Annotated in this window: 50 protein-coding genes and 1 pseudogene; 31 read left to right on the top strand and 20 right to left on the bottom strand. The window is 60.7% G+C overall.

Annotated features, from left to right (window positions below; genetic code table 11):
* The first annotated feature begins 128 nt into the window (after window positions 1-128).
* The 7 genes from uvrC (at window position 129) to CKO42_RS12100 (ending at window position 10,790) form a co-directional block, all read left to right on the top strand.
* Window positions 129-1,964 (top strand): excinuclease ABC subunit UvrC, encoded by a 1,836-nt coding sequence (uvrC, locus tag CKO42_RS12130; RefSeq protein WP_200244202.1) that lies wholly within the window; start codon window positions 129-131, stop codon window positions 1,962-1,964.
* A gap of 535 nt (window positions 1,965-2,499) precedes the next feature.
* Window positions 2,500-5,136: a DNA gyrase subunit A gene (gene gyrA / locus CKO42_RS12125; protein ID WP_200244200.1), complete on the top strand. Its 2,637-nt coding sequence runs from the start codon at window positions 2,500-2,502 to the stop codon at window positions 5,134-5,136.
* 88 nt (window positions 5,137-5,224) lie between these two features.
* Complete coding sequence (serC, locus tag CKO42_RS12120) at window positions 5,225-6,304, top strand: 3-phosphoserine/phosphohydroxythreonine transaminase (RefSeq protein ID WP_200244199.1); 1,080 nt, start codon at window positions 5,225-5,227, stop codon at window positions 6,302-6,304.
* Window positions 6,305-6,309: 5 nt separating this feature from the next.
* Window positions 6,310-7,491 carry an NAD(P)-dependent oxidoreductase gene (locus tag CKO42_RS12115; RefSeq protein ID WP_200244198.1) on the top strand — a complete coding sequence of 394 codons (1,182 nt, stop codon included), beginning with the start codon at window positions 6,310-6,312 and terminating at the stop codon, window positions 7,489-7,491.
* A gap of 63 nt (window positions 7,492-7,554) precedes the next feature.
* Window positions 7,555-8,640, top strand: coding sequence for a prephenate dehydratase (gene pheA, locus CKO42_RS12110; protein WP_200244197.1), 1,086 nt, complete (start codon window positions 7,555-7,557; stop codon window positions 8,638-8,640).
* Window positions 8,641-8,769: 129 nt separating this feature from the next.
* A complete protein-coding gene (hisC, locus tag CKO42_RS12105; RefSeq protein WP_200244196.1) occupies window positions 8,770-9,903 on the top strand; it encodes a histidinol-phosphate transaminase in 1,134 nt (377 codons plus the stop codon).
* Window positions 9,903-10,790: a prephenate dehydrogenase gene (locus CKO42_RS12100; RefSeq protein WP_200244195.1), complete on the top strand. Its 888-nt coding sequence runs from the start codon at window positions 9,903-9,905 to the stop codon at window positions 10,788-10,790. Before hisC ends, CKO42_RS12100 begins: the two co-directional genes overlap by 1 nt.
* Before the next feature lie 123 nt (window positions 10,791-10,913).
* Here the strand turns inward: CKO42_RS12100 and CKO42_RS12095 are convergent, their stop codons facing one another.
* A complete protein-coding gene (locus CKO42_RS12095) occupies window positions 10,914-11,138 on the bottom strand; it encodes a hypothetical protein (protein WP_242479337.1) in 225 nt (74 codons plus the stop codon).
* Between the two features lie 546 nt (window positions 11,139-11,684).
* Here CKO42_RS12095 and cysC point away from each other — a divergent pair.
* Window positions 11,685-12,350 (top strand): adenylyl-sulfate kinase, encoded by a 666-nt coding sequence (gene cysC / locus CKO42_RS12090; RefSeq protein WP_200244193.1) that lies wholly within the window; start codon window positions 11,685-11,687, stop codon window positions 12,348-12,350.
* 127 nt (window positions 12,351-12,477) lie between these two features.
* Window positions 12,478-12,990 (top strand): metallophosphoesterase family protein, encoded by a 513-nt coding sequence (locus CKO42_RS12085; RefSeq protein ID WP_200244191.1) that lies wholly within the window; start codon window positions 12,478-12,480, stop codon window positions 12,988-12,990.
* A 138-nt stretch (window positions 12,991-13,128) separates the two neighbouring features.
* On the opposite strand, the gene CKO42_RS12080 is transcribed toward CKO42_RS12085, so the two are convergent.
* The 6 genes from CKO42_RS12080 to CKO42_RS12055 form a co-directional block, all read right to left on the bottom strand.
* A complete protein-coding gene (locus CKO42_RS12080; protein WP_200244189.1) occupies window positions 13,129-13,290 on the bottom strand; it encodes a hypothetical protein in 162 nt (53 codons plus the stop codon).
* 194 nt (window positions 13,291-13,484) lie between these two features.
* Complete coding sequence (locus CKO42_RS12075) at window positions 13,485-13,994, bottom strand: FKBP-type peptidyl-prolyl cis-trans isomerase (protein ID WP_200244302.1); 510 nt, start codon at window positions 13,992-13,994, stop codon at window positions 13,485-13,487.
* A gap of 6 nt (window positions 13,995-14,000) precedes the next feature.
* Window positions 14,001-14,351, bottom strand: coding sequence for a hypothetical protein (locus CKO42_RS12070; protein WP_200244187.1), 351 nt, complete (start codon window positions 14,349-14,351; stop codon window positions 14,001-14,003).
* Between the two features lie 181 nt (window positions 14,352-14,532).
* Window positions 14,533-16,419, bottom strand: coding sequence for an adenylyl-sulfate reductase subunit alpha (aprA, locus tag CKO42_RS12065; protein WP_200244185.1), 1,887 nt, complete (start codon window positions 16,417-16,419; stop codon window positions 14,533-14,535).
* Window positions 16,419-16,901 (bottom strand): adenylyl-sulfate reductase subunit beta, encoded by a 483-nt coding sequence (gene aprB / locus CKO42_RS12060; protein WP_200244181.1) that lies wholly within the window; start codon window positions 16,899-16,901, stop codon window positions 16,419-16,421. Before aprB ends, aprA begins: the two co-directional genes overlap by 1 nt.
* Window positions 16,902-16,940: 39 nt before the next feature.
* Complete coding sequence (locus tag CKO42_RS12055) at window positions 16,941-17,789, bottom strand: adenylyl-sulfate reductase (protein WP_200244175.1); 849 nt, start codon at window positions 17,787-17,789, stop codon at window positions 16,941-16,943.
* Window positions 17,790-18,173: 384 nt separating this feature from the next.
* On the opposite strand from CKO42_RS12055, the gene CKO42_RS12050 reads away from it, so the two are divergent.
* Both CKO42_RS12050 and CKO42_RS12045 read left to right on the top strand, forming a co-directional pair.
* Window positions 18,174-18,809, top strand: coding sequence for a hypothetical protein (locus CKO42_RS12050; protein ID WP_200244173.1), 636 nt, complete (start codon window positions 18,174-18,176; stop codon window positions 18,807-18,809).
* 6 nt (window positions 18,810-18,815) lie between these two features.
* A complete protein-coding gene (locus tag CKO42_RS12045) occupies window positions 18,816-19,703 on the top strand; it encodes a hypothetical protein (protein ID WP_200244171.1) in 888 nt (295 codons plus the stop codon).
* A 105-nt stretch (window positions 19,704-19,808) separates the two neighbouring features.
* Here CKO42_RS12045 and sat read toward each other — a convergent pair whose 3' ends face one another.
* A complete protein-coding gene (gene sat, locus CKO42_RS12040; RefSeq protein ID WP_200244169.1) occupies window positions 19,809-20,996 on the bottom strand; it encodes a sulfate adenylyltransferase in 1,188 nt (395 codons plus the stop codon).
* 329 nt (window positions 20,997-21,325) lie between these two features.
* Between sat and CKO42_RS12035 the strand changes: the two genes are divergently transcribed.
* From CKO42_RS12035 to CKO42_RS12000, 8 genes are all read left to right on the top strand, one after another.
* Window positions 21,326-22,432 carry a glycosyltransferase gene (locus CKO42_RS12035; protein ID WP_242479336.1) on the top strand — a complete coding sequence of 369 codons (1,107 nt, stop codon included), beginning with the start codon at window positions 21,326-21,328 and terminating at the stop codon, window positions 22,430-22,432.
* 130 nt (window positions 22,433-22,562) lie between these two features.
* Window positions 22,563-22,967: a hypothetical protein gene (locus CKO42_RS12030; RefSeq protein ID WP_200244168.1), complete on the top strand. Its 405-nt coding sequence runs from the start codon at window positions 22,563-22,565 to the stop codon at window positions 22,965-22,967.
* Window positions 22,968-23,230: 263 nt separating this feature from the next.
* Window positions 23,231-23,605 (top strand): succinate dehydrogenase, cytochrome b556 subunit, encoded by a 375-nt coding sequence (gene sdhC, locus CKO42_RS12025; protein ID WP_200244167.1) that lies wholly within the window; start codon window positions 23,231-23,233, stop codon window positions 23,603-23,605.
* On the top strand, window positions 23,602-23,943 hold the full coding sequence (gene sdhD, locus CKO42_RS12020) for a succinate dehydrogenase, hydrophobic membrane anchor protein (RefSeq protein WP_200244166.1): 342 nt from the start codon (window positions 23,602-23,604) through the stop codon (window positions 23,941-23,943). The genes sdhC and sdhD overlap by 4 nt, the downstream gene beginning before the upstream one ends.
* 5 nt (window positions 23,944-23,948) lie before the next feature.
* Window positions 23,949-25,724, top strand: coding sequence for a succinate dehydrogenase flavoprotein subunit (sdhA, locus tag CKO42_RS12015; RefSeq protein ID WP_200244165.1), 1,776 nt, complete (start codon window positions 23,949-23,951; stop codon window positions 25,722-25,724).
* Window positions 25,725-25,748: 24 nt separating this feature from the next.
* Window positions 25,749-26,474 carry a succinate dehydrogenase iron-sulfur subunit gene (locus CKO42_RS12010; RefSeq protein ID WP_322826386.1) on the top strand — a complete coding sequence of 242 codons (726 nt, stop codon included), beginning with the start codon at window positions 25,749-25,751 and terminating at the stop codon, window positions 26,472-26,474.
* 80 nt (window positions 26,475-26,554) lie between these two features.
* Window positions 26,555-26,914, top strand: coding sequence for a succinate dehydrogenase assembly factor 2 (locus tag CKO42_RS12005; protein ID WP_200244162.1), 360 nt, complete (start codon window positions 26,555-26,557; stop codon window positions 26,912-26,914).
* Between the two features lie 107 nt (window positions 26,915-27,021).
* Entirely contained in the window at window positions 27,022-27,456 is a 435-nt protein-coding gene (locus tag CKO42_RS12000; protein ID WP_338034907.1) for a DUF29 domain-containing protein, read from the top strand.
* 44 nt (window positions 27,457-27,500) lie between these two features.
* Here the strand turns inward: CKO42_RS12000 and CKO42_RS11995 are convergent, their stop codons facing one another.
* From CKO42_RS11995 to CKO42_RS11980, 4 genes are all read right to left on the bottom strand, one after another.
* Window positions 27,501-27,980: a chemotaxis protein CheD gene (locus CKO42_RS11995; RefSeq protein ID WP_200244159.1), complete on the bottom strand. Its 480-nt coding sequence runs from the start codon at window positions 27,978-27,980 to the stop codon at window positions 27,501-27,503.
* A gap of 86 nt (window positions 27,981-28,066) precedes the next feature.
* A complete protein-coding gene (locus CKO42_RS11990) occupies window positions 28,067-30,520 on the bottom strand; it encodes a putative bifunctional diguanylate cyclase/phosphodiesterase (RefSeq protein WP_200244157.1) in 2,454 nt (817 codons plus the stop codon).
* A gap of 20 nt (window positions 30,521-30,540) precedes the next feature.
* A complete protein-coding gene (locus CKO42_RS11985; protein ID WP_242479335.1) occupies window positions 30,541-31,479 on the bottom strand; it encodes a TonB-dependent receptor in 939 nt (312 codons plus the stop codon).
* 299 nt (window positions 31,480-31,778) lie between these two features.
* On the bottom strand, window positions 31,779-32,060 hold the full coding sequence (locus tag CKO42_RS11980; RefSeq protein ID WP_200244313.1) for a type 2 periplasmic-binding domain-containing protein: 282 nt from the start codon (window positions 32,058-32,060) through the stop codon (window positions 31,779-31,781).
* 440 nt (window positions 32,061-32,500) lie between these two features.
* Here CKO42_RS11980 and CKO42_RS11975 point away from each other — a divergent pair, with 440 nt between their 5' ends.
* The 5 genes from CKO42_RS11975 to CKO42_RS11955 all read left to right on the top strand — a co-directional run bounded on the left by CKO42_RS11975 (window position 32,501) and on the right by CKO42_RS11955 (window position 38,702).
* Entirely contained in the window at window positions 32,501-33,379 is an 879-nt protein-coding gene (locus tag CKO42_RS11975; protein WP_200244155.1) for a trypsin-like serine peptidase, read from the top strand.
* 390 nt (window positions 33,380-33,769) lie between these two features.
* Entirely contained in the window at window positions 33,770-34,834 is a 1,065-nt protein-coding gene (locus CKO42_RS11970) for a hypothetical protein (RefSeq protein ID WP_200244152.1), read from the top strand.
* Complete coding sequence (locus CKO42_RS11965) at window positions 34,831-35,925, top strand: AAA family ATPase (RefSeq protein ID WP_200244151.1); 1,095 nt, start codon at window positions 34,831-34,833, stop codon at window positions 35,923-35,925. The genes CKO42_RS11970 and CKO42_RS11965 overlap by 4 nt, the downstream gene beginning before the upstream one ends.
* A 36-nt stretch (window positions 35,926-35,961) precedes the next feature.
* Complete coding sequence (locus CKO42_RS11960) at window positions 35,962-37,662, top strand: vWA domain-containing protein (protein ID WP_242479334.1); 1,701 nt, start codon at window positions 35,962-35,964, stop codon at window positions 37,660-37,662.
* An 86-nt stretch (window positions 37,663-37,748) separates the two neighbouring features.
* On the top strand, window positions 37,749-38,702 hold the full coding sequence (locus CKO42_RS11955) for an Rpn family recombination-promoting nuclease/putative transposase (protein WP_200244146.1): 954 nt from the start codon (window positions 37,749-37,751) through the stop codon (window positions 38,700-38,702).
* Window positions 38,703-39,057: 355 nt separating this feature from the next.
* Here CKO42_RS11955 and CKO42_RS11950 read toward each other — a convergent pair whose 3' ends face one another.
* Together CKO42_RS11950 and CKO42_RS11945 are read right to left on the bottom strand one after the other, a co-directional pair.
* Window positions 39,058-39,426 (bottom strand): hypothetical protein, encoded by a 369-nt coding sequence (locus tag CKO42_RS11950; protein ID WP_200244144.1) that lies wholly within the window; start codon window positions 39,424-39,426, stop codon window positions 39,058-39,060.
* Window positions 39,427-39,572: 146 nt separating this feature from the next.
* A complete protein-coding gene (locus tag CKO42_RS11945; protein ID WP_200244142.1) occupies window positions 39,573-41,276 on the bottom strand; it encodes an FAD-dependent oxidoreductase in 1,704 nt (567 codons plus the stop codon).
* Window positions 41,277-41,899: 623 nt separating this feature from the next.
* On the opposite strand from CKO42_RS11945, the gene soeA reads away from it, so the two are divergent.
* From soeA to soeC, 3 genes are all read left to right on the top strand, one after another.
* Window positions 41,900-44,806, top strand: a complete 2,907-nt coding sequence (soeA, locus tag CKO42_RS11940; RefSeq protein WP_200244140.1) for a sulfite dehydrogenase subunit SoeA — start codon at window positions 41,900-41,902, stop codon at window positions 44,804-44,806.
* Between the two features lie 134 nt (window positions 44,807-44,940).
* Window positions 44,941-45,663 (top strand): sulfite dehydrogenase subunit SoeB, encoded by a 723-nt coding sequence (soeB, locus tag CKO42_RS11935; RefSeq protein ID WP_200244138.1) that lies wholly within the window; start codon window positions 44,941-44,943, stop codon window positions 45,661-45,663.
* Between the two features lie 53 nt (window positions 45,664-45,716).
* Window positions 45,717-46,697, top strand: coding sequence for a sulfite dehydrogenase subunit SoeC (soeC, locus tag CKO42_RS11930; protein ID WP_200244136.1), 981 nt, complete (start codon window positions 45,717-45,719; stop codon window positions 46,695-46,697).
* Between the two features lie 86 nt (window positions 46,698-46,783).
* Here the strand turns inward: soeC and CKO42_RS11925 are convergent, their stop codons facing one another.
* The 3 genes from CKO42_RS11925 to CKO42_RS11915 form a co-directional block, all read right to left on the bottom strand.
* Window positions 46,784-46,984 carry a hypothetical protein gene (locus CKO42_RS11925; protein WP_200244133.1) on the bottom strand — a complete coding sequence of 67 codons (201 nt, stop codon included), beginning with the start codon at window positions 46,982-46,984 and terminating at the stop codon, window positions 46,784-46,786.
* 36 nt (window positions 46,985-47,020) lie between these two features.
* On the bottom strand, window positions 47,021-48,493 hold the full coding sequence (locus CKO42_RS11920; RefSeq protein WP_200244131.1) for an NAD(P)/FAD-dependent oxidoreductase: 1,473 nt from the start codon (window positions 48,491-48,493) through the stop codon (window positions 47,021-47,023).
* 133 nt (window positions 48,494-48,626) lie between these two features.
* Window positions 48,627-50,894 (bottom strand): M1 family metallopeptidase, encoded by a 2,268-nt coding sequence (locus CKO42_RS11915; RefSeq protein ID WP_200244130.1) that lies wholly within the window; start codon window positions 50,892-50,894, stop codon window positions 48,627-48,629.
* A gap of 628 nt (window positions 50,895-51,522) precedes the next feature.
* Between CKO42_RS11915 and CKO42_RS11910 the strand changes: the two genes are divergently transcribed.
* The 4 genes from CKO42_RS11910 to CKO42_RS11890 all read left to right on the top strand — a co-directional run bounded on the left by CKO42_RS11910 (window position 51,523) and on the right by CKO42_RS11890 (window position 54,778).
* Window positions 51,523-52,641 (top strand): ChaN family lipoprotein, encoded by a 1,119-nt coding sequence (locus CKO42_RS11910; RefSeq protein ID WP_242479333.1) that lies wholly within the window; start codon window positions 51,523-51,525, stop codon window positions 52,639-52,641.
* Window positions 52,638-54,113 carry a prephenate-dependent tRNA uridine(34) hydroxylase TrhP gene (gene trhP / locus CKO42_RS27295; RefSeq protein WP_242479332.1) on the top strand — a complete coding sequence of 492 codons (1,476 nt, stop codon included), beginning with the start codon at window positions 52,638-52,640 and terminating at the stop codon, window positions 54,111-54,113. The genes CKO42_RS11910 and trhP overlap by 4 nt, the downstream gene beginning before the upstream one ends.
* An 88-nt stretch (window positions 54,114-54,201) precedes the next feature.
* Window positions 54,202-54,474, top strand: a complete 273-nt coding sequence (locus CKO42_RS11895; RefSeq protein WP_200244128.1) for a BrnT family toxin — start codon at window positions 54,202-54,204, stop codon at window positions 54,472-54,474.
* A 13-nt stretch (window positions 54,475-54,487) separates the two neighbouring features.
* A complete protein-coding gene (locus CKO42_RS11890; RefSeq protein WP_200244126.1) occupies window positions 54,488-54,778 on the top strand; it encodes a BrnA antitoxin family protein in 291 nt (96 codons plus the stop codon).
* 49 nt (window positions 54,779-54,827) lie between these two features.
* Here CKO42_RS11890 and CKO42_RS11885 read toward each other — a convergent pair whose 3' ends face one another.
* The 3 genes and pseudogenes from CKO42_RS11885 to CKO42_RS11875 all read right to left on the bottom strand — a co-directional run.
* Entirely contained in the window at window positions 54,828-55,613 is a 786-nt protein-coding gene (locus CKO42_RS11885) for a hypothetical protein (protein ID WP_200244123.1), read from the bottom strand.
* 6 nt (window positions 55,614-55,619) lie between these two features.
* A complete protein-coding gene (locus CKO42_RS26940) occupies window positions 55,620-56,021 on the bottom strand; it encodes a restriction endonuclease subunit S domain-containing protein (RefSeq protein WP_207148723.1) in 402 nt (133 codons plus the stop codon).
* An 810-nt stretch (window positions 56,022-56,831) separates the two neighbouring features.
* Window positions 56,832-57,440, bottom strand: a pseudogene (locus CKO42_RS11875) (IS66 family transposase); the annotation flags it as partial.
* Window positions 57,441-57,671 lie beyond the last annotated feature (231 nt).

The raw sequence follows: 57,671 nt of genomic DNA, 5'->3' as shown, positions 1-57,671 counted from the left end.
ATCGTGAACCCCGCGCTTCGTCGTCTGCGTTGGCGACGCGCTATGGAGTGAGTGCGCCTCGCTATAATCCCCATCTGCCGCGCATGCGCGCTTAGCGGCCCCGCTCAGTCATCTCGATCGCGTCCCTTATGTCGTCCTTCGATCATCGCACCGCAGTCTCGCAGATCCCGGCTGATCCGGGCGTCTACCGCATGCTCGATGAGGCTGGCACTGTGCTCTATGTCGGCAAGGCGAAAAACCTGACGCGCCGCGTCAGCAGTTATTTCGGCCGCGCACTGAATCGGCGGCTGCAGGTGATGGTGGCGCAGATCGCCGACATTCAGGTGACCGTGACCCGTACCGAGGGTGAGGCGCTGCTGCTCGAGAGCGATCTGATCAAGACGCATCAGCCGCGCTACAACGTGCTCCTGCGCGACGACAAGAGCTACCCGTTCATCTATCTGAGCACCCAAGACGAGTTTCCGCGGCTGTCGTTCTATCGTGGTGCGCGCAAGGGCTCGGGCCGCTACTTTGGTCCCTATCCGAGTGCTTGGGCGGTGCGCGAGACGCTACAGCTGCTGCAGAAGCTGTTCCCGGTGCGGCAGTGCCGCGATAGCTTCTATCGCAGCCGGACGCGGCCTTGCCTGCAGTATCAGATCAAGCGCTGCACCGGTCCCTGTGTCGGACTGGTGCGCGCCGAGGACTACGCACTCGATGTCCAGGACAGCATCAAGTTCTTGGAGGGGCGTACCGACGAGGTCATCGCTGAACTCGGCCAGCGTATGGAGCAGGCTGCGGAGGCGCTCGAGTTCGAGCGTGCGGCGACGCTGCGCGATCAGATCGCGACCTTACAGCGCATCCAGCAACGCCAATACGTCACCGCCGATGGCGGGGACGTCGACATCATCGCGGCGGTGGAGGAGGCCGGGACGGTCTGCGTCCAAGTCTTTTTCATTCGTGGTGGACGCAACCTCGGCAACAAGGCGTTCTTCCCGCAGGTGCCCGCCGATGCCGATCAAGCGACCGTGCTCTCGGCCTTTTTGGCTCAGTTCTACGTCGATAAGGAGATCCCGCCAGAGGTGCTGTTGAATGCCGAGCCGGATGAGGCCGAGTTCTTGACCGCGGCGCTGAGCGAGCGTGCCGGTCGGCGCGTGGCGCTGAAGCATCGACTGCGTGCCGAGCGTGCGCGCTGGGTCGAGATGGCGGTCAACAATGCTGCCTTGGCGCTGAAGACGCGCCTCGGCAGCCGGGCTGGCTACGCGCGCCGACTGGAGGCGCTGCGCGATCTGCTCGGTCTTGATGCGCTTCCACAGCGCATGGAATGTTTCGATATCAGTCACACCCGCGGCGAGCTGACGGTGGCCTCCTGCGTCGTGTTCGACGACCAAGGGCCGCGCAAGTCCGACTATCGACGCTTCAACATCGACGGCATCACCCCCGGCGACGACTATGCGGCGATGGAGCAGGCGCTGCTGCGCCGTTACCGCCGGGTTCAGGCCGGCGAGGTTCCCCTGCCGGATCTGCTATTCATCGACGGCGGCAAAGGTCAGCTCAGTGCGGTCATGCCTGTGCTCGACGAGCTGGGGATCGATGGGGTCAAGTTGGTTGGTGTCTCCAAGGGACCAGATCGCAAGGCGGGAGCCGAGCAGCTGTGGCTCGCGGAGGGTTTGGCCGATGGCGATGCGGCGATCATTGCCGGCGCTGAATCGCCCGCTCTACATCTGGTGCAGCAGATCCGTGATGAAGCGCACCGCTTCGCGATCACTGGGCACCGGCAGCGGCGTGATAAGGCGCGCAGGACATCCACGCTCGAGGGTATCCCCGGCATCGGCCCGAAGCGCCGGCAAAATCTGCTGCGCGCCTTCGGCGGGCTGCGCGGGCTGGCACGTGCGGCGCCGGATGATATCGCCCGCGTTGATGGTATCAGCCGAGAGCTGGCGCGCCAGATCCACGATGCACTGCACGCCGAGTCTGAGCGGACTTAGCCGGTTCTTGCGGCGGTCTGATGGCACTGAGGGATGGTTGGCCAACACGACGCTGTTGTTTTCCGTCCGGGTTATAGCCATGCACCCTGATTCGCGGATGCGAAGATCCGGTGGAAGCTGGGCTTTTGGGTCAGTGTTGTCCGGCAATCAGGTCGAGCGGCCATAACAGCGAGCGCCTGGCGCTAGGCTGGGCTGATACAGCGGCAAGAGATTGAGTGGCCAGTTGATTTGGTGCTGCGAGGATAGCGCAGACCAGGCGCGCTTTTTCGGCAGTAGCCGCTCCCGGCGCGATATTGGATGGCTTCAAGTGGTATGATGACGGGCTTTTATCGCTTGCGATAGAGCGTCGTGTTACCGCTGTGCCTAGTTTGGTTACCTAGTTAGGTCGCCTAGTTTGTTTGCCTAGTTTGTTTGCCCGGCCTCGGTGGATTCGATCACGACTTCATTCTCTCGCGTTTTGCCCGGTTGCCGGGGCCGCCCGACTGCTCCCCACCAGGCGCAACACACCCCCGTTTTAGGAAGTCTATAAAGAGCGATGGTCGATTTCGCGAAAGAAGTCTTGCCGGTCAATCTCGAAGACGAGATGCGCCAGTCTTACCTCGACTACGCGATGAGCGTGATCGTCGGGCGTGCGCTGCCGGACGTGCGTGACGGCCTCAAGCCGGTGCATCGACGCGTGCTGTTCGCGATGAACGTGCTCGGTAACGATTGGAACAAGCCGTACAAGAAGTCGGCCCGTGTCGTCGGTGACGTCATCGGTAAGTACCATCCGCATGGCGATACCGCGGTCTACGACACCATCGTGCGCATGGCGCAGCCGTTCTCGATGCGCTATATGCTGGTCGACGGCCAGGGCAACTTCGGCTCGGTCGATGGCGACTCGCCGGCGGCGATGCGCTATACCGAGGTGCGCATGGCGCGCATCGCGCACGCGCTGCTCGATGATCTCGATAAGGAGACGGTCGATTTCATCCCCAACTACGACGAATCCGAGCAGGAGCCGACGGTCCTGCCGGCGCGTTTCCCGAACCTGCTGGTCAACGGCTCCTCCGGCATCGCGGTCGGTATGGCCACCAACATCCCGCCGCACAACCTCGGCGAGATCATCGACGCCTGCCTGGCGATCATCGAAGATCCGCTGGTGACGATCGAGCGCCTGATGGAGATCGTGCCCGGTCCGGATTTCCCGACCGCCGCGAGCATCAACGGCATCCGTGGCATCCGCGAGGCCTATCGCACTGGCCGTGGTCGCATCCGGCTGCGTGCGCGCACCCATCAGGAGACCGAGTCGCGCAGCAAGCGCGAGGCCATCGTCATCACCGAGCTGCCGTATCAGGTCAACAAGGCGCGCATGCTCGAGAAGATGGCCGAACTGGTGCGCGAGAAGAAGCTCGAGGGCATCGCCGAGCTGCGCGACGAGTCGGATAAGGACGGCATGCGGGTCGTGATCGAGATCAAGCGCGATCATTACCCGGACGTGGTGCTGAATAACCTCTATCAGCACACGAACATGCAGACCGTGTTCGGCATCAATATGGTCGCCTTGGTCGATGGCCAGCCGCGCACGCTGAATCTCAAGCAGATGCTTGAGTACTTCCTGCGCCATCGGCGCGATGTCGTCACCCGCCGCACCATCTACGAGCTGCGCAAGGCGCGCGACCGTGCCCATCTGTTAGAAGGCTATACGGTCGCGCTCGCCAACATCGACGAGGTGATCGCGCTGATCAAGGCCTCGGCCAGCCCGGCCGATGCCCGCGAAGGGCTGATGGCGCGCGATTGGGCCGCTGGCGAGGTGGCCGGGATGCTCGAGCGCGCCGGTGCGGATGAGACCCGGCCGGATGATCTCGACGCCGGTTTTGGCCTGCGTGAGGATGGTCTGTATCGGCTCAGTGAGCGCCAAGCGCGGGCGATCCTCGACCTGCAGCTGCAGCGCCTGACCGGGCTCGAGCAAGACAAGATTATCAAGGAATTCGAGGCCATCCTCGAGACCATCGCCGAGCTGCTATCGATCCTGCGCGATCCGGACCGGCTGATGCAGGTGATTCGCGATGAGCTGACCGCGATTCGCGATCAATACGCCGACAAGCGCCGGACCGAGATCACCGAGGACCAGGCCGATATCTCGCTGTTGGACCTGATTGCGCCGGAAGATGTGGTGGTGACGCTCTCGCATGCCGGCTATGTGAAGGCCCAGCCGATTGCCGAGTATCAGGCTCAGCGCCGCGGCGGCAAGGGTCGCAGTGCGTCGAATCTGAAGGACGAGGACTTCATCGATCGCCTCTTCGTCGCCAACTCGCACGACACCGTGCTCTGTTTCTCGAGTCACGGTAAGGTCTATTGGCTCAAGGTCTACGAGCTGCCGCAGGCGAGCTATGGTGGCCGCGGGCGGCCGATCGTCAATCTGCTGCCGCTGGAAAAGGAAGAGCGCATCAATGCCACGCTGCCGGTGCCCGAGTACGAGGAGGGCAGCTTCGTCTTCATGGCCACCAGCAAGGGGACGGTCAAGAAGACGCCGTTATCGGACTTCTCGCGTCCGCTATCACGCGGCATCATCGCCATCGACCTGCACGAGGACGAGTATCTGATCGGCGTTGCGGTGACCGACGGTCGTCAGGATATGATGCTGTTCAGCTCGGCCGGTAAGGCGGTGCGCTTCAATGAATCCGAGGTGCGCTCGATGGGGCGCACGGCGCATGGCGTTCGCGGCATCTCGCTCGGCGAGGGTCAGCGCGTGATCTCGCTGCTGGTGGCTGAGCCTGGTACGGTCCTCACCGTCGGCGCTAATGGCCAAGGTAAGCGCACGCCGATCGAGGAGTTCCCGACCAAGGGCCGTGGCACCAAGGGGGTGATCTCGATGCGGATCGGCGAGCGCAATGCCGAGCAGGTCGGGGCGGTGCTGGTGCGGCCCGGCGATGAGATCATGCTGATTACCGAGGCCGGTACCCTGGTGCGCACCGGCGTCGACGATATCTCGATCCTCAGTCGTAACACCTGGGGTGTGAAGCTGATCAATCTCGGCGACAATCAGCGCCTCGCTGGTCTCGAGCGCATCATCGCGTTGAATGGCGATGATGAGGACAGCGATCTCAGCGATGAGGGTTTGCCTGGCGACGATTCGACCGGCGATGATCCGGCTGGTAATGGCGCTGGCAACGACGCTGATCTCGACTAATGCGCGCCCGAATCCAACTGCCTGAATCCAATTGCGCGAATCCAACTGCCCGAATCCAACTGATTGACCCCAGAAGAAGGTACCGCTGATGTCTCGACCCTATAACTTCAGCGCCGGCCCGGCGATGCTGCCAGAGCCAGTGCTCAGCCAAGCCCAGGAAGAGATGCTGGACTGGAACGGCAGCGGCATGTGCGTGGCCGAGATGAGCCACCGCGGCAAGGAGTTCATGAGCATTGCCGAGCAGGCCGAGCAAGACCTGCGCGAACTGCTCGCGATTCCCGAAGGCTATCGGGTGCTGTTCCTGCAGGGCGGCGCCTCGAGCCAGTTCGCGATGGTGCCGATGAACCTATCCGGGCGCGTTGGCAAGGCCGATTATCTCAATACCGGCAGCTGGTCGAAGAAGGCGATCGCCGAGGCGCATCGGTTCTGCGCCGTGCATGTCGCGGCCAGCACGCAGCCCGAGCATTTCGTGCGCGCGCCGGCGCAGTCGGAGCTGGCGCTGTCTGAGGATGCGGCCTACCTTCATTACACGCCAAACGAGACCATCGAGGGCGTCGAGTTTCCTTACATTCCCGAGTCCTCGGCGCCACTGGTGGCCGATATGTCATCAACGCTGCTGTCGCGGCCGATCGATGTCTCGCGCTACGGGTTGATCTACGCCGGTGCGCAGAAGAACATCGGCCCGGCTGGGCTGACCATCCTGATCGTCCGCGACGACTTGATCGGCGAGCCGCTGAGCGGCACCCCGACCATGTTCGACTATCGTGTTCACGCCGACAGCGGCTCGATGTACAACACGCCGCCGACCTATGCCTGGTATCTGGCCGGTCTGGTGTTCAAATGGTTGAAGGATCTCGGTGGGCTTGAGGGCATGGGCGAGATCAATCGGCGTAAGGCCGAGAAGCTCTATGCTGCGATCGACGGCTCCAGCTTCTACGCCAATCCGGTCGAGCCGGCGTCGCGCTCCTGGATGAATGTGCCCTTCACGCTCGCCGATCCTGAGCTGGATGCCGACTTCCTCGCCGGGGCCAAGGCGGCCGGGATGCTGACGCTGAAGGGCCATCGCTCGGTCGGCGGCATGCGCGCAAGCATCTACAATGCGATGCCAGAGGCCGGTGTCGATGCGCTGATCGCCTTCATGGCTGAGTTCGAGCGGACCAAGGGGTGAATGGGGTGTACAAGATCCAGACACTGAACAACATCTCGGTGGCGGGCCTCAATCGGCTGCCGCGCGAGCAGTTCGAGGTTGCATCTGAACTCAGCCATCCAGATGCGATCCTGGTGCGTTCGGCAAAGATGCACGATCTACCGGTGCCCGCGAGTCTGAAGGCGATCGGCCGCGCTGGTGCGGGCGTGAACAACATCCCGGTGCCGGCGATGACCGAGCGCGGCATCGCGGTGTTCAACGCCCCGGGCGCCAATGCCAATGCGGTCAAGGAGCTGGTGCTGGCCGGCATGCTGCTGGCGGCGCGCAATATTGCTCAGGGCTGGCAGTTTGCCCGCGAACTCGAGGGCGATGATGCTGCGATCGGCAAGGCGGTCGAGGCCGGAAAGAAGCAGTTCGTCGGCTTCGAGCTGCCGGGCCGGACCTTGGGCGTGATCGGACTGGGTGCGATTGGCGTCTTGGTCGCCAATGCCGCACGGGCGCTCGGCATGAAGGTGATCGGCTTTGATCCCAGCATCACCGTGCGCAGTGCCTGGAAACTGGAGGCCGACGTCGAGCGCGCGCTGTCGATCGATGATCTGGTCTCGCGCTCCGATTTCATGAGCTTCCATGTGCCATTGACCGACAAGACCCGGCATATGATCAATGCCGAGCGCATCCAGAGCATGCGCGATGGGGCGGTCCTGCTCAACTTCTCCCGTGATGGCATCATCGATGACGATGCGGCAGTCACCGCGCTCGATGCCGGCAAGCTCTACGCCTATGTCTGCGACTTCCCCAGTAATCTGCTGAAGACGCATCCGCGCGTGGTCACCCTCCCGCACTTGGGCGCCTCGACCTGCGAGGCGGAGGAGAATTGCGCGGTGATGGTGGCGGATCAGGTCCGCGCCTATCTTGAGGATGGCAACGTCAGCAATTCGGTCAACTTCCCTGAGATCCATCTACCGCGCAACGGTGGGCATCGGATGGTGGTGGTCAATCGCAACGTGCCGAACATGCTCGGGCAGATCTCAACCGATCTCGCCGAGGATGGCTTGAATATCATCGATATGCTGAACCGCTCGCGAGACGATCTGGCGGTGACGCTGATCGATATCGACAAGCCCTGTCAGGAGCAGACGGTGCAGCGCATCGCCGGTATCGACGGTGTGTTGTCAGTGCGTTGTCTGCCTGATGCCGTCCAAGCCTGAGACGATGTTGACCCAAGGTGGTCGAGTGGAGGTTTCTGTGATCAACAGGCGTTCCCGGGACTCATGACCAGCGACGATCAGCTCCAACAGGTACGCGAGCGGATCAACGCCATCGATGCCGATCTGTTGCGGTTGATCTCCGAGCGCGCCGCCTGCGCCCAAGCTGTGGCCAAGATCAAGGATGCCCACGGCGAATCGGTCAAATACTACCGGCCGGAGCGCGAAGCCGAGATCTTGCGACGGATCAAGGCCGAGAATCCCGGCCCGCTCGACGGTGAAGAGGTCGCGCGGCTCTTCCGCGAGATCATGTCGGCCTGTCTGGCGCTCGAGAAGCCACTGAAGGTGGGCTATTTGGGGCCGCAGGGCACCTTCACTCAGGCCGCGGCGCTGAAGCATTTCGGCCACTCGGTCCATGCCCAGCCGTTCGGTGCGATCAGCGACATTTTTCGCGAGGTGGAGGCGGGCGCCTGTGACTATGGTGTGGTGCCGGTCGAGAACTCGACCGAAGGGGTCGTCAACCACACGCTCGACATGTTCATGCGTTCGCCGCTGCTGATCGCCGGTGAGGTGACGCTGCGCATCCATCACCATTTGCTATCGAACGCGAAGGATCTGGGTGCGGTTCGGCGGGTCTACTCGCATCAGCAATCGCTGGCTCAATGTCGCGGCTGGCTCGATCGCTATCTGCCGAATGCGGAGCGCGTCGCGGTTGGGACCAATGCCGATGCGGCAAAGCGCGCGGCGGCGGCAGAGGACGCTGCGGCGGTGGCGAGTGAGGCCGCTGCCGAACTCTATGCGCTGAGGGTATTGGCGCAGCGCATCGAGGACGAGCCCGGCAATACCACCCGATTCTTGGTCATCGGCTCCGAGGATTCGCCGCCAAGCGGGCATGATAAAACCAGCATGCTGTTGTCGTGCAGGAACGAGGCGGGTGGCTTGCATCGGTTGTTGACCCCGTTTGCGAAACAGGGCCTGAGCATGACCCGAATCGAATCCCGGCCCTCTCGCCAGGGTGTGTGGGATTACGTCTTTTTTGTCGATGTCTGCGGGCACCGGCAGTCGCCCGAGGTTGAGGCAGCGCTCGTTGAGCTGAAGGGCGCTGCGAACTTGTGCAAAGTGCTTGGCTCCTATCCGGAGGCCGTGCTCTAGGATGCGCTGACCTCCGTGGATGCGCATGCTGGCGCGTGCTGGCCTGGGCCAACGAAGCGAACGAAGCCAACGGCGAACGGGCAGCCATGAGCAGCCGAGAGCCGGCTGCCAATCGAGTGGGAGTGCATGATGAGCGAACAGCCAAACCGACATCTGTCGAAGGCCGCACCGCAGATCGCGGGGCTGACACCTTATGTGCCGGGGAAGCCAATCACCGAGCTCGAGCGGGAGTTGGGTATCACCGGGTCGGTGAAGCTGGCGTCGAACGAGAATCCGCTCGGTTGTGGTGAAGCGGCACGCGCTGCCTATGCGGCGGCTGCGGCTGAGCTGGGGCGCTATCCGGATGGCGGAGGTTTTGCGTTGCGCCGGGCGATCGCGGCGCATCATGGCGTTGAGCCTGAGCAGGTGACGATTGGCAATGGCTCTAACGATGTGCTCGATCTGGTCGCCCGCGTGTTCCTGCATCCTGGGCTGGAGTCGGTGTTTTCCGAGCATGCCTTTGCCGTCTATCCGATCGCAACCATGGCAGCCGGCGCTCTGGCGCGCGTCGCGCCGGCGCGCGACTTCGGACATGACCTCGAGGCGATGGCCGCACTGGTCAATGAACGCACGGGCGTGGTCTGGATCGCCAATCCGAACAATCCGACAGGGACATGGATCGCGGCCGAGCCGTTGCGGGCCTTCTTGTCTGCGCTTCCAGAGCACTGCATGGTGGTGGTGGATGAGGCGTATTTCGAGTATGTCGATGAGGCTGATTATCCGGACACCACCGGTTGGCTCGACGACTTTCCGAATCTGATCGTCACGCGCACCTTTGCCAAGATTCACGGGCTGGCCTCGTTGCGGGTCGGGTATGGCCTCAGTCATGCGCATGCCGCTGAGCTGATGAACCGTGTTCGGCACCCGTTCAATGTCAATGCGCCGGCGCAGGCTGCGGCGGTGGCTGCGCTTGGTGATCGTGAGCACGTTGAGCGCTCGGTTGCGCATAACCAGCAGGAGAGGGCGCGGGTGATGGCGGGTCTCGACGCCTTAGGCCTGGACTCGATTCCGTCGGTCGGTAATTTTGTCACGGTTGATCTGGGCCAGCCGGTCGGTCCTATTGATCAGGCATTGCTGCGGGAGGGCGTGATCTGTCGCCCGGTCGCGAATTACGGTCTGCCGACGCATCTCCGCATTAGTATCGGCCTGGCGGAAGAGAACGATCGGATGTTGGCGGCACTCGCTCGGGTGCTCGGGCAAACGAGTACGCCTCGGAGCGGATGATGATCGAGCGCCTTGCGGTGATCGGCGTCGGCCTCATCGGCGGGTCTTTGGCGCGTGCCTTGCGGGCCGCTGACGCCGTCGGGGAGGTGATTGGCTGCGGTCGCTCGCTGGAGAACCTTAAGCTCGCGCTCGAGCTCGGCGTGATTGACGATTACGTTCTCGAGCCCGGTGATGCGGTGGCGGATGCCGATATGGTGTTCATCGCCGTGCCGTTGGGGGCGATCGCGGGGGTCTTTGCGAAGATCAAGGGGCGGCTCCCAGCGCGCGCTGTGGTCACCGATGGCGGCAGCGTCAAAGGCAGTGTTGTTAGCGATGCTCGGCGAGTCTTTGGCGGGAATGTTCCGTCCTGGCTGGTGCCTGGGCACCCGATCGCGGGCACCGAGCGCAGTGGCGTCGGCTCATCGTTTCCTGACCTTTACCAGAATCGCCGGGTTATCCTGACGCCCGTACCTGAGACAGACCCAGGAGCGGTCGCGCGGGTGCGGGCGATGTGGGAGCAGGTGGGCTCTGAGGTGACCGAGATGAGCGTCGAGCATCACGATGAGGTGCTTGCCGCGACCAGCCATCTGCCGCACATGCTGGCGTTCGGGCTGGTCGATGCGCTCGCGCGGATGCGTAGCAATGATGAAATCTTCCGCTATGCGGCGGGTGGTTTTCGCGACTTCACCCGTATCGCGTCATCGAGTCCAGAGATGTGGCGCGATATCTGTCTCGCGAACGCAGAGGCCCTGAGCGGCATGCTGAGCCGTTTTGGCGATGAGATGAACGAACTCTCAAACACCATTCGATCCGCCGACGCCGATGCGTTGCTGAGCATCTTTGAACGCGCTCGCGCGGCGCGCGAGCGCTATGTTGACGGGTTGGAGCCATCAACGGGCGCTGATTGAGGAACTGCAGCTGGTTGACTGCCGATGTTGAGACCCGATGCTCCGCGGCGTCTTCTCGACGAGCGAAGCATCAGGTTCTGGCGATCCTTCTAGGACCTTTTCTAGGTCCTTCCAACGGCGATTCTAATGGCGGCATTCGTCCATGTGCCGAGAAACACCAGGGATCAGTGCAACCAGGAAGATCACGGCTAGAAGTAGCGCTGCGGACAGGACCAGCACCAATGCGAGCTGGCTCGTCGGTACCGTTAGCGGTGTCATCATGGCGATGACGCCAAGCAGAACACCTGCAGCCAGCAGGAGTGCGGAGAGCAGCACGGCAGCGCGCATCGTTCGGCAATTGGTCAACATGGCCAGGCTCCGTTTGGTTAGTGAATAAGCAAATACTAATTCACTGGCTCTTGTTTGTCTAGAACAGTTGCTTGAATTCTCTCTGGACTGTGGTCTGAGTCACGCTTTCAGCCCGCCTTCAGGTGCCGATAGGCGCGGTTATCGTCGCGCTCCTGAACCCGTCGCGCTCCTGAACCAAGGCGTCTGGCAGTCGGCTGCGATTGATGGGGAGGGCTGCTTAATCGAGAACCGGCGCCTTCCTAAGGCGGATCGACGGGTGCGCCCATCGAGAAGCCTCGGTGAGCGATCGTGATTGCCAGAGCCTGAGGTGTGCAGTAGCCTTGCTGGCGCCTGGCACCTGGCACCTGGCACCTGGCACCTGGCGCCATGCTTGCTCGATGCTGGCGTGCGATCCGGTGCGCCTCCCTCGGTGCCGCTTTTGGTAGACTGCTTGTCGACTGATGCGCGACTCATTTGCGGATGCCGCGCGACAGCGCTTTTTTAATCCATTCGTGATCGGAGCTGCGTCGGGCAGGCCGGTCCCCTTGTCACGGGAATCTAGAGTCAATGGAGAACGATACCAACATCACTTGGCACGAGCATCGAGTGACGCGTGAAGAACGTGAGCGGTTGCACGGCCATCGTGGGTGCGTGATCTGGTTTACCGGCCTCAGCGGATCGGGCAAAAGCACGCTGGCGAATGTGTTAGACCACATGCTTTCAGCCCGCGGGGCGAAGAGTGCCGTGCTTGACGGTGACAATGTCCGGCACGGTCTTAACGCTGGTCGGAACATCCTCAAAGAGACCCATGGCGACGAGTTCGCAGAGCGCTTCGGCTTGGGCTTTTCGGCGGTTGATCGAGAGGAGAACATCCGTCGGATCGGTGCCGTGGCTCAGTTGTTCTGTGAGGCGGGCACGATCGCGCTGACGGCCTTCATCAGTCCCTACCGTGTGGATCGTGATCGCGTACGGGCGACGATGCCCGATGGCGATTTCATCGAGGTCTTCGTCGATACGCCGCTCGATGTCTGCGAGCAGCGTGATCCCAAAGGCCTGTATAAGAAGGCGCGTGCGGGGGAGATCAGCCACTTCACCGGCATCGACGACCCCTATGAGGCTCCAGATGCGCCTGAGCTGACCTTAAAGGCGAGCGAGCAGACTCCCGAAGCGCTGGCTGGTGAGGTCATTGACTATCTGGTGGGCCGGGGCATCTTAAAGGTTTTTGCAGCCTGAGCTCTTAACGCGCATGGCGCGGTGCCACGCCGGACAATGAATTGCGTGAGATTCATGTCAAGGCTCATGGTGCCGCGCCACCCCGGCAGATGAATCGCGCGAGATCCACGTTAACTGAGTGTGTTCCATGAAGATCTGCATTGTTTCGGATAGCCATGACCGCGGTCCCATGCTTGCGACCGCGATCGCCGAAGCCAAGACACGTGGCGCAGAATGCGTTCTGCATTGCGGCGACCTGATTGGAACAAACACGCTGCTGGCGTCACTCAAGCTGAATCTTCCCATCCATGTGATCCATGGCAACAACCTCGGCGATCCGGTCTCGATATCGCGTTTGGCCTGTCGCTCAGAGGGACAGCTTTCCTACTACGGCAACGATGCCAACCTTGAGTTGGCGGGACGCTGCATTTTCATGACGCACTATCCGCATATTGGGCAGGCTTTCGCCAGTGCCGGTGATCACGACCTCGTGTGTTGTGGACACAGTCATGAGCCAGAGATTCGTTGCTTAGACAACGTAAAAGGTGGCAAGACTTGGCTTGTCAATCCTGGCACCGTGGCCGGGCTCGGCGCTCCTGCTGCGACTTGGATCTTTGGTGACCTCGAGACAATGGACTTTGATCTCCAGCGACTCGAGTGAGCACATGGGGATTCCTGGGCGTCCATAGAGAGGCTATATAGAGAGGCTATATAGAGAGGCTATATAGAGAGGCTATAGAGCGTCCATCCATAGACGGCGTTTGGCCGCGCGGCTCGTCTTGTCGCGCGGCCGCTGCGTTTACGGGCGTTTGGGCGTCGAGTATTTTTTCTCTTTCTGAAACGACTCCCAGATCGTGTCGTAGCCAACAAAGCCTTTGTCATTGGCACTTTTCTGGCGCGTGATCAAGTAGCGCGCGCTGCCTTCGGGAACCTTCGGTCGGGTCTTGGGTGCTTCGCTCATAAGCTTCCTCTATTCATGGGTGATAACGGGAGGATCGGATCGCTGACGTCAGCCCCTCCCGAAAGACTGACGCTTCAATGAGAATTCGGCCCCGTCCGGCTAAAAGGTCGTGCGGTCTGTCGAGTCTGGCGCCTTTGTGGCGGTGTGCCTAGCGGTTCAGCTGACTTGTCCCTGAAGACGACGAGACGCTTGAGTCAGTGGAGTGTGCGGAGGGTTCCTTCCAGGTCGGGGCCTTCATCGATCTTGCCGCCCGCTTCTATCTCCTCGTCGGTCGCATCCCGTACTGTGATGATTTCCAGTCGAAAAATCACTTCTCTACCGCACAATGGATTATTGCCATCGATGGTTAAGGTTTTGTCGTCTTTCCGAGTCACTAGGAAGCTCTTGGTCTCACCTTTGGCGTTCTCCATGGTGATGGTCGTGCCAACCTCGCGGTATTCCTCAGGCACATTCTCTATATAGTCAGTAATGACCAGGGACTCGTCTCTTGGGCCGTACAATTCGTTGCAGTCGATGGGCACTTCAATGATGTCGCCTACCGATTTTCCCGCCAGTTCGGCGGTGACGGCAGGTGACAACACCTCATTGGCGCCATGCACATAGCCGACAGGGAATTCGACCAGGGTTAAGACGCTTCCCGTTTTTTTGTCGAGGACCTTGTATGTCAGCTCGACGTACTTGTTGTCTTCAATAATCGCGGGCATAGTCATTTAAAAAACAGATGCAGCAAAGATCTTGACTTCGCCTTTCTCGTAGCCCAGGACCATGCGCCCGAGCCATTCGCCTTCTTTCTTGGTACTGCGGACTCTGAACAAACAGCTGACATGTTCGCCGCGACGAATAAAGCCAAGAACATCGTAGTCGGGCGATAGGCTCCGGGTCAGCTCACTCTTTGCGAACTGCTTGCCAACCTCAACTTCGTTCAGTCCGAGCAACAGATTGTAGGAAAAGTTGCGGATAAATTTTCCGTACTGCCCCTTATTTGAGTATTTAATGAGGTCGTCCCACATCGGGATGGCGATCTCCAACAACTCATCGTCTGTTTTTTGAATGATGTTCATCGGCGAATCTCAATCAGTAGATGACGCGGCAGCGGGTCCGAATCTACTTGTTGCGGCGGGCGCGTTTGCTCGCCCGAAAAAAAAGACCAACAAATCAAACGTTGATCTTATTGATCAATGAGAGGTATCGCCCCCGATAGTTCGGGGGCGCGGTCATCTCAGCCGGAGTCCGGCTGAGTGGTTAGGCGGCCACGGCCTCCGGCTCAGCCTCGTCCACCAAGTGGTAGCAAGGCGCCTTCTCCATGGTGTACTCACCAGTCTTCGGATCACGATGCGAGACTGTCAGCACATGCCAGTTCTCGTCGTCCAACTTCATCGCGTCACCGCGGTAGTAGTAGCCGGGCCAACGCGTCTCCTTGCGGAACAGCGTGTGCTGCAACACGGACTCGGATGTCCGCATACGATGCTTCAACTCCCATGCTCGCATCAACTCATGGATATCTTCCGCCGCGATCTTATCGAGATCTTCTTCAAGCAGCTTGATCTTCTTCAGACCGATATGGAGCAGCTTTTCGTTGGTCATGTAGTTGACCGTGACACCACCAGCGTACTCATCCATCAGCTTCTGTAAGCGGTCAAGTCCCTGACGCGGGTTGATGTAGTTTGGATTGACCGAACCGGCGGTGATCTCATTGCGATAGATCTTGTAATGCTCCATCGGCTTGAAGATCTCCTGCTTGCGACGATTGATCTGATCGTCGGAGATCCGAAGGCCTTCTGCCTTGCCATCATCGATGTACTTGCAGGCAGCCTTGGCGGCGAGACGGCCTTCCGTGAAGGAGCCCGAAGAGAAGGCATGCGGCGTGCCGCCGACGGCGTCACCGGCCCCAAACAGGCCGGCGACTGTCGTCATCCGGTTGTAGCCCCAGAAGTACTCATCCGGCGATACGTCTTCAGGGCCGGAGCACCAGGCACCGCAACCGGTAGCATGAGAGCCCATAACGTAGGGCTCGGATGTCGTCAGCTCTGGGTTCTCATACTTCGGGTCGACGTCTGTTGCTGCCCAGAGTACCGCCTGACCAACCGTCATACCGAGGAAGTTGTGCCAACCGATCTCTTCGAGATGCGGGTCCTGGAAGGCCTCCATGGTCACCATGTGGATCGGGCCGCGACCGGCATTGACCTCATTGATGAACGCGTGGTTACGCAGACAGGTTGGGATCGGCCGATGCGTCAGGCTTGACGCTTCGACGTCCAGGTATTCCTTGCCAACCATCTCCTGGAGCGCCGGGAACCACTTGGATTCGTACTCCTCGCCCAGGCCATTCTGGGTATAGGTCTTGAGATGCAGGAAGTATGCGCCAACTGGGCCGTAACCATCCTTGAAGCGAGCCAGAACGATCCGGTTCTCCATCTGCGTCATCTTGGCGCCGGCTTCGATCAGCAGCCCATAGGCGGAGCCCGATGACCAAGGCGCGTACCAGACGCGACCGGCACCTTCTCCGACCGAGCGGGGCTTGAAGATGTTCGACGCGCCACCTGCGCCAACGATCACGGTCTTAGACTTGAAGACGTGGTAGTTGCCGGTCCGGACGTTGAAACCGACGGCGCCGGCGACCCGGTTCTCCTGGGCTTCGTCCATCAGCAGATGGGTGACGCAGATACGATTGAAGACCTTGTCGGCCGATTTCTTCGCCGCCTCGGCGACGATCGGCTTGTAGGATTCGCCGTGAATCATGATCTGCCAGCGACCCTCGCGCTGGTAAGCGCCGGTCTTCGGATTGCGCATCAGGGGCAGGCCCCATTCTTCAAACTGATGCACCGTCGAGTCGACGTGGCGAGCCATATCAAACAGTAGATCTTCGCGAACCATGCCCATCAGGTCGATACGCGCGTAACGCACGTGATCTTCCGGGTTGTTCTCTCCAAACCGGGTTCCCATGTAGCAGTTGATGGCATAGAGACCCTGAGCGACGGCGCCAGAGCGGTCGATATTGGCCTTCTCGGCAATCACGATCTTCTTGTCTTTGCCCCAGTACCTGGCTTCAAAGGCCGCGCCTGTGCCTCCCAGGCCCGCACCAACAACCAGGACGTCAATGCCGTCTTCAACGATTGTTTCGTGACCCATCAGTAGTACACTCCTGCTTTCATTTTTAGGCCGTTAGACTTGAGCGTATGCAAGCCACCATCGTCGAGGCGGATATACTTTGGCTCATTGAATAGCAGCTGGCTGTCACGCACATCGTCGCTCGGCGCGGGCTCGTCGGCGAGCTTGGGGATATGCTTGCCCCAAGGCTTGGTTGTGATCGGCGCCAGCAAATTCATGTCCTTTTTGCCATTGCGGAACTTGATTCGCCAAGCAATGACACCTTTTTCTTCATCACGAAGCACTCGCACGGAGTGGCCAAGTGGAGCAAAGTCGGCATAGCCGCGTACGTCAATCGCCTGATGTGGGCAAGCCTTAACACAGGAGTAACACTCCCAGCACATGTTCGGCTCGATATTGTAAGCACGTCGCGTTGTCTTATCGATGTGCATGATGTCGGACGGGCAGATGTCGACGCAGTTTCCGCAGCCGTCGCAACGCGTCATATAGACAAAAGTTGGCATTCTATTACCCCTAGTGGTTGTTCGTCGGCGAGTGCCTGATCAGTAGTGACTCGGCGCTTCCCGATTGATGCCAAGTCCCATGTACGGCGGTTTGTCTCCCATGTACTCTGGAATATCCGGGTACATTTCTTTGACCGCAGGGTCAGTAAGCTCGGGAATTTCAGGTAAATTTTCCCTTGACCCATCTGCCTTGATCACGCGCTTCTGGTACGCGGCAGCCGGTTTGAAGAACATGTGCGCGAATTTGGACCAGTACACAGTGCCGAACAGGAAGGTGGTCGCGGCGATGAACAAGACGAAGAAGAAGGTGCTAAGCCCACCGGCGCCGCCAGCCTGTAAGACTGACCAAATCAACCCGAATGTTGCCATCGCGAGTAAGGACAGAATGAACATGTCCGCCCGCACGATCCGATACCAAGGATTGCCTTCGGCGGAGACGTCGACACGGATACGGAACCAGAACCAGTAACCGCCGAAACAGAGCATCAGGGCGCCTAAATGCCACAACAGCGGCAAGATCGCCGGTGCTTGATCGGCTGGAGTCGGGTACCCAAAGATGAGGATCGCCGTGGTCACAATGAACAGGATGAACCCGTACATCGTGAACAGGTGGGAGAGCCTGCGCTGGGGGTTGGCAAATTCGCCAGAGGTCAGAACCTCTTTGGCCAGCGTTTGAACGGCGAGAGATGTTTTCTCGGCCCCGCTCACGCTGCGTTTAGCTTGTGTCTTCGCCTTGCGGGCGTTCTCGAAAAAGTACTTGGCGTTCTTCTTGAGCACCATGTCTACGACCGTTCCGCCGGCGACCAGCAGGACCATCAGAATGATGTAGCCCTGCATGATTGCAGTCGGAATGAAGGTTACTTCAGCAAAGGGATTCGTGGTGAACATCGACGTCGGTTTCCTCTGTTCCGGGTTTCCGAACGAGACATCGTGGATGATCCTCTATCGGCATACAAGTCAATCTTTTTTTGGGTCATATAAAACTTCCTGAGTTGAGATAAAATCTAATATATACAGGTGCTTAGGATTTGTCTGGCGCTGGCTTCGGGTGGCAAAATGACCGAACAGCATCGGCGGGATGGCCTTCCTGTCGCGCGACACAGTCGCGGAACAGAATCAAGAGCGTTCGCTTTTGATATGTACATGATCAGAGCTGACAGGTTAAGAAGATGCCTGACTGACTGGCTTACCGGTATGCTGTCTTTTATAGACCCTCGGTCAGCAGGTGGATACGGCTCCTGTCTGGCTAAGATTCTCTCAGGATCGTTCACTATGCTAACGCGACTTATACAAAAACATCTTTTTCTGGTCACCCAAGAGCTGGACATCGTTGGTGACGAAGTCAGGGTTTGCATCAAGTCACCCTGGAGTGAGGAAAAGCTCACGGTGATGCTAACGGTGCTGAATCCCGAGCCTGTGATCAAGAAGTCTCGTCTAGAGTTCACCAGTCGCGTGAATGGCGAAACCCTCATATCACTCTATTCGGGACGGCCCAACACCGCTCAGTTCAATGATTTCGTGAGTAGCCTCAAACAAAGAGCAAAGGATGAATACAACGCCTTTGCCGGTCTGAAGCCGGCTGTCAACCTGCAGACGCTTGTTGGGAATCCTGATGAGGAAGCACCAGACTTCGAGGTATCGAATGCCGATGAGGCTGCAACGGCGAGGCATGAGGTCGACGCCGAGAAGGTCGATGGTGCCATTCGTATGCTGGCGACGTATCTTGATGGTGCGGAGATTGGCTCTTTGATGTCGGCTTTAGAAGCACTTAGAGCGGACCCGCAAAATGCCTCTCATCTCGACCGCGTCGTGCATGCGTTTTCGGCGCTAGGCGTTGCTCAGGGCGCGGTATTAACCTATGCGCCTTATTTGGGTATCTTGTTATCTGATGACCCTAGCGGTTGGTGATTCGCGATGATGAAAGCCTTCTCCCAACGACTTCTCCCGCCTTACTCCGGGCAGGTTCAGATCGCAGAGTCTGACCGTGCCAGAGCGATCACGATGGATGGATTACGTTGGGAGATTCACTTTCTGCGTGCCGCTAAAATCAGGGAGGGCGCGGCTGGGCTCAAAACGAAGGGGGCCTTTACGCGAGTTGCCAGTATCGGCAGCGATGAGTTAGGGGCGATAGCGGGACAAACGTCTTCGCTGTATGAAAACATCGATGAACGGATCATCGAGCTTGCGGCTTTCCTGACAACAGCCCATTTGCCGTTCCCATCGGCAGATCACTATGAGTATTGGCTGCTTGATGCTGACGATGAGTCCCCTTTGGCTCTGATCTTTTCTTGCACAGAAGCCGATTACATGGCGTTGTTTCCGTCTCGGCCGGAGTGGCCTGCGCTACCAGCGGCGGTCATGCCCATCGCCAAGACTCAAGATGAGCAAGCTCGAGGCGAGGCGCCAGTCAATTACCGGGTTGAGCGTCTCGTTGCCGCCAGGGCCGGCTCTAAGCCGCGTGCTTGCTGGTTCCAGCGGCGATCGAGTGAGCCCGACCAGTTTCCCGTGTTCTTGCTGAGAGAGGACTGGGTGGATGAGGAGCAGCACCAGCTATGCCAGCGCTATCTGATGAGGCAATCGTCGCGTCTGTTGATGTTGCATGGATTACAGTGCGAAGAACGGCGGCGCCTCGAACTCGCGGCAAGACCCTATGCCTTAGAGGTTGAGCGATTCTTTCCGCTCTACCCGGAGATCGTGGATCAAAGGATCGTCAATGCCATTCGCGCCGAAGCGCGGCTGCGAGGTGCATCGGGGGAGCAGGTTTCGCTTCTAGACCGCAGGGACGGCATCCTGTATCTGTGACACTGGCCGCCTCCTATTCGAAGGCGGCCGCTTTAACCTGAAGTCAGCACTTGATCGTCCGGGGTGGCGACCAGCTGTTGACGTTAGCGGATTACGTTAGCGGATCTAGCTGATCGACTGGTAATAGTCCATCAAGATCTGCGCAACTTCGGGCCGCGAGAACTCGGGTGGCGGTGCTTCACCGCGACCCAGCATCTCCCTGACCTTCGTCCCTGACAACAAGATGAAGTCTTCCTTAGTATGGTCTGGGGCGTCGCGCATCATCACCACTCGGTTGAGCTTCTTCGAATAGGCGGTGTGATCGGCGCGGAACACCTCGATATCGAGCGCCCCCTCCGGCACCTCCTCATCGAAGATGGTCTGGGCATCGAAGGCCCCGTAGTAATCCCCGACCCCTGCGTGATCGCGGCCGATGATAAAGTGCGTTGCGCCCATGTTTTGTCGGAAATAGGCATGTAGCACGGCCTCACGCGGACCCGCGTAGAGCATGTCGAAGCCGTAGCCGGTGATCATGACGGTGTTTGGCGGGAAGTAGAGTTCGGCCATCTTGCGAATCGCGGCGTCGCGCACCGGAGCCGGGATGTCGCCGGGCTTGAGCTGGCCAAGTAGCATGTGGATCACGATGCCGTCACCGTCAACCGCCTCCATCGCCATCTTGCACAACTCTTCGTGGGCGCGATGCATCGGATTGCGCGTCTGGAAGGCAACGGTCTTCTTCCAGCCGTGCTCCTGGATCTGGTGACGGATCTCGACCGCTGTGCGAAAGGTATCCGGGAAGTCGTTTTGAAAGTAGGAAAAGCTCAAGACATGGATCGGCCCCGAGATCGCCGTTCGCCCCTGGCTGTGGAAGGTCTTCACCCCGGGATGCTCAGGGTCGTTGGTTCGATAGACCTTCTCCGTCATCCGTGCCATCTGCTCGTCGGAGATGGTCTCGATCGCCTTGACCTCCATCACCGCCAGCACCGGGTTGCCCTCGACGTTCGGGTCGCGCAGCGCAATCCGCTCGGCGCCTCGAATAGCGTCCGCGGACTCAAGGAGGCAGAGCACAGGGACCGGGAAGAAGCGGCCGTCAGTGGTCTTCATCGACTCGGCCACACTGATCGCGTCGGCCAGATTCATGAAGCCCTCGAGGGGGCTGAAGTAGCCGGCACCCATCATCACGGCATTGCCGGCAGCCTGAGAGCTGATCATCACAGAGGGCAGCGATTCTGCCTCGTGGGCGAGCTGATGGTGGCGTTCGGCGTCGTAGACGAACCGCGGTTGGAGCTCGTCAGAACCGATTGGCTTGATCATGCGTTGGCCTCCTCAGTATGCAGAAATGGGACATTGCGAATAACGCGGATGCGGCAGGCAAGCGTTAAGGAATTCCCAAGCTTTTGTTATTTAAGCTATAATTTTTTCAGTGCGTATGCGAGTCGTTAAACTAGCAGAATTCACAGGGTTTCGCTCAGCGATTCTTTTTTGTCCATGGCAAGGCGACTTTATGGGCTGTTGCTCGCGGTGGATGCCGCTGCGGTTGAAGCTGACACTGAGACTGTCCCAACACGGGGTCTGTATCGAGCCGGTATAGTGGGGCCCTGACTGAGGCTCCTGCCCTGATACAACTGCCGGACCTGACCTCCTTGACTGACTGCCAAACCCCCATCGTCGCCGTTGTGATTCCGACCTTTAACGAGGTAGAGAATGTTCCCGTCCTGGTCGATCGTCTGCAGTCGGTGCTGCGTGGGCTGAACTGGGAGCTGATCTTCGTCGACGACGATTCGCCAGACGGAACCGCGGCGCGCGTGCGTGCGATCGCCTGCCAAGATCCCCGTGTGCGGTTGATTCAACGCATCGGCCGGCGCGGCCTTTCGTCGGCTTGTATCGAGGGGATGCTTGCGACCTCGGCACCCTACATCGCGGTGATCGATGCTGATCTGCAGCACGATGAGTCGCTGCTGCCGACGATGTTGGAGAAACTCCGCAAGGAGCCGCTGGATATGGTCATCGGTAGCCGCTACGTCGCCGGCGGTGAGGTGGGTGACTGGGATGCGCAGCGCGCATCTATGAGCCGGGTGGCGACCCGCATCGGGCTACATCTGATCAAGGCGGACCTCAAGGACCCCATGAGCGGTTTCTTCATGCTCCGCGCCGAGGTGCTTCAGGAATGCATGCGCGAACTGAGCGGTGTTGGCTACAAGATTCTGCTCGATCTGTTCGCCACCTATCCGCGGCCGCTGCGGTTTCTCGAACTGCCCTACCAGTTTCGCGCGCGGCAGTCCGGCGAGAGCAAGCTGGACGAGGCGGTGCTCTGGGAGTACCTGCTGATGTTGATCCAGAAGTGGGTCGGTCCGATGATCCCGGCCCGCTTCATTGCCTTCTCGCTGATCGGCGGCAGCGGCGTGTTTGTGCACATGCTGGTGCTCTGGCTCAGCTTCAAAGGGCTCGGCACCAGCTTCCTGGTCGGCCAGAGTGCGGCGGCGTTGGTCGCGATGACGACCAATTTCTTCCTCAACAACCTCTTCACCTACAGTGACATGCGGTTGCGCGGCTGGGACATGCTCCGCGGCTGGCTCTCGTTTGTCGCGGCTTGCAGTGTTGGGGCCTTGGCGAACGTCGGCATCGCGAGCTGGATCTTTCAAACCCACTCGCTTTGGGTGCTGTCGGCGCTCGCCGGCATCTTGGTCGGTGCGGTCTGGAACTATGCGGTGACCGCGGTCTACACCTGGAAACGGCCGAAGGCTGCCTGAATCCTTGCTGTGACATTTGGAAACATCTCGTAACCGTTTGTTTCAATTTAGTCCCGAGGAAGACTGGACTATAAATTAGAAATCGCTAATATACTTAGGCATCTTATCGAACTTTATGGATCGACCGACGATGTCTTACCCAATCTTGATTGCCGGAGGCTTTAGCCTCGCCATGCTCGCGGCCGGAAACCTAGCCGCAACCGAAACCGGCCACTCGACTGCGCCGGCGTTTGGAACCCCGCGCCCGGTGGTGACGGCCTCGGAGCTGCACCAGATTGATGCCGCCTCCAACCCATTCCCGAGCAAGGTGATGGCCAAGCAGTTCGCCGACTATCTGGCCTGGACCAAGTCGCGGGGACTCAGCCGCTTGGCTGCCTTTGAGGCCCTGAGGGACCTTGAGCAGGGCAAGCCCGCCGCTGAAGTGCTGCCGTTCCCGAGCGAGCAGATGGCCGAGCAGTTCGATGCCTATCTGCGCTGGACCGAGGAACAGCGGGTCAGTCCGTTCTACGCCTTCAAGGTCACCAACTTCGATTGACCGCCCCCCGTGGCCCGCTCTGGGCCGCGCAAAAAAGCCCCGTGCCGCCCTTGGCGGCGCGGGGCTTTTGTGTTGCGTTACGCGTCAATGTCGGCTAGCGTCCCAGAGCGCCTATGCGGATCTCACTGTTCCGGCCAGCGTCTCTGGATAAGCTGCGGGGATACCACTGACAAGGATGAGGTTGCCACTAGCGGTCGCGAACCGCTAATCTTGTTGCGCTGCACAAACGCGTGCCTGACTTATCCCAGACAATCGAGCCTCTCATGGTCAAATCTCGCCCCGTTTTCCTCGAGCTCTGGCGTATCCGGTTGCCGATACCCGGCGTCGTCTCGATTCTGCACCGCGTTAGCGGCCTGTTGATGGTGCTTGCGATTCCGGTTTTTGCCGCCGTGTTCGCGCAGGCCCTTTCCGGCAGCGCTGGGTTTGCATCGGTCGAGGCGTTGGCGGACAGCGCCCTAGGTCAGTTGGTGTTGCTGCTGTTGGGTTGGTCGCTGCTCCATCATCTGTTCGCCGGTATCCGCTATCTCGCGCTTGATCTCGGCTGGGGGCTCGACCGTCCGAGCGCCCGCAAGACCGCCTGGACGGCACTCTATAGCGCCTTGGCACTGACCCTGATCGGGGCGGTGGTGCTGCGATGAGCCGGCGCGCTTCTGGTCTCAAAGCCTGGCTCGTGCAGCGCGTCAGCGCCGTCTATCTGGGCCTGTTCGGGCTCTACCTAGCGCTCTACTTTGCGTTTGCGCCGCCGCAGGACCATAGCCAGTTGGCCGCTTGGGCAAGCTCGCCCTGGGTGGCGGTTAGTCTACTGGTCTTCATCCCGCTGCTGCTGGCCCATGCCTGGGTCGGCATCCGTGATGTGCTGATCGACTATATCAAGCCGATTGGCCTGCGCGTCGGGCTGTTGTCGCTGTTCGCGCTGGTGTTCCTCGCCTCCGGCCTCTGGGCGCTGCAGGCCTTGATCTTGGTTCAGATTGGTTGATCCTTATGCCCGCTGCTCGCTCTCTTCCCCACCGACATTTCGATGCGCTGATCATTGGCGCTGGCGGCGCGGGTCTCAACGCCGCGCTGCGCCTAGCCGCCGCCAATCTGCGTGTCGCCGTGGTCTCGAAGGTGTTTCCAACCCGTTCGCACACGGTGGCCGCCCAGGGCGGTGTCAACGCCGCACTGGCCAATGCGCTACCCGATAATTGGCACTGGCACATGTTCGATACCGTCAAGGGCTCGGACTACCTGGGCGATCAGGACGCCATCGAGACCATGTGCCGCGAGGCAATCCCCACCGTCTACGAGCTCGAGCATGCCGGCGTGCCGTTCTCGCGGCTCGACAACGGCAAGATCTACCAGCGTGCCTTTGGCGGCCAAAGCCAGAACTTCGGCGGCGAGCAGGCGGCGCGCACCTGTGCGGCGGCGGATCGCACCGGACACGCCATCCTGCACACGCTGTACCAGCAGAACCTGCGCGCCAAGACCCACTTCTTCGACGAGTACTTTGCGGTTGACCTGATTCGCGACGATGAAGGGGTCGCGATTGGCGCGCTGGTGTTAGACATCGAGAGCGGCGAACCGCTGATCATCGAAGCCAAGACTACGCTGCTCGCCACCGGCGGCTATGGACAGGTGTTCCGCACCAATACCAACGCCTTCATCAATACCGGTGACGGCATGGCGATGGCGCTGCGTGCCGGGGTGCCGCTGCAAGACATGGAGTTCTATCAGTTCCATCCCACCGGCGTCGCCGGCAAGGGCATGCTGATCACCGAGGGTGCGCGCGGGGAGGGCGGTTATCTGGTCAATGGCGAGGGCGAGCGCTTCATGGAACGCTACGCGCCCAAGGCGCGGGATCTCGCCAGCCGCGATATGGTCTCGCGCTCGATCGTCACCGAGATCCGCGAGGGCCGTGGCTGCGGGCCCAACAAGGATTACGTGCTGCTCAAGGTCGATCACCTTGGCGCCGATGTCGTGCATCACCGCCTGCCCGGGATCACCGATATCTGCCGGGTGTTCCTCGGCATCGATCCTGCCAAGGAGCCGATCCCGGTGTTCCCGACCGCGCACTATGCGATGGGCGGCATCCCAACCGATCGTCATGCGCGCGTCGTTGCGCCGGCTCGGCATGGACCCGAAGAGGTGGTGCCTGGGCTCTATGCCGCGGGCGAGTGTGCCTGTGTCTCGGTGCATGGCGCCAACCGCCTGGGCGGCAACTCATTGCTCGACATCCTGGTCTTCGGCCGCGCCGCGGGCACCGACATCCTGAGCTATGTCGCCGAGCATCCGAATCACCGACCGATGCTCGATGCACACATTGAGCCGGCGATCGCACGGCTAGCCCGCTGGGAGCGCCAAGGCGAGGGCGAACGGGTGGCGGATGTAAAGGCCGAGCTCCGCCGGTTGATGGAGGATCACTGCGGTGTCTTCCGCGATCAGCCGACCATGGCCGAAGGCGTCGAGAAGCTCAAGGCGCTGCGTGAGCGGGTCGAGGGCGTTCGCCTCCGCGATCACAGCCAGACCTTCAATACCGCGCGGATCGAGGCACTGGAGCTGGATAATCTGGTCGATGTTGGCATGGCGACGATGATGTCCGCCCTGCACCGCGATGAGAGCCGCGGCGCCCATTCGCGCGTCGATCATCCCGAGCGCGACGACGAGCGCTGGATGAAACACAGCCTCTATCTGCGCGAGGATGATCGCATGGACTACAAGCCAGTGCGGACCAAGCCGCTGACGGTTGAGTCTTTTCCGCCGAAGCCGCGGGTTTATTAAGAGGAGGACCGACCACGCATGTCCATCACGATCAGCGTCTACCGTTACCAGCCCGATAGCGACTCTGGCTCCAACGCCAGCCCGTCGGCCACCGGCGCCAAGCCCTACATGCAGACCTTCGAGGTCGAGGCCGCGCCGGGCATGATGCTGCGCGAGGCCCTGCTCGCGATCAAGGAGCAAGACGAGACCTTCGCCTTCCGTCATTCCTGCGGCGAGGGCGTTTGTGGCTCCGACGGCGTCAACGCCAACGGCACCAACTGCCTGGCCTGCATCACCCCGGTCGCGGACTTGAAGCAGCCGATCCAGGTGCGTCCGCTGCCGGGGCGGCCGGTGATCCGCGACCTAGTCGTCGACATGACCCAGTTCTACGAGCAGTATCGCGCGGTCGAGCCCTATCTGATCCGCAAAGATCCGCTGCCTGAGCAGGAGATCCGCCAGTCGCCCGAAGACCGTGAGAAGCTCGACGGACTCTATGAGTGCATCCTTTGCGGCTGCTGCTCGACTGCCTGCCCATCGTTCTGGTGGAACCCGGACAAGTTCCATGGCCCCGCGGCGCTGCTGCAGTCCTGGCGCTTTTTGGCGGACAGCCGTGACCAGGCCACCGAGGAGCGGCTGGATGCGCTGGAAGGGCCGTACAAGCTGTTTCGTTGCCACAGCATCATGAACTGCGTCGAGGTTTGTCCCAAGGGGCTGAATCCGACCAAGGCGATTGGCCAGATCAAAGAGCTGATGCTCGAGCAGTCGGTTTGAGTGGTGAGTGGTGAGTGATGAGTGATGAGTGATGAGTGATGAGTGATGAGTGATGAGTGATGAGTGATGAGTGATGAGTGATGAGTGAGTGTGGCGGCAGCGCGGCTTCTCTTGCTCAGCGTCGTGCTGGGTCCTTTCAGGCTGAGGCCTTGGGCTTGGAGCGCCAGATCCAGCGCCTGCGCTGGCAATGCCGGCGCGGCATGCTTGAGCTCGACCTGCTGCTGAACCGCTTCTTGGATCAGCGCTATGCCGAGCTAGACTCCGCCGGGAGCGCTGACTTCGAGCGCCTGCTCGGCTATCAAGACCAGATTCTGCAGGATTGGCTGCTCGGCCAGGCGGTGCCGGCGGATCCCGCGCTCAGTCGCCTGGTTGCGGCGATTCAAGACTGCATGCTCGAAGGACCGCGAGCATCGTCGAGCAATGCTGGCGCAGAGCGTTGACATCAAGGAGAGTTCTCCGCAAGGCGACCCTCGGCAAGACGATCCCTCCGCAAGCTAAGCCCTATGCAAGCTAAGCCCTATGCAAGCCAACGCCTATGAATGAACCAGTGCGAACACCTGATCGATATGCCTGGCTCGAGCAACAAAGCCGCTTGCTGAAGGCGGGGCGCATACAGGATCTCGACATTGAGCAGCTGGCCGAGGCCTTGGAGCAGGAAATGGGCAACGAGCGTCGAGAGCTCTATCGGCGGCTGCGCATCTTGATTGGTCATCTCCTCAAGTGGCAATACCAGCCGGATCAGCGCTCATCGAGCTGGGCGGGCACCATTCGCGTACAACGCAAGGATCTGGCGAAGCTGCTCAAGGATAGCCCGAGTCTCAAGCGTTTCGTCGATGCAGAAATCCTCGACGCCTATACCGATGCTGTTGATCTCGCGAGCTTCGAAACCGGACTCCCTAAGTCCAGCTTTCCCGCAGACTGTCCTTATCAGGCACAAGCGCTCTTCGATCAGGAGTTCTGGCCTAGCCCTAGCGCCGGCTGATCAACGGTTCGCTGAACGCTGATCAGTTGGCTGTTGAGGACGGCTCAACGATTGGCGGCGACAAACTCGGCCGCGGTCTGGAGCATCTGCACCCTGATCTGTCCGGTGGCGGTATCGAAGGAGATGCGGCGGCCGCGGGTGCCGCCGACATCTTCTGCTTCAATTGGGATGTGGTGCGCTGCGAGGATCTGCCGAGCAACCGCGATATTGGCGAGGCCGATGTCGCTCTTCGGCACGAGAGAATCGATGACCTGGGCGCCGCCGAAGAGCTGCGCGCGTAGCACGCCTTCGGTCGGGTCGAGCCGGCGCATGAGGCTAATAATCGCGGCCGTGGCGCGGTCGCCATAACGACCGATGTCGATGTCTTCGGGACGCGCCCTGGCCAGCAGAAAGTGGTTCATGGCGGCGTAGGGTTTGTCGATATGGCGCAAACAGACCCCAACGCAGCTTCCCAGCAGGGTGGCAAGCTCGCACGGCGTTTGGGCGACATGGTATTCGCCGGGTAACAGATAGATGCGCTCCATTAGATGCGTTCCATTAGATGCGTTCCATTAGATGTGCTCCATGCTGATTGCTCCTCATGTGGTTCATCGGTGTTTGCGCGGGGCTGCTATCCTGCCAGCGCTGCGCGTGTTTGCGCAGCGGTCGGTGGCTCCGGCGCTGGGCGGCCGATGAAGTAGCCTTGTGCGAAATCGACGCCGAGCTCGAAGAGTACCTCAAGGATGGCTTCTGACTCGACGAATTCCGCGACCACTTTCTTGCCCATCGCGTGTGCCATCTTGGTCGTCGCCTGGACGAAGATGCGATCTTCCGCGTTTCGATCCAAGTTGCGGATAAAACTGCCGTCGATCTTCACGTCATCCACCGGCAGCTGCTTCAGGTAGGCGTAAGAGGCAAAGCCGCTGCCGAAGTCATCCAATGCAAAGTGGCAGCCGAGGGCGCGCATGCTCTTGATCCGCTCCACCGCAGCGCTGATGCTGTCGATCGCAACCGTCTCGGTGATCTCGAGCGTGAGCCGTTGCGGATCGACCTGCGAGCTGCGCAGTAAGCGTGCGAGCTCGGCCTCGATCGAGGTGTCGGCCAGTGCCTTTGCGGACAGGTTAATGCTCAACGACAGGTGAGGATGCTCGGTCAGGACGCGAATGGCCTCGGCCATGACCCAGCGATCGATGGCGTTGATGAGCCCGCTGCGCTCAGCAATGGGGATGAACTCATTTGGGCTCGCGAGCCGCCCGTCGGCGAGCTGCATGCGCAACAGGCCTTCGGCGCGCCAGATCGTTCGCTCGGGGAGCGCCATCAGCGGTTGATAGAACAGCCGCAGCCGGCCGACCTTGATCGCCTCGGTAATCGCTCGATTCCACAGCACGCGTTCATTCGCCGCGGCGCGGGCGGTGTCTTGATTCGAGTAGAGGTGGCAGCGTTGACGATGCTGCGCCTTCGCTTGATACATGGCCAGGTCAGCATTGGCCATCAGCGTTTGAGGGTCGTTTCCATGATCGGGGAAGAGCACGATGCCGATGCTGGCAGAGACCTGGTGTCGGTGACCTTTGGCTCGCACCCACGTTGTGTGGATGCGTTCTTGGAGCTGCTCGGCCAGATCCAGCACCAGCTCCTGCGTGGCTGTGGCGACGAGCACCACAAACTCGTCGCCGCCGAAGCGGCCGATCTTGTCGTCTGCGCTAAGACAGGCTTTCAGCCGTTTGCCGATCCGCTTCAGTAAGCGGTCGCCGATCTGATGCCCGCTGATATCGTTGACGTCCTTGAAATTATCCAGGTCGATGAAGATCAGGGCGCCGCGGCCCTGGTTGCGCTCGGTGAACTCGATGATCTTGGTCAGCTCCTGGTCGAAGCGCCGACGATTGAGCAACGCGGTCAGCGGGTCGTGATCGGCAAGCCAGCGTAGCTCGTCTTGTGCCGTCTCGCGCTCGGCCTGCATGTGCGCCATGCGCTGGTTCAAACGCAGTGCAACATCGATGGTTTCGTCTATCTCGTCGCGCAGACCGGTCGGGCTTTGGGCGGTCTGGAGTTGATCAGCGAGGGTCTCGAAACGGTTCTCTGCCAGCAAGGGCAGCAGTCGCGATAAGGTGCGAATGCGGTTGATGGGGCGGCGCATGATGAGCAGTAGCAGCGCCTCGGCGACGAGCAGACCGAGCAGGCCGATCAGCAGGCTATTGCGCGACATTTGGCTGATGCTGCGGCGTGCGTCAGTGATCCGATTGATAACAAAGCCGATCAGCCCGCTGTCCGCCGGATCGATGCGAAAGACCTCATACCAATCGCCTCCGAGCTGGATTGCCAAGGGTGCCTGCGAGCTGCTGGCGAGTAAGGCGGCGGTCGGGATTGACTGCAGCAAGGGCAGTGCTTGCTCGGCCTGCGTCGCCCCGAAGAACTGCAGCGGGGGCGCTGCTGAGGCTGTGCTTGATTGAGCCGCGTCAGCAGGCCGCGCGATGGCGAGATCTGAATCGGTCAGCTCGCGGAACGCCAACAGGATGCTTGCCATGGTCCGCCCGAGTACCAGGCTGCCGGCGGTTTTGCCGTCCCAGAGCACCGGCGAGGCCAAGTATTGGCGGCAGGTATCTTCACTGCAGAGGATATGCTCGCTGATCTGTTCTGGATGTTGCTGCACCTCGCGCAGCAAAGACGCCGGCAGTGGTAGCCCTTCCGAGGGCCAGAGTGAGAGCGACGCGCCACCGATCTTGATCCAGTGAACTGAACGAATATCCCACTCGAGGTCGAGCAGGGTGCCATCGACCTGCAGCGCGTCGCGGAGGTGATCTGCCGCCGAGCTGTCGATGGCTGGGGATTCTAGGCGCGGCACCATGCTGGCCAACCGCGCCATCTGCTGAAAGCGATCCGCGATCAGGCTGGCGAAGTGTTCGGTCTGGCGGTGGCGTAGATAGGCTTGGCTGCGTTCGAATTGGTCAACCAGGACCTTGCGGGAGTAAAGCGTCAGCGACAGAATGACGATGGCCAGCGCGAGGCTGATGCCGATGAGCACCTTCCAACCGAGGCCGAAGAAGGGGCGGCGCTCAGCACTGAGGTCGGTTGCGAATGGCTTGTGCAAATGGCCTCCTGCCGACCTACTCAAAACCTGAATGCGGCTTGAATCGCAAACAGATCCCAGTGTTTTTCAAAGCTGCCGAAGTCGGGGTTCTCGATCTCAGACAGGATGAAGTTGCCGATGTGGCGCTGATACTCGGCCTTCAGCATCCATTGTTGATTGAGGTCCCAGCGCAGCCCGAGCGTGAGAATGCGCGATGAGGTGGCCTTCGCCGGTATGAGGCCGAAGGTCTGCTGCTCGAGCTTGCGCCCATCGCGGTCGGCGCGGTCACCGAAACCTTCTTCATAGCGCAACATCAGCTGCCACTTGGGCAGGGGGCGATGGGTGACTTGCGCATAGTATCCCTCGGCGGTGGCGTCCCGATCTGGGCGCATGGGACCGAATCCCCGCCACTGCATGGGCTCGGCCATGTACTCGGTGGTAAAGCTCCAACGCTCAGTGTTGTACTGGGCGGATGCAATCCAGTAGAGGATGTCGACCGTGCCCGGCCCGATCGGCAGTGGGCTGCCTTGCTGGGGGTCGAACTCCAGCGAGACTGCGGCACCGCTCCAGCCGAGCTTCAATCGTTCGTCCTGTGAGTAATACCAGAGGCTGGCTAGCCAGCTGTTCTCGTCCGGCCCGAGATCACCGGGCAGGTCGCCGAACAAGTACGCCGTTTCAACATTCTTGTCGATCACGGGCAATCCGGTCGCCAGACTCGCCGAAAAGAGGCCGAAGGGTTGGTAGAGATCTGTATAGACGTAGATACCGTCCGCGGACAGTATCAGGTTGCGGACCTTGTCGAAATAGACGACCTGTGGCAAGAAAATGCCCGGATGGGTGAAGGGCACATCGCGGGTTTCGTTATACAGGCCAAGGCGGTTTTTGATGCGGCCAATCCGGGTCCCGACACGGTAGCTATCGCCGGTGGTCAGGATGATATCCGCGAGTGCGAAATCGACCTTTGGTTCGTCGTCACTCATCTCACCGGCTCGTCGGTAGAGCACCTGTCCCGCCAGCCTGAGGCGTGGATTCAGGCGCCAAGACGCATTCAAGCCGATCTCGGTGAAGTCGAACGAGGTGTTTGGGCTGTCTCCGTAGAACCGGTTGGCTGAGGTTTTGAGCGCCCCCTGGCTGGCGAACCCATGCAGCTGCAGTTGATCTACAAGTCGTTGATCCGCAAGTGGTTGATCTACAAGAGGCCCTGCCAAGTTGTCGGCGACACTGCTGCTAGCCGCGAGCAGCAAGATCCAGGTTGTGAGAACGCTGCGTAAGTCCACGGCTATTTCACCTCGACGACCTTGATCCCGGGCAGGCTCAGGGGCTGGCCAACATAGCCGATGGCGCCTGGTGTTTGGCGAACGCGCTGGACCATTTCTGCTTCGTTGGCAACCTGGAGTGGCGCCTGGCCGGTGCCAGAGAAGACTTGGCGGTCCCAGGTCTGTCTGAGCTGGTAGGGGAAGACGCCAAGGGCGCTTTTGGCGAAGGCCTGGTGCAGTGGGGCCTCGTCGGGGAGGACGAAGACGGCGACCGGCAGCTGATCGGACCATTGGTTGATCCGCATGGTGAAGATCAGCCGTGCACGATTACGGTCAATGTCGCTGATCGCGACATCATCGTTGACAATGATCTGTTGCGCCTGTGCCAGGCTCAGCGCAGAAAGGCTGAAGCATAGGGCTAAGATCAGGGCGCTGACCTGCGGCCACTGTATGCGGGGGAACTGAGTCGCGGTGCGAGCCGTCCAGGGTGCTAATGACCGACAACGCGCACGTCGCACCCCGTGGAGGGTGTTCGAGCAATCCTTTATCCGCACTGGCTGGGGTACATCCTGGCAGCTCCGACTCAGTAAGGGCTGAAGTGCGCATGGCGCCTGCTATCAGGCGGCCCTTTGCAAGGGACTGCATGCCTGCATCTCATTTAACCCTGGGCTGGTATGCACTTTACTGATGACTGGTGATAGTGTGCAAGCCTGCGCTGCTCAATCGGCTTCCATGATGACCGCTGATGGCCATCCATAATCCAAGCAGGTCCTTGCGTCTCGCACGCGTCGGACTCGGCGCTTGGCTGCTGATCGCTGGCGCTGCCTTGGCGTTGAGCGGCGGAAGCGAGGATAGCGCGCAGCGTCATCCCGAGGTGCTGAGTCTCCGTGCTGATCAACGGTTCATCTGTAGCGCTGTGAAGATCGGCCCGCAGACCCTGCTGACCGCCGCGCATTGCGTGGTCGATGCGCGCAGCGGCGAGCTGATGCCGGCGTTTCGGCCCGCTGCCGAGATATCGCTCGACAATGCCCCGCAGCAGCTGAGCGACAAGGGCGCGATGACTGCCGTCGTTGACGACATCCTGTTGCCGGATGCGTACCGGGAGGGATTGGCAAAGCTGGCGGACTATCGTCGGCAGCGTCTCGCTGAGCTGAGCAGCATGGCGTCGGCGTTGCCGGCCGAACAGCTTGAGCAGGGGTTGCGCATGCGTTACCACTTCGCTGAGCGCTATCCTGACATCGCGTTGATTCGGCTGCGCACAGCCACCCCGGAGATCCCCGTCGCGGAAGTGGATTTCACACCGCTAGCGGCGGGCGCAGAGGTCGAGCTCGTCGGCTTCGGCTGCGCCGATCTGCATCGAGTCAGCAACCGATCCTCGGCCGCGCGCCGTTCGGGCTGGACAAGGGTGATTCGGGTCGATGCGGTCAACTTCTATACTGAAGCCGGTCAGAAGTCAGACCAGGCGCCCTCGCTCTGTCCAGGCGATTCCGGTGGCCCCGTACTCTATCAGGGCCGCGTGGTCGGCATCCACAGCGTTGTCTATGGGCTCAATGCCCGACATGGGGCGCGCTCGAATATGGCCGTGAACCTGGCGCCCTTGGCTAACTGGGAGGCTTGGCCATGAGCGATGATTCTAATTAACCGCGGATGGCGCAGATGCGCACAGGCTAAAACGTTATAAATCAATGATCTAGTGGGTTTAGTAAGGCTACCCAACAGATGACGCAGTGATGAGTGACAGCGTATTGAAATCTCTGCGTTAATCTGCGTAATCTGCGGTTCAAATGCTCTTTTAGGATGATGCGTCGAGCGCGATGTTGTCGACTTGATCATCGCATTGTCGCGATACCGCCCAGTCTTAGGCGCTCTGGCGGCTCCACGGTTAGCGCTCAGCAGCCAAGCTCTTGGTGAATAGGAATCCACAGCATTTTCAGGGATAAAGCGGGGATGCCGTTGATGCTGAAGCCGTGTATCGTCATCATCCTGCAACCTCATCTGGATCGAGCTTGTCGTTATGGTTCGCATTGTCGTCACCCCGCCCGCCGCAGTCGGAGCCGAGTCTACCGGGCCGATTCCGCTGACCCATCATCAGATTCTCGAACTGGTTGCGCCCTTTAGCCGCCGGGGTCGACAGGTCGATCTCGCCGCGAGCGATCGCGCCCTGCGCCGGCTCAACTTTAAGCCCGTCAGCCATCCGGACCTGCCGCTTGCGGGCGAAGCGCTGACCGAAAGCCTGATCCTAGAGCATCCTGAAGCCGACCAGTTCCGCCTGCGCCGCATCCTCACCGATGACTCCGGGCTCAGCTCGACGCTCGAGATCGAGGGGCCCGATGCCGGGCTGCTGTTGGAGCAGGTCGAGGCGATTGCGGTCGAGCGGCAGATCATTGCCGTTGAAGGCGTCCACATTGCCCGGAGCTATCGGTTGCAGCCGGTGGCGGCGAGCGAGCATCGGCCAGCCCATTGGCGTTTGCAGCTGACCACTGCGGAGGCGCGCGCCGAAGGTACGGTGCTGACCCTGAACGCCAAAACCGGACGCAAGATGCCAGCCGATATCGAGCTGGACGGCGAGGCAGAGCATCATCTTCAAGTGCCGGCCGACCTGTTTGCGGTATTGGGCTGGGATTGGCGTCCTCTGCGCCCGCTGGGCAAATTCTGGCGCGGCAGCGTGCGCATTGCTGCCGACGAGCCTCAGCGGACTGCAGACGCCGAGTCCAAGTTCTCGCGGGCCGTCAGCCATCTTGCGAAGACCCTACGCAGTGATCCGGCCGATTTTCATGCACGCTGGCAGTCAGCCCGCTGGCGTGTCACCTTTCAGCGTGCCATCCCTGTACTCATCGGTATCGGTTTGATGGGCTCGGCACCCTTGATCCAGCTGTTCTCGCTCGAGGATGCTTCACTCGCGCGCATGCTCATCTTCCATGCGCCACCGATGTTGCTGATCGGTATCTTCATGATGCGTGAGCTGCCGGTGATCGAGATTCCACCCATGCCTCGCCGCCTGGTTGGCCGCGACTGGATTATCGATGACGGAAAAGGCCGCCTAGAGCGGCGCTCTGTGCAAGGTGCCGAGGCCGGATGAATATCCCGCCGGTCTCGATTGCCGCGGCCAAGCAGGCGCTCATCGAACAATATGCTGAGCCCGTGCTACGCCATCGTGCCTCGATGCTCTGGGGCACACGCGGTGTCGGCAAGTCATCGATCGTGCGTCAGGTCGCGGAGCACTTCGGCGTTCCGCTGATCGATCTGCGCCTCACCACCATCGAGCCGGTCGATATCCGCGGCGCCATCTATGCCGACGATAAGCAGGCCAAGACGGTCTGGTTTCCACCCGAGTTCTTGCCGACCGCTGATCAACCCGAGGGCATCCTGTTTCTCGATGAGCTGACGGCCGCCGATCAGCGGCTACAGATCTCGGCCTACTCGCTGATCCTAGATCGGCGTGTGGGTCATTACCTGCTGCCCGATGGCTGGCAGGTGGTGGCGGCCGGCAATGCCAGTTTCCACGGTGCCGTCAGCCACGACATGGGCACCGCGCTGGCGGATCGGATGTTCCATTTCAACGTCCAGACCGTAATCGACGCCTTCCTCGGTTATGCCGTCGCGCAGGGCTTTGCACCCGAGGTGATGGCCTATCTGAAGGTGCGCCCGGACAAGCTCGACGACACCCAGACGCAGCTTGCCAATGACCACCTGATCGGTGCCAGTCCTCGCGGCTGGGAGGACATCTCCAACGTGCTGCGCTCGGGCCTCTCCGAGCAGGCCAAGCGGGTCTTCGTGCAGGGCCGGATCGGCGCCGCCAATGCCGCCGAGCTGTTTGGTGTGCTCAAGGAGATTCAGGCCGGCGTCGATGTGGTCGCGCTGCTCGAGGCCGAGCCGGGCGAGGCCACCGCGGCGCTGCTGCCGACAAACCTGGATGCACTCTACGGGATGATCTATGCGCTGCTGGCGGCGGCGAGCGACCCAGAGCGCATGGCTCGCGCACTGGCCATCATCGAGCAGCTGCCGGATGCGCCAGCCCGCGAGCCACTGCCGATCCGTGAGGCGCAGACCTTGGCGATGGAACTGCTGTTAGAGCGCGCGCTCGAGACCGGGCTCGAAGGTGCGGTGCTCGAGAGTCCTGCCTATCGGCGCTATAGCGAAGCGCGCGAGCAGGCTGGGCTCAGTGGCTAGTCTGCGATTGGTCTGGACTCAGCCGTATCCCCGTCGATGCAAGCATCCCTTCATACCCATCGCGGTACCCGCGCGATCCAGAAGATGGTCGAGTACGCACCTTCGACCGGTGGACTCGCGCTCTGGATTCGTCATCAGGATGTCGATGCGCTCCCGGGTCAGCAGCAGGGTGTAGGTCTAGAAGGTCTAGCCAACACTCAGCATCGCGCTCGCAGCGGAGCGAATGAAGAGGGCTCTCGCGGCTGGGCGGCTGAGGATACCTCTCGCGGCTGGGCGGCTGAAGGTACCTCTCGCGGCGGAGCACCTGAGGCTGAGGATGCTGTTCGCAGCGGGGCGACTGAGGATAGGTCTCGCAGCAGGCTGACTGAGCGCGGGGCGGTTGAGGCCGAGGTCGGCCTAACGGCCAGCATCGCCAATGATGGCCGAACCATCTTCTATACTCCGGCCTTCGAAGCGTTGACGCTGCCGCAGCAGATCGGCCAGGTCGCGCATCAGGTGCTGCATGTCGCGCTGCAGCACGCGCAACGCGAGCGGGCACTTGCGCGCCTGATCGGTGATGTTGATCCGCAGCTATTCAATCTCTGCGCCGATGCCATCGTCAACAGCACCCTCGGACATCTGTCCTGGCTCGAGCTGCCGCGCCAAGCGGTCACCCTCGAAGGGCTGCTCTCCAGCACCCTGCATCGCGAGCAGAGTCCGGCTGCGGCGCTGCTCGAATGGGATCTCGAGCGGCTTTACCGTGCCATCGATGACCGACGCCCGCGCTTGCAAGGGGGCACCGGCGATCAAAACCGCAGCAACCCTCGGCGAGACGGCAACAGTGGTCAGCGCAGTGGCCGCCCTGGTCGCGATGCTGTGCAACAAGCGCAGGCGCAAGGGCTAGCAGGGCAGGCGACGCAGCAACGCGTGCAGCAAATAAAGCAGCAGTCAGCGCCACAAACAACGCAGCAGACCGAGACTGAGCCAAATCCTGCGCCGAATGCTGCGCGCGAGGATGGCACGCGCGCTAGCCGCGCGCGCTGGCTTGGCGCCGAGACGCCGCGTGACCTGCTGCCGGCCGACGATGAGCTACGTCCCGAGCAAGAGGCCGAACAGGCGCGCGAATGGCGTGAGCGGCTGATCCGCGCCCACGCCGGCGACGGCGCCCACTCGATGCTGCGCGAGCTGATTGCCGACCTGCCCAAGGTGCGCACGCCTTGGGAGCACCTGCTGCGCACGCTGCTCACCCGCGGTCTGGCGCGCACGCCGGATCAATCCTGGTCGCGTCCGTCGCGCTCCTATCTGGCCAATCAGGGCCGTACCCCCGGCGGTCAGCGACTGCCCTGGGAGCCGGGCCGCACCGCCTCGCGCGCGGTGCCGCGGTTGGTGGTGATGGTCGACCTCTCTGGCTCCATCGACCCGTCGTTGCTCGAGCGCTTCGCGCGCGAGATCGAGGCCATCAGTCGCCGCCTCGAAGCTGGGCTCACCATCATCGCTGGCGATGATCGCGTGACCGGCATTGCCCAGTTCGAGCCCGGCCACTCCAACCTGCGCGAACTCGCCTTCGAGGGTGGTGGCGGCACCGACTTCAGCCCGCTGCTGCGCGAAGCCGAGCGCTATGCCCCGGATATCGCCGTGTTCCTCACCGATCTCGACGGTCCTGCCGAATACAAGCCCAGCTATCCGGTGATCTGGACCGTGCCGGCTGTCAACGCTAATGCCTGGCATCCGTTTGGGCGGAAGTTGGTTCTCGAATAGCACTACGCGGTATTGATGCACAGCTGCGTCAATCCTGAGCGTTCGCCCGGATGGGTGCTCGTCGTCCTTCTGCTAGACTGCTCAGCATGCGCCATCCTATCGACCCCAAGATCGACTGCGTCTTCAAGGCCCTGCTCGGCGCCGAGACCAACCGTGCGTTGCTGATCCACTTCCTCAACGCCATGCTCGGCTCGGAACTACCGGCTCCGATCCGTTCGGTCGAGATCCTCAACCCCTACAACGAGCGCGAATTTCTCGACGACAAGCTCAGCATCGTCGACGTCAAGGCCCGCGACGACTCCGGGCAGCTCTACCAGATCGAGATCCAACTGCTGATCTATCGCGATCTGCCGGCGCGCATCAGCTACGGCTGGGCCGATCTCTACAGCTCCCAGTTGAGCAGCGGCGAGCCCTATACCAAGCTCAAGCCCACCTATGCGATCTGGCTGCTAGCCGAGGATCTGCTCACCGATAGCGATGTCTACCTGCATGACTTCCGCCTGCGCGATGCGAGTGGCCGTTGTCTCGTTGCCCATGGCGGTATCTGGCTGGCGGAACTGAACAAGTTTCACGCTGAGCTGGTCCAAAACGAGCAGGAGCGGTGGTTAAAATTTTTCAAAGACGGCAGCAAGCTCGACAGTGACGCGCTACCGCCCTGGATGCACACCCCCGAGATGGAGCAAGCCATGAGCACCCTAGAAGGCTTTTCCGAGAAAGATCGCGCCTACCACGCCTACCAGGCGCGCCAGAACTACCTGCGCCAGCAGGCCAGTATCCAAGAAGAGCTCGACGACCGGCGAGCTGAGATCGAACAGGCGCGGCTTCGTTTGGAACATGCGCAGGCGGTTGTAGAGCAGGCGCAGGCAGACGCAGAGCAGGCGCAAGCAACCGCAGAACAGGCGCAAGCAACCGCAGAACAGGCGCAAGCAACCGCAGAACAGGCGCAAGCAAGTGCAGAGCAGGAGCGTGCCGCCAAAGAAGATGCTTTAGCCGAGATTGAGCGGCTCAAGGCTCAGCTGCGTGGTCCGAAAACCGATTGATAGCCAACTGCCTACGACCCTTGGGCGCTACTGTGTTTCGACGAACGTCGGTAGGACCGCTACCTGATGCTGACCTAGTATCAGGTGAGTCTCGCATCAGGTCGGTGAGATTCGCGAGCTGGATCAGCTCCACGATGGGCGATGCGGGGCGTTCTAGCGCAAGGCTAAGCCGCTGACTTTGGATGCCTTGGAGAAGAAGTTGAGGGGGCCGGGGATATAGGGTCCGCGGATCGAAACCCACGTACCACACGGCATGAAGCCGAATTTCGTCCCTAGCCAGCGGCTAGCTTGAAACTTGAGAGACGGGAAATCAAGGTTTGCTTGGCGGCTGTTCGCGCTGAGCTGTTCAGTCCTCCTATGCTGACTGCCGCTCCAGCCCTTGCACCCAATCGGCGACGAACTCCTCGATCGACGCGATGAAATCTGGATCATGCTCGCTGCGGTTGATGGTGCAGTGGATCAAGGTGCCCTCCGGGGCTGCGGTGATCGTCCAGGCGAGCGCATTCGGACAGCCGGGTAGGGTAAAGCGCAGCCCGTCGCGGATGCGCTCGCGGTTTACCGCGAACTGCCCCCAGAGGCAGTAGATCTCGCCGGCATCCTGCGTATCCGACCACTCCAGCACCCGGTCGATCGACGCGCAGAGTTCGGCGAGTCTTGGACCGGTGACCTGGTCTTGGAGGTGATCAGGGGTGAAGCTGCATCGGGCCGTGGCAAAGAATTCCATCTGGGGTCTGTCCGGTTGAGTTTCGGAATTACAGCATGATGGCACTGGTCGGGGACGGCGACCAATGCCGATGGTGACCCCTGTGGTGATCCCTGTGGTGATCCGGTGATCAATGGTCACTCCGAGGGCCAAGAGTGACCCGCTGGTCACTTCTCCCGCGCATACGGCCAAGCCATGATCCCACCTTCCATCACCTTGACGTTGCGCCAGCCGTGCTGCTGCAGGATCGCCGCGCCTTCGTAGCCGCGCAGCGAGATCTTGCAGTAGAGGATGATCTCGCGGTCCTTATCCTCTGGCAGCTCGTTCAGCCGGCCTCTCAAGGCACCGAGCGGGATCAAGGTCTCGCCGATACCGAGCCGCATTGCCTCGAACTCCTCCGGACTGCGCGTATCCAGGATGAAGCAATCGGCGCCATGGTCGGCGCGCTGCTTGACCTCGGTGACCGAGAGTCCTTGCATCAGCCCCTTGAGCTTGTTCTCCATCACCTGCGCCGAGACGATGGTGTGGTCCAGTGCCAACGAGTAGGGCGGGGCATAGGGCAGGTCAGCGTTGACCATGTCTTCGACGGTCAACTTGCCGCGGATCGCCATCGCCATGGTCGCGACGCGCTTGCTGACATCGCCGGGTCCGATGCACTGAAAACCGATGATGCGGCCGCTCTCGCGCTCGGCGACCAGTTTGCTGATCAGCAGCTTGCCGCTCATGAACACCGGGATGTCGAGGCCAGAGATGGTCGCAGTCTCGATGTCGTTGAGGCCAGCGGCTTTGGCCGCTTGCGCGGAAAGGCCGGTGAAGCCAACAGTGAAATCGAAGATCTTGCAGATGCCGGTTTGGGTGATGCCAGGGAAGCTGGCACTGTTCTCTCGGATGATGTTCTGCCCGGCAACGCGGCCCTGTAGGTTGGCGATGTCGCCATAGGGCGCGCGCATCCAGTGCCCACTGATCAAGGATTTGCACTCGACACAATCGCCGACGGCATAGATATCCGGGTCTGAGGTTTGCATCCGCTCGTTGACCCGAATGCCGCCCTGGTCGCCGATCTCCAGATGAGAGAGCAAGGCCAGATCGATATTCGGTCGCACGCCAACCGCGACGACTGCGAGCTGGCAGGGCAGCTCGGTGCCATTGTCGAGCTTGACTCCGGTGAGCTTGCCGTTATCGCCGAGGAATTCGGCAACGCCATTACCGACGATGATGTCGGGTCCGTTGGCGCGGATGTGATTCTCGACCAGTTTGGCCAGGTCGGGATCAAGGAACGGCAGGATCTGGTGAGTCTTTTCGATCACGGTGGTATCGATGCCGGCCAGGCGGAGTGCCTCACAGACCTCGAAGCCGATCAGTCCGCCGCCGACCACCACGGCCTTCTCGACGGCCTTGGTGTCGCGTATCGCGCGCAGGGTATCGGCATCGCCCATCGAATGCAGCGTCTGGACGCCATCGAGGTCGAACCCGGGTGCGTTGGGGCAGACCGGCCGGGCGCCGGTGGCAATCACCAGCCGATCGTAATGCAAGGTGCGCTCGCTCTCAGTCGGCAAGTGCTTGACGGTGACGGTCTTGGTGTCGCGGTCGATGCGCAGGGCTTCGGTCAGCACTAGGGCCTCGATGCCCTTGGCCTTGCCGTAGAACTGCGAGTCGCGGACATTGCCGGCCGGGGTGCAGATCAGCATGTTGCGATCGTCGAAGGTGCCGCCGACATAGTAAGGGAAGCCGCAGGAGGCCATCGATAGCTCCTGCTCGCGTTGGACTAAGGTGATCTCGGCGAATTCATCCATGCGCCTGGCCTTGGCTGCGGCCTTGGGGCCAGCGGCAGAGCCGCCGATGACGACGATACGAGTGGGTTGCGATGACATGCTGTTGATCCTTTGGTGTCGAGTCAGTGAGCGGCAGGGCTTGCTCCGACCGGACGCCAGGAACAGCAGCGGATGCTCATGCGGGTCCCGCAGACCCTGTGGTCGGGTCGGCCGATACCGCGCTTCGCCTGTCGTGGCCGCTCGCGTCACGTCCAGGCGTTGAGAACACCCGCTGGGAAAACCCTCAAGCTTTGAGTCTGAGTAGCGACCTCAAGCTTGGCGCTGATAACAATCAAGGCATGGCGTGTTTTGGCGTAACCCTTTGATCAGTGCCAAGTGCCGCGCGTTCTCGCGATAAATCTTATCGTCCCATAAAGGATTTGAAACTCTAGCGTGGGTGGTTGCTCGGCTTATTGCCACAACCGTCGTTACGGCCGCGTTTGCAGCGAGTTCAGAGTGGTGCCATTGGTGCAAGATTAAGAGGTTTACTTGATATTTATCAATTGTTTATTTGATTTTTGCTGGTTTCTGAGCGGCGCTTGCGGTCGGCGGCCCTGCGAAGGCGCACAGGAGATTACCTCAATCAATAAAACGTTGTTTTTGTTCACTGCACTTACCCATTTGCGCTGTGCAAATATTAGAATGTATCGACATTCCCCAGAGGCCAGACGAACGACAAGCCCATGAAAGACCCTGCTGTGCAACACGATGCCGAGATTGGCCAGACCGAGGTTAAGGAGACCACCTGCTATATGTGCGCCTGTCGCTGCGGCATTCGCGTGCACCTGCGCGATGGTCAGGTCCGCTACATCGAAGGCAACCCAGACCACCCGCTGAACAAGGGAATACTCTGCGCCAAGGGCTCATCGGGGATCATGAAACAGGTCTCGCCGGCGCGGCTGACCAAGCCCCTGCGGCGCAAGCCCAATGCTAAGCGCGGTACCTCGGAGTTCGAGGAGATCTCCTGGGAAGAGGCGATGACCATGCTCAGCGAGCGCCTGGGCAAGCTGCGCGCGACTGACCCGAAGAAATTCGCGCTCTTCACCGGCCGCGATCAGATGCAGGCCCTCACCGGCATGTTCGCCAAGCAGTTCGGCACCCCGAACTACGCCGCACACGGCGGCTTCTGCTCGGTCAATATGGCCACCGGCATGATCTACTCGATCGGCGGCTCGTTCTGGGAGTTCGGTGGGCCGGACCTCGATCACGCCAAGCTCTTCATCATGATCGGCACTGCCGAGGACCATCACTCGAATCCGATGAAGATGGCGCTCTCGAAGTTCAAGCGCGAGGGTGGGCGCTTCATCGCCATCAACCCGGTGCGCTCCGGCTATGGCGCGATCGCCGATGAGTGGGTGCCGATCAAGCCCGGCACCGATGGCGCGCTGTTCCTCGCCTTGACCCACGAGATCCTCAAGCTCGGCCTGTTCGACCGTGACTTCCTGATCCAGTACACCAATGCCGCTGAGCTGGTGATCGATGATCCCGAGCGCGATGACCACGGCATGTTCGTCCGCGATGAGAGTATCGAGGTCACCCGCGGCTGTACTGATCCGCAAGATAAGCTGTGGTGGGATCGGAACACCGGGCCGGTGTTGACCCATAGCGAAGGTGCTGATCCGCGCTTGCTCGGCGGCTATACGATGCCGGATGGAACGCCGGTGAAGACCTCGTTCCAGCTGCTCAAGGAGCGCGTCGACGACTACACGCCGGAATGGGCCGAGAGCATTACCGGGATTCCCGCTGCGACCATTCGCCGGCTGGCGCACGAGATGGGTGTGATGGCGCGCGATCATAAGATCGAGCTGCCGATCAGCTGGACCGACGTCTGGGACAAGGAACACGACCGGGTCACCGGCAATCCGGTCGCCTTCCATGCGATGCGCGGCCTGGCGGCGCATTCGAATGGCTTCCAGACCATCCGCGCGCTGAGCATCCTGATGAGCGTGCTCGGTACCATCGACCGCCCCGGTGGATTCCGCCACAAGGCGCCGTTCCCGCGGCCAATCCCGCCCTGCCCGAAGCCGCCGAACAGCCCGGATGCGGTGCAGCCGAATACCCCGCTCGATGGCCTGCCGCTGGGTTGGCCGGGCAAGCCCGAGGACCTGTTCGTCGACGATAACGGCGAGCCGGTACGGATCGACAAGGCCTTCTCCTGGGAGTATCCGCTCGCGGCGCATGGCCTGATGCACAACGTCATCACCAACGCCTGGCGCGGCGATCCCTACCGCATCGACACGCTGTTCCTGTTCATGGCCAACATGGCCTGGAACTCGTCGATGAACACGGTCGAGACGCGCAAGATGCTGACCGACCAGGACGAGAACGGCGAGTATAAGATCCCGTTCCTGGTGGTCTGCGACACCTACGCCTCAGAAACCGTCGCCTTCGCCGATCTGGTGCTGCCGGATACGACCTATCTCGAGCGCCACGATGTGCTCTCGATGCTGGATCGGCCAATCTCTGAGTTCGATGGTCCCGTCGACTCGGTGCGTCTGCCCGTGCTACCGCCCAAAGGTGAGTGCCGGCCGTTCCAGGATGTGATCATTGAGCTTGGCTCTCGCCTTGGCTTGCCGGCCTTCACCAACGCCGATGGCACAGCGAAGTACAAGAACTACCCCGACTTCGTCGTCAACTACGAGACCTCTCCGGGCTCTGGGATCGGCTTCCTTGCCGGTTATCGCGGCAAGCATGGCGACAAATCGCTGAAGGGCGAGCCCAACCCGAACCAATGGGAGCAGTACGCGGCCAACCATTGCGTGTTCCATCATGAACTGCCACGCAGCTACCAGTACATGCGCAACTGGAACAAGGGCTACCTGCACTGGGCGCGTGCGCACGGCATGACCAAGTGGGCGGAGCCGATCACCATTCACATCTACTCCGAGATCCTGCAGCGTTTCCGCGCTGCGGCGCAGGGTAAGTGGCCGGGCCGGCAGCCACCCGAGCGTTATCGCGAGCGCATCGAGACCTTCTTTGATCCGCTGCCGTTCTACTACGACACCCTCGAGGCGCAGCGCGTCGATACCAAGCGCTTCCCACTCACCGCGCTGACCCAACGGCCGATGGCGATGTACCACAGCTGGGACAGCCAAAACGCCTGGCTACGTCAGATCCACAGCCATAACTACCTGTTCGTGAATCCGAAGATGGCGATCGCTCTGGATATTCAGGACGGTGACTGGATCTGGGTCGAGTCGCATCTCGGTAAGGTCAAGTGCATGTGTCGCTACTCCGAGGCGGTCGAGCCGAGCACGGTCTGGACTTGGAACGCCATCGGTAAGGCGACTGGCGCCTGGGGCCTCAGCGATCGGGCTGACGAGTCGAAGAAGGGCTTCCTGCTCAACCACATCATCAGCGATGAGCTGCCTGTGGTCAGCAGCGACGGCAAACAGATCTTGTCCAACTCCGACCCGCTCACCGGGCAGGCCGCCTGGTTCGATACGCGCGTGCGTGTCTACAAGGCCGACGCGCAGGAGCCGAAGATCACCGAGCCACAGTTCCCGCCAATGAAGTCGCTGCCGGGCCAACTGTCACGGCCGAGGGTGCGTTGGCAGGCCTATGTGGCTGGTCTCTTTGGCCGTCAATAATCAGCAGCGGCCGGCGCTCAGTCGCCGGCCGTGGCTGCTCGATCAAGCTCGGAGCGCAGTCGGCCTCATCGAACCTTGGCCAGCGCGTCCACCGAGCCCAATGCCTCCGGGCCAGCATTACCCGCGATAGACCCATGACTCAACTTGCCCTCGTTATCGATCTGAACGTCTGCGTTGGCTGCCATGCCTGCGTGACCTCCTGTAAACAATGGAATACCTCGGGCTGGGCTGGCCCGATGGTGGATGAGAATCCTTACGACGCCAATCCGACTGGCACCTTCTTCAACCGGGTGCAGACCTACGAGGTCGGCAGCTTTCCCAGTACCGAGACGGTGCACTTTCCGAAGAGCTGCCTGCACTGCGAAGATCCGCCCTGCGTCCCTGTCTGCCCAACAGGCGCCTCCTATAAGCGTGAGGACAACGGCGTGGTGCTGGTCGACTATGACAAGTGCATCGGCTGTAAATACTGCTCTTGGGCCTGCCCCTATGGTGTTCGCGAGTTGGACGAGCAGCAGAAGGTGATGAAGAAGTGCACGCTATGCATTGATCGCATCACCGATCACACGCTTCCTGAGGCCGAGCGCAAACCGGCCTGTGTGATCGCCTGCCCGACGAATGCACGCCTCTATGGCGACGTGCATGATCCGGATTCCGAGGTCTCGGTCGCGATCCGCGAGCGCGGCGGTTATGCGCTGATGCCGGAGTGGGGCACCAATCCTGCGAACCATTATCTGCCGCGCCAGAAGACGCACATGCATGTGACTGAGGAAGACCTGCAGCGCTCCGATAATCCGCTCACCAAGGAAGACATCACCGTGTACCACGGTGAAGAGACCATGGAAGACGTCACTTGGTAGGTCAACGGGTAGCGCGCTTCCTCCTCATCTGAACCTCGATCAGGCTATTTCCGATGCATCCAGCTTTCTCTGTCATTTTCTTGACCACGCTCATCGGCGCGGGTCAGGGTCTCTTCTTGGCCTTATTCACTGGCCAGTTCTATTCGACCGTTGAATTGGTCGAGCCACAGCCGGCCTCGTTCTATGCGGTCGGTAGCGCCCTGTCGCTGGCCTTGCTGGTCGGCGGGCTTGCGGCTTCTTTCTTCCACCTCGGGCGTCCCGAGCGGGCGTGGCGGGCGGCCGCGATGTGGCGTACCTCCTGGCTCTCGCGCGAGGTGATCGTGCTGCCGGCAATGATGGGCATCGTCTTCCTCTACGGTGTCTTTCATTGGGCCGGTTGGACACAGCCATTCATTGTGCTGGGGGAGGGGACACTGCCCATCGATGCGACCTTCGTGCTCGGCATGCTCGGCGTGCTCGTGACGCTGGCGCTGTTCGTCAGTACCGGGATGATCTATGCGAGCGTTAAATTCCTGCAGGAATGGCATTCGCCCTATACCATCGCTAACTTCATCTTCCTGGGCACCGCCTCCGGATTCATGCTCGCCGCCGCTTACTCCGCGCTCCTCGGCAACCATTTGGTCGGCTTCTTTGGCACTTGGGCGGTCATTGCGACCTTGCTCGGCCTTGGGACGCGGACCGCCTCGTTAGTGCGTAATACATCGATCAAGCATCGGAGCAATCTGCAGACGGCGATTGGTATTCGCCACCGGGGGATCGTGCAGAAGTCGCAGGGCTTTTCGGCAGACTCGTTCAACACCCGCGAATTCTTCCATCATCAGAGTCCGGAGACCCTAAAGCTGATTCGCGTCATGTTCTTGGTCTTGGTCTTCCCGGTGCCCATCGCGCTGGTGCTGCTGGCCTATGCGCTGGAATCGCCCACACTGCCGATCGTGGCCTTCGCGGTCCAGTACATCGGACTCCTCGCCGAGCGCTGGTACTTCTTCGCCGAGGCCGAGCATCCGCAGAATCTGTACTACCAGCAGATCTCCTAGACGATCACTTGGGGATAACCGCGATAAATGAAGGCCCGAACATGACAGTGTTCGGGCCTTTTGCGTGGTCAGCAGATCAGTGTGCTTCAGTGATGCGAACTCAGCATCAACTTAAACATCTTGATATTGATGGCGATAAACCGCCAGAACTGCCAAATCAGGTTGCCGCGCATGAAACGCGTGAAGCCGGTCGGCACAGGCGGATAGTAGGCCTGCTGATAAGGCTCCTTGTTCTTTGGCGTGGTCGGGAGTGCGGTGCCTGGCTGGGTGGTTGTGTCGGTGGTCATAGACTGCTCCTCTTGGAATGAGAGTGGCTCCGGGCATCAATGCGGCAACAGCGACCAGCCCGGCCTGAGCTTGGCTTGGTAGATGAAGACATGATGGAGGATGTACTTCAGCCAGTGCCCGGCAAGGCCGACCTCACCAAAGGTCAGATCGATGTCACGACCGTACTCGGGATAGGTCTCGTAATCCGGCACCACCGGGTACACCGTCATGGTGGCGGCGGAGCCGGTAAAGATGTGCATACCGGTCGAGGCGACACAGGCCGCGCCCATCTCGGCCATCGACGCGGTGTGGGTCGGCTCCGCTGCGCCGCCGAGCATCTCGCAGATATTCGCGGCGACCGCCTTGCCGATGGTCGCCGCTGGCATGCCGGTGCGTGGTGGGGTCGGATTGATCGGCGTGCCGTTGGGGCTTTGCATTGGCTTGCTGATCAAATGCGGTGGGGCAAAGGCGATGCCGATGGCGAAGACGTTCTTGTACTTCGGCGTCTGATAGGTCTTTGGCCAGTCGGCCTTGCTCCATTCCTCGTAGGGCTTCGGCGTATAGTCGCCGTCGACCTTCATAAAGCCATTGGGCGCGAACACCTCGCTGCTGATGTCGCTGCCGTCCTTGCCATAGGCCTTGAGTGGCTGACCGGCGAAAGGCGGGATCAGCATCGCGAAGTCGAACGCCAGCTCATGTTCGGTGCCGTCGAGGAGCTCGTAGTGGAGCTTGCCCGGTTCAACGCGCTTGACCGCGGCGCGCACGATCCACTCCATGCCGCGCTCAACCATCAGTGATTCGGCAAACACCTTACCGTTGGTGATGTAGCCGCCGCGCTTGATATGCACGCCGCCCATGCCGAAGTCACCAAGCTCGTATTCGTTGCTGATCCAGATGATGCGTGCCTTGTCCCGCACCCCCTTGTCGCGGAACATGTGCTCGATGTTATAGATGTATTCGAAGGCGGCGCCCTGGCAGGTGCACATGCCGTGGCCGGTGCCGATGACGAAGGTACGGGTCTCGCCGCGCTTCATTGCCGCGATATTCGCCTGCAGTTCCTCATTGGCATGCAGCGCGTGGCCTGGGGTACAGACCGAGGTGGTGTGGCCCTCGTCCGGTCCTAGGCCTGGCGTGGCGCCAAAGTTCAGTTTCGGGCCGGTGGCGTTGACCAAGTAATCGTAGGTCAGGGTCTCGCTCTGACCGGCGCGCGCGGCCTCGGTGTATTCGAAGGTCACATAGGGCGAGTCGCTGGCCTCACCGCCTTCTGGGTGGATCGAGACCGCCTTGGCTTGCTTGAAGGTGACGCCCATCTTTTTGTAGATCGGCGCGAGCGGGAAGGTCACCTGTTTTTCGGTCATCTCGCCGACGCCGACCCAGATGTTGGATGGAATCCAGTTCCATTGTTCATTCGGCGAGACGACGACGATCTCGTGCTGTCCTGCCTGTTGTTTTTCGCCAAGCCATTTTCCGAGCCAGCGTGCGGTGGTGTGGCCCGAGATGCCCGCGCCGAGGATGACGATGCGTGACATGTTGTTACCTCCTTTGGTGGGTTTTCGATTCGAGCCTAGCAGCGCCAGCTCGTTGCTGAAAGCGGTGTAGGTCAAGGAACGACGGGGTGCGGCGCTGATCGTGGCGCGGATCGAGGGTGTCTAATAGGCCCGATCAGTTGCCCACGCCAGCGCCGCTTGCGGTGTTCACGGCTGCGGCTTCAAACTCAAGTAATGTTGGACGTGATGGGTAGGCGAGCGGCGGTCTGGACTCCGAAAGCCAGCGCGTCAGGCTCGACTCGCCCGCCGGCCACTGACCTTTGACAACATTGGTCGGCGCAGATCCCGCGAACACCAAATAGCCGTACTTGCCGTAGTGGGGCAGCTTGCGCGCGAGGCCGATCACGGCCTCGGCGCTGTCGGCGCCAACCCAGCCGAGCGGCTGTCCATGGTGTCGCGTGCTGATCACTGGGATCTGGTCAGCATGATCGTCACCGAGGAGGTTGATGCGCTGCTGTGCCGAGTCGAGCCTAAAGGACTGCTGTTCGGTGCCGATCTCGGCCAATGCCGGGAGCCAGCGGTTGCGCCAGCCAAGCAGCCAGATCGCCCGATCCGAGGGTAAGTCCTCAAGCTCAGTATCGAGCGCAACCGACCAACCTTGCTGGCCGCGCTGCCAAGCCTCGGCGAGCTGCCGATAAGCGGTACGCAGCTCGGGTGGCGCATCTGCCGGGACCAGGATGACCCCGCGCTCAGCGCCGAATAGGTTGCTCAGGCTGGCGGTCGATTCGCCCTCGGCCAGGGTGCGAAAGCTATCGAAGCGCGGGTCGACGGCGATACGGGCTGGCCGGGCATCCAGCACCGTCGTGAACTCAGTGCTGCGCTGGTCCATTGTGACCAGCAGCTCGCTGGCGGAGCCTGATTCGTCGAGGAGCGCAATCGGCACCGACATCGGGAAGGGGGCGCTGGATTGGGTCTGCTCGAGCCGGCCGCTCAGGCGCCAGCGACCGTCGTCCAGCGGTTCGGCCGCGATGTCCTCGAGGGCCAGGCTGGGTGCACCGGGGCGCGAGGTCCAAGCCGTGAAAAAGTCGCTGAGTTCTGTGCCGGATTCAGCCTCGAAGGCGGCCTGGATCGCATCCCAGCCGGCCTCGGAGAAGCGATGGTCGCGGTAAAAGCGCTGTAAGCCTTGCACAAAGAGCTGGTCACCGAGCTGAGTGCGGAGCATGTGGAACAGCATCAGCGCCTTGCCGTAGCCAATCGCCTGGGAGGCGGCGCCATGGCGGCCCTGGAAGTCGCTCAACGGCAGATCTTGGTGATCACGGACATAGTCGGCGTAGGCCTTGAGCTGATCGCGGCGATAGTCGGCGCCTTTGCCGTCGATCTCCTGGTTCAGATGGTCGGCGAGATAGGCGGTTAGCCCCTCACTCCAATTGCCCTGTGAATAGTCGACATAAACCCCGTTGCCCCACCAGTTGTGCAGGATCTCGTGCGGGTAGGAGGAGTGCAGGATGAACGGCAGCCGCAGCACTTGGGGGCCGAGGAGGGTGAACGAGGGCATGCCATAGCCGGTCTCCCAGAAGTTTTCGACCAGGGCAAACTTGGCATAGGGGTAGGGGCCAATCAGCTGGCTGTAGCGGTCGATGTAGGTCCTGGTCGCCTCGAGGTAGCGCGCTGCAAGATCGGCATCCGCGTTGCGCAAAAAGGCTTGAGCCTCGGCGTTTTCATTTGGTTGCCGATACAGCGTGAACGGAGCGGCAATGAGATAGAGCTCATCTTGTGGTGCGCTCTCGCGCCAGCCGATGCGCGCCTGTTCGCTGTCCTCCTGGATCTCGGGGCCCTCGCCTTGGGCAACCGCAAGCCAGTCTGGCGGCAGGCTGACTTCGAGCGAGACCGTCTCGAGGGTGCCCAAGACCTTCGGGTACCATCCGCTGTAGCCGCTGAGGAAGACGCCTTCGGGGTTGATGGTGCCGATCAATTGCTGCCGTTCGCGCCCCATGCCCTCGCGCACGGCGCTGAAGTCGTGTTGGATGCGGCCTTGATAACCGAACTCGACCTCTGCCCCAGGCTGGGCTTCTAATCGGTATTGAGTCAGGTGTCCGCGTCTTGCAGCGGGTTTGAGCGTCGCGTTGCCGCTGAGGATCTCGGGCTCGAGTCCTTGATGCAGCTGGATGAACATGGCCGCAGGGCGACCCGTTGGCGGTGATATTGAGCCTGGTGTCTCGGGCGAGTCGGCCGGAAGACGGAGCCGATCGGTCGCACTGAGCGAGCCGTCGCGCGGGTCGAGACGGATGCGGATCTGATGCGCGACCACAGGCTGCCTGATGCTCGCCTCTGATGCTGCAAGGCTGGTCGTGCTCAGGCCTAGCAGCCCTAGCAGGCTGAGGAGAATGAGCCAGAGGTGCGCCGTTGGTGGAAGCGTCGGGAGGAACTTGTTGGAATCATGCATGGTCGCTGTCACTTAAGTGGGGCCAGAAGGCGTCCGGAAGGCGATAAGGTGCTTGCCGCGAGCGCCATTCCCTGATGATCCTGAGTCACAACGGGAATCACAATGGGCTCATCGTTCAGGATGAGGGCGCGCCGATGAACCGATGATAGGCGCGCTGCCTGATCGTTACCTTCGGCTGTCGATGAGGAACGTTTGGTGCGAGTTCTAGCCGCTGCTGGCTTTGAACGCCCAGTCGTCGCCCAGTCGTCGCTCTATGTGCTCAACGAGCATCTCACGCGATTCATTTTTCGGGATACGCCGCGCAATGAGAGTTAGGTTCCCCCGCTGAGGTTCCCAGCGGTGCACGACGTCGACACGGACCCCTTCGCTTGCCAACTCGCCATTGCATGGAGCCCTGAGTCGTCAGTGCTCTCGTGTGCGCGAGCAATCAAACCTAGAGATATTTACCATGCTGCGATCGCCTTTGCCCCTTAGAACCCCGACCTGTCAGCGCTCGACTCGAGCGGTGATGCTAGGTCTGTTGTTTGTGTGCTGCCTGTTCTCGAGCGGGTTGATTGCGATGCCTGGGGCTAACGCATCCAGTGCCGCGGCTGGGTCCGCAAGCCCCCATCCCGAGCAAGGCGCGCCAATGGCCAATCATGCAGGGATGCCTCCTGCGGAGACAGCGATCCATCCTGCGACAGGCCCGGGCATGGACCCGGCCACCAAGGTGCTCGATCTATCCAGCTTGGGTGAGCTTGATGGCCTTATCAAGCAGCTTGTGGATAAACGGGTGGTGTTCATCGGCGAGTCTCACGATCGCTACGAAGATCATCTGAACCAGCTCGAGATCATCCGCGGGCTGCACGAGCGTGGCAAGCCGGTCGCGATCGGCATGGAGTTCTTCCAACAGCCGTTCCAGGACAAGCTCGATGCCTATATCGCCGGCGACCTCAGCGAAGAGGCGCTGTTGCGCGAGACCGAGTACTTCGAGCGCTGGCGCTTCGACTATCGGCTCTACCGGCCGATCTTGCGCTATGCGCGTGAGCATGGCCTCCCGCTGATCGCACTCAACCTGCCGCGCGAGATCACCGAAAAGGTCGGTGATGGTGGCATCGCGTCACTCAGCCCCGCGGAGGCGGCGATGATCCCGAGTGAGATCGATCGCGAGGCTCCAAGCTACCGCGCCCACCTGCAGAGGGTGTTCGAGATGCATCCAAACGGCGATGATGCCTCGTTCGAGCATTTTCTCGAAGTCCAGCTGCTCTGGGACGAGGGCATGGCCGAGCGCGCGGTCCGTTGGCTACAAGCCAATCCTGAGTCGCAGCTGATCGTGCTCGCGGGTGCTGGCCATGTCGAATACGGTCGCGGCATCCCGTCGCGGGTCAAACGGCGGCTGGACGTGCCAATGTCGATCGTGATGAGCGGTCAACAGCGGCCGCTCGATCCTGAGATGGCGGACTTCCTGCTCTATCCGCAGCCGGTCGGCTTGCCGAAGACGGGTCTGATGGGGGTCATGCTGGATACCGACTCTGAGGGCCAGGGCGTCGCGATCCAGGGCTTTGCGCAGCAGAGCGGCGCGCGCGATGCGGGGGTCAAAGAGGGTGATCGGATCATCGAGATCGGCGATACCAGCATCGACTCCTACGCCGATATCCGCATCGCGCTGATGGACAGCCGGCCGGGCCAGCAGATGCCGATCGCGGTGCTGCGCGATCCACTGGTCGGTGGTGCCGAGCAGCTCAGCTTCGACGTGACCTTGAAATGACGTCAGGCCCAGCAATAGTGCCCGAGCTGCTCGCGCCAGCCGGAACCCTGCGCAACCTGCGCTACGCACTGGCCTATGGTGCCGATGCCGTCTATGCCGGCATCCCGCGCTACAGTCTGCGAGTGCGCAACAACGAGTTCGGCACCCTAGACGCGCTCGCCGAAGGGATCGCCGCAGTGCGTACCGCCGGCAAACGCTTCTATCTGGCCGCCAATCTGATGCCACACGGTGCCAAGCTGGCGACCTTTATCGCCGACTTGGAGCCGGTGATCGCGCTTGCCCCAGATGCGCTGATCATGTCCGATCCTGGCCTGATCCTGCTGGTGCGCGAGCGTTGGCCGGAGGTCGCCATCCACCTCTCGGTGCAGGCCAATACGACGAACGCGGCGGCGGTGCGCTTCTGGCAACAGCAAGGCATTCGGCGCGTGATCCTCTCGCGCGAGCTGTCGCTCGATGAGATCGCCGAGATTCGGCAGGCCTGCCCGGACATGGAGCTGGAGGTCTTCGTCCATGGCGCGCTCTGCATCGCCTACTCAGGGCGCTGTCTGCTCTCGGGCTATCTGAACCATCGGGATGCGAACCAGGGCAGCTGCACCAACGCTTGCCGTTGGTCCTATCGCGTTGGGCAAGCGGTTGCGCCGTCGTCGGCAACGCCGTCTGGAGCGCATGAGAGCGAGCAGGAAGACGACAACGAGGACGCGAATGCAAGGATGGACGGAACGATGCGAGCGGCGCCAGGCGCGATGGCGCCCACCGAGCGATTGGCGATTGCGAGCCGAGCCGAGGAGCTTTTGCCTGGGTTAGCTGCGTTAGGACCAACCCCGACGCCAGAGCGTCATCCCGAAGCCGATCAGGCCTGGCTCCTAGAAGAGGCGGAGCGCCCCGGTGAGTACATGGCCCTGTTCGAAGATGAGCACGGCAGCTATGTGATGAACTCGCGCGATCTGCGCGCCGTTGAGCATGTCGCTCGGCTGAGCGCGATCGGCGTCGACTCGCTGAAGATCGAAGGCCGGACCAAGTCGCACTATTACACGGCGCGCACCACCTCGGTCTACCGTCGTGCGATTGACGATGCCGCGGCCGGGCGTGGCTTCGATCGTGCTTTGCTCGACGAGCTCGAAGGCTTGGCGAATCGCGGCTACACCGAGGGTTTCCTACGCCGCCACGCACCTTCAGAGCTGCAGAACTATGCGGCCGGCAGCTCAGTGAGTCAGCGGCGGCAATTCGTCGGCGAGCTGGTACGAGTCGATGCCGCTAGCGGTCTGGCCGAGATCCGCGTCCGTAACCGCTTCGTGCTTGGCGATGAGCTGGAGTGGATCACCCCCGCCGGCCTGCAGCGCTTCCGTCTCGAGCAGCTGAGCGCGACCGATGGCCGGCCGCTTGATGCCGCGCCTGGCGACGGCTGGACGGTGCGTATTCCGATGCCTGAACAACCGCTCGCGCCGGAGGCACTGCTCGCGAAGGTGATTTGAGATCTTCCGCTTGGGTCGTCCGAATGGCTCGCTTCTCTGCATTGACCGTTTGCTTGACCGCGACTCCGTCAGTGACTAGGGTCTAGACATGATCACCTGGGATGACGCCAAGCGGCGCAGAAACCTCGCCAAGCACGGCTTGGACTTTGCCGAAGCCGAGGCGATCTTCGATGGACCGATCTTTACCGAGCAGGAAACTCGCGAAGCCTACGGCGAGCCACGGTTTAAGACGCTGGGCATGCTTCATGGCCGCGTCATCGTGCTCGTCTGGACTGAACGGGACGACGACCTGCAGTTGATCTCTCTGCGATATGGTGACAAGCGTGAAACCCGAGACTTCTTCAAACAGCTTCAGCCCTGAGCAGATACAGGCGATGATCGATGCGGCTCCCGAGAAGGCCGTGTTCGACGCAGATAACCCGCCGCTTGACCCTGAGTTCTGGGAGAATGCGGTCTTCGTCGCGGGTGGTGGGCCGGAAGCGGTCAAGGCCGCGTTAGCTGAACGGCGCCGCTTGCGCGGTCCGCGGAAGGCCTCGACCAAGATTCCAGCCACCATCCCGCTCGATCCGGACGTGCTCGCGGGACTACGCGCGACCGGCAAAGGCTGGCAGACGCGAGCCAATGCGGCGCTGCGCGAATGGCTACAGCACCGTGAGCACTCCTAGCGCCCACGGACAAGCCCCATCATTAGATCACAGATCCTTGGACCAGCACTCAGCGCAACACCACTCCGAGAATCCACCCTTCCACCTCGGCTAGGGCGCGCTCTGACGGCGTCAAGGAAGGGCTGAGGAATCCTTGTAGAGAATCGTCGAGATCGGCTAGGCGCAGCCAGGCGGCGACCGCATAGGCGTCGTGCTGGTCCGATGTGCGGCATTCGGTGGGGAAGGCATGCTTCCAGAGGGCGGGGTAGACCTCGGCCACCGCTGAGCGACCTGCTGGGATCTCCCAACCGTCGAAGGGCCAGCAGTGCAGTCGATCGCCGAGCTGCCGGCGCAGAGACAGCAGCCAAGGCAGGCCAGCGTGCGTGGACTTGGCGACCTGACCCTGGACGTCGAAGTGGAAGACCGACTTGGCCGTGCCGGCGCGCTCCTCCGTCAGGCGTCGCCAACGGGGATTACCGGCGCGCTGCGCCCCTTGGCCGACGTCGCCGTATCGGACGAAGTCGACATAGATGTCCTGATCGGTTGGCCAATGCCGTTGGAAGTCCTTTAGGAAGGCCGGCCAGTCGAGCGGCAGATGGTGGGCCTCGAAATAGGCCAAGGGAAACGAGAAGGCGTGATCGATGCCGACCAGTGTTGGTCGGTCTTCTGCCAGTCGCTCCACCAGGTACTGAGCGAGGCCGCGGCGCGTCCAATACTTGCGCGGGCTCGGCGGCGGTGGAATCTCGGCGGGCGGCTCCGTGCGCGTCGCTGCGTAGAGGCGAAGGCCCTTCAGGCTGCTGCTGGGGGTCTGCGCGCCGGAATAGTCAATGCCGAGGTAGCTTTCGAATTGCGGCATCGGCGGTCAGGCGGTGGTGAGCTTAGCGTCGAGGGCGGAGAGAAGATTCGCGGCGGTGGCGCGGGAGGCGTTGAGTTGAGCCTCCAACTGGTCGACTAAGGCCATCAGTTGGTCGACTTTGGCGACGATGCGGCGTTGTTCGGCGATGTTCGGCGATGGGGCGGGGAATGGAAATTCGCTCCCACTTGCCCTTATTTCTGATTGGAGGTGCTGGTCTTCGATCCACCTAACCAGGAACAGCTGAAGCGCCTGCTCACCATCAAACTCCTCGGGGTGCGGCGCCAGTTCGAGACTGATGACGGCGACATCATCGGGCTGTTCAAAGGGATGTCCCACGCCGACGTGGAGCGCGTGTTGCGCCGGGCGGTGAAGGACATGGTGCTCACCGGTGTGGAGTTTCTGACGCATCGCAGTCTCGAGGCCGCAGTGCGCCGGGAAGATGGAAGAAGGGCGCGCATGAAACGGGGTTGATCAGCCATGGATGAGAGTTACCCGCACCTGACCCTGGAACGACTGATATAGACTGGAAAGCCGTCTTGTCGTCAACTGCAAAGCCCCAGTAGCGAGCCAGCGTTTTCAAGGTTCCTCATCATGGATCGGTCATCGGACATTGTCCTGATGTTTGGGACGTCATGGTCACTGAAGAGTCGGTGGCTCTAATGACCTAATTTCGGAAGGGCCGAAAGCCTTTGCCTAGTCGCGACGATATTGTCCGGATTCTCAGCTAGACGGCGAAGGCCTATCGGCAGCACAAGCGAATACGCCTCGACGCCGCTCACCCGCCCGCCATTGAAAAGTCCCTCCGGGAGATGGGCATGAAGTTGCGCCCTGCGTTGCCTGATACCGGGGCATTGAGGCTGCGCAAGAACCTCATCGATCACTGTAGCAAGTGGCAGATCAAGACGTTTCTCGGCGCCCGGCACCTTTCCGAATATCAAGATGGTACCGGATGATCGCTTCGCGGAACTTGCCAATCCTTGGGCTCGTTGTGGCGGCGCTCTAGTGCCTCCACGCCAAAAACCGATCCCTCCCTAATTTTTTTCTGCACCACAAGCATTTGAAAGCAAAGGTTTACGATCAGAAAAAATATCTAAAGCCGAGTATTTAAGAGCCTCAATATAAAAATTTGTAATTCAATTAAAATATAAATACCATAAAAATCAGTAATTTACAATTATTAAAAATAATTATTAATTACAAAAGATTGAGTTAGGGTACTTACTTGCGGCATAGTTTAATATATTCATCAATGCTGTTTAAACCAGACCTCAGGAAACCCAGCATACTTACACCTTTGTATTCGCAGGTTGTGCAAACGGAAAGAAGAGTTAAATACTCATTAATTCCCTGTTCACCATTTAGCTTTTCGATAGCATTGCGCAATCTGGCAAATGCCTTAATAGCATGTTCAGCGTTATTGTTGTTCCATGGAACGCCATCATGCTCCAAAAACGTGAATAATTTATCACGATTCTTCAAAAAGCGTTTTTTATAGTGCAAGAACAAGGCATGCGTACATTCTTTATTCTCTATCCAATCATAGAATACTTTCACCTCTGACCGATGCTTTATCAAAGCCTTACGCATTAAGCCAGCCTCATCAATTGTGTTAACAATCGATAGAAGCAACGCCCCAAATTTCGACGCCAATGCCCGAAGCTCGGAATTAAAAGGCTGTTTAAGAAGGTCGTTATTGATGTCGCGCATCAAATGGATAAGGCACTTCTGTTGATGACAGGGAATTGATTCATAACCAGCATAAAAATCGGAAACGAGAACGCCGGAAAAGTCTTTGAGAAATTCACGCACCTTCTCGGATTCACGGGTTTCAGTAAAGGTAACCGTTCACGGCCTCTTGAACCCGAAGTAGCTGACCCTTTTGGTCCTAGACTCAGAGTCGAGATCCGGTTAATGTTGGCGCATGCATCCGATCATGCACGCGGTACAAGGCCGGCGCTGTTCGCCCGCGCTCAGGTTGATCACACGGTGCGATGACACCTGAGCAGGCACAAGCGATCTATGCGGCCGGAGAGCAGGCGGTTATCGAGCGCCTGTGTG

Origin of the sequence: Lamprobacter modestohalophilus (genome assembly GCF_016583905.1) — a bacterium.
GTDB classification, from domain to species: domain Bacteria; phylum Pseudomonadota; class Gammaproteobacteria; order Chromatiales; family Chromatiaceae; genus Lamprobacter; species Lamprobacter modestohalophilus.
The sequence above is the reverse complement of the archived record's forward strand: the minus strand, read 5'-3'. Positions and strand labels throughout refer to the sequence as shown.

Bases quoted from the DNA above. Each gene is read 5' to 3' on its own strand.
- uvrC (WP_200244202.1), top strand. From the start codon at position 129: ATGTCGTCCTTCGATCATCGCACCGCAGTCTCGCAGATCCCGGCTGAT.
- gyrA (WP_200244200.1), top strand. From the start codon at position 2,500: ATGGTCGATTTCGCGAAAGAAGTCTTGCCGGTCAATCTCGAAGACGAG.
- serC (WP_200244199.1), top strand. From the start codon at position 5,225: ATGTCTCGACCCTATAACTTCAGCGCCGGCCCGGCGATGCTGCCAGAG.
- pheA (WP_200244197.1), top strand. From the start codon at position 7,555: ATGACCAGCGACGATCAGCTCCAACAGGTACGCGAGCGGATCAACGCC.
- hisC (WP_200244196.1), top strand. From the start codon at position 8,770: ATGAGCGAACAGCCAAACCGACATCTGTCGAAGGCCGCACCGCAGATC.
- CKO42_RS12100 (WP_200244195.1), top strand. From the start codon at position 9,903: ATGATCGAGCGCCTTGCGGTGATCGGCGTCGGCCTCATCGGCGGGTCT.
- CKO42_RS12095 (WP_242479337.1), bottom strand. From the start codon at position 11,138: ATGTTGACCAATTGCCGAACGATGCGCGCTGCCGTGCTGCTCTCCGCA.
- cysC (WP_200244193.1), top strand. From the start codon at position 11,685: ATGGAGAACGATACCAACATCACTTGGCACGAGCATCGAGTGACGCGT.
- CKO42_RS12085 (WP_200244191.1), top strand. From the start codon at position 12,478: ATGAAGATCTGCATTGTTTCGGATAGCCATGACCGCGGTCCCATGCTT.
- CKO42_RS12080 (WP_200244189.1), bottom strand. From the start codon at position 13,290: ATGAGCGAAGCACCCAAGACCCGACCGAAGGTTCCCGAAGGCAGCGCG.
- CKO42_RS12075 (WP_200244302.1), bottom strand. From the start codon at position 13,994: ATGCCCGCGATTATTGAAGACAACAAGTACGTCGAGCTGACATACAAG.
- CKO42_RS12070 (WP_200244187.1), bottom strand. From the start codon at position 14,351: ATGAACATCATTCAAAAAACAGACGATGAGTTGTTGGAGATCGCCATC.
- aprA (WP_200244185.1), bottom strand. From the start codon at position 16,419: ATGGGTCACGAAACAATCGTTGAAGACGGCATTGACGTCCTGGTTGTT.
- aprB (WP_200244181.1), bottom strand. From the start codon at position 16,901: ATGCCAACTTTTGTCTATATGACGCGTTGCGACGGCTGCGGAAACTGC.
- CKO42_RS12055 (WP_200244175.1), bottom strand. From the start codon at position 17,789: ATGTTCACCACGAATCCCTTTGCTGAAGTAACCTTCATTCCGACTGCA.
- CKO42_RS12050 (WP_200244173.1), top strand. From the start codon at position 18,174: ATGCTAACGCGACTTATACAAAAACATCTTTTTCTGGTCACCCAAGAG.
- CKO42_RS12045 (WP_200244171.1), top strand. From the start codon at position 18,816: ATGATGAAAGCCTTCTCCCAACGACTTCTCCCGCCTTACTCCGGGCAG.
- sat (WP_200244169.1), bottom strand. From the start codon at position 20,996: ATGATCAAGCCAATCGGTTCTGACGAGCTCCAACCGCGGTTCGTCTAC.
- CKO42_RS12030 (WP_200244168.1), top strand. From the start codon at position 22,563: ATGTCTTACCCAATCTTGATTGCCGGAGGCTTTAGCCTCGCCATGCTC.
- sdhC (WP_200244167.1), top strand. From the start codon at position 23,231: ATGGTCAAATCTCGCCCCGTTTTCCTCGAGCTCTGGCGTATCCGGTTG.
- sdhD (WP_200244166.1), top strand. From the start codon at position 23,602: ATGAGCCGGCGCGCTTCTGGTCTCAAAGCCTGGCTCGTGCAGCGCGTC.
- sdhA (WP_200244165.1), top strand. From the start codon at position 23,949: ATGCCCGCTGCTCGCTCTCTTCCCCACCGACATTTCGATGCGCTGATC.
- CKO42_RS12005 (WP_200244162.1), top strand. From the start codon at position 26,555: ATGAGTGAGTGTGGCGGCAGCGCGGCTTCTCTTGCTCAGCGTCGTGCT.
- CKO42_RS11995 (WP_200244159.1), bottom strand. From the start codon at position 27,980: ATGGAGCGCATCTATCTGTTACCCGGCGAATACCATGTCGCCCAAACG.
- CKO42_RS11985 (WP_242479335.1), bottom strand. From the start codon at position 31,479: ATGAGTGACGACGAACCAAAGGTCGATTTCGCACTCGCGGATATCATC.
- CKO42_RS11980 (WP_200244313.1), bottom strand. From the start codon at position 32,060: ATGCGGATCAACCAATGGTCCGATCAGCTGCCGGTCGCCGTCTTCGTC.
- CKO42_RS11975 (WP_200244155.1), top strand. From the start codon at position 32,501: ATGGCCATCCATAATCCAAGCAGGTCCTTGCGTCTCGCACGCGTCGGA.
- CKO42_RS11970 (WP_200244152.1), top strand. From the start codon at position 33,770: ATGGTTCGCATTGTCGTCACCCCGCCCGCCGCAGTCGGAGCCGAGTCT.
- CKO42_RS11965 (WP_200244151.1), top strand. From the start codon at position 34,831: ATGAATATCCCGCCGGTCTCGATTGCCGCGGCCAAGCAGGCGCTCATC.
- CKO42_RS11960 (WP_242479334.1), top strand. From the start codon at position 35,962: ATGCAAGCATCCCTTCATACCCATCGCGGTACCCGCGCGATCCAGAAG.
- CKO42_RS11955 (WP_200244146.1), top strand. From the start codon at position 37,749: ATGCGCCATCCTATCGACCCCAAGATCGACTGCGTCTTCAAGGCCCTG.
- CKO42_RS11950 (WP_200244144.1), bottom strand. From the start codon at position 39,426: ATGGAATTCTTTGCCACGGCCCGATGCAGCTTCACCCCTGATCACCTC.
- CKO42_RS11945 (WP_200244142.1), bottom strand. From the start codon at position 41,276: ATGTCATCGCAACCCACTCGTATCGTCGTCATCGGCGGCTCTGCCGCT.
- soeA (WP_200244140.1), top strand. From the start codon at position 41,900: ATGAAAGACCCTGCTGTGCAACACGATGCCGAGATTGGCCAGACCGAG.
- soeB (WP_200244138.1), top strand. From the start codon at position 44,941: ATGACTCAACTTGCCCTCGTTATCGATCTGAACGTCTGCGTTGGCTGC.
- soeC (WP_200244136.1), top strand. From the start codon at position 45,717: ATGCATCCAGCTTTCTCTGTCATTTTCTTGACCACGCTCATCGGCGCG.
- CKO42_RS11925 (WP_200244133.1), bottom strand. From the start codon at position 46,984: ATGACCACCGACACAACCACCCAGCCAGGCACCGCACTCCCGACCACG.
- CKO42_RS11920 (WP_200244131.1), bottom strand. From the start codon at position 48,493: ATGTCACGCATCGTCATCCTCGGCGCGGGCATCTCGGGCCACACCACC.
- CKO42_RS11915 (WP_200244130.1), bottom strand. From the start codon at position 50,894: ATGCATGATTCCAACAAGTTCCTCCCGACGCTTCCACCAACGGCGCAC.
- CKO42_RS11910 (WP_242479333.1), top strand. From the start codon at position 51,523: ATGGCCAATCATGCAGGGATGCCTCCTGCGGAGACAGCGATCCATCCT.
- trhP (WP_242479332.1), top strand. From the start codon at position 52,638: ATGACGTCAGGCCCAGCAATAGTGCCCGAGCTGCTCGCGCCAGCCGGA.
- CKO42_RS11895 (WP_200244128.1), top strand. From the start codon at position 54,202: ATGATCACCTGGGATGACGCCAAGCGGCGCAGAAACCTCGCCAAGCAC.
- CKO42_RS11890 (WP_200244126.1), top strand. From the start codon at position 54,488: ATGATCGATGCGGCTCCCGAGAAGGCCGTGTTCGACGCAGATAACCCG.
- CKO42_RS11885 (WP_200244123.1), bottom strand. From the start codon at position 55,613: ATGCCGCAATTCGAAAGCTACCTCGGCATTGACTATTCCGGCGCGCAG.
- CKO42_RS26940 (WP_207148723.1), bottom strand. From the start codon at position 56,021: ATGCGTCAGAAACTCCACACCGGTGAGCACCATGTCCTTCACCGCCCG.